Genomic DNA, 57,671 nt, shown 5'->3' with positions numbered 1-57,671 from the left:
TAATCCGTCCGAATGAGGATCAATCCCGATCATAACACTCATTTCCAAATATTTGCTTCTTTCTATTTTGTACATTAAGTCCGTGCCGATATTGCCGGATCCAATAATCCCTGCTTTTAATTTCATGCTCATTCCCCTTCCCATGTAACGTGTTTTTATTTTCCAACTTGCAAGCGGCATTCCCGCTATGTGCAGCGAATTTTTATATGAAGGAAACAGATACTTCACCCATATGAGCAAATTTTACGGTAAATGCATCCCCGCGAGATACAGGCACAGCGGCGGTCAATGCTCCTGATAAAATGATTTCCCCTTTATGTAAAGAAATATGATAACGGCTAAGAGCATTGGCGAGCCAGATGACGGCATGGATCGGATTTCCCATGACAGCCGCTCCGGCAGCGGTATCGATCAATTGACCATTTCGATAAGCAGCCATACCGATATGAGAAAGATCGACGTTTTCGATCGGCGTCGGTTTTCCCCCGATAATGGCTCTGGCAGAAGAACCGTTATCGGCAACCGTATCTTCAAAACAAATCTTCCAATCTCTGATTCTACTGTCGATAATTTCAATGGCTGGGGCCACATATTCCGTCGCATGGATCACATCCATCATCGTGACATTGGGACCCTTTAAATCTTTCTTTAAAATGAAGGCGATCTCAAATTCTACTTTTGGCTGGATGAACTCATCAAGAAAAACATTTTCTCCATCCAACACAATCATATCGTCAAGAAGATGGCCATAATCCGGTTCCGATACTTGAAGCAAATTTTGCATTGCCTTGCTCGTCAAACCGATTTTCTTGCCAACGATGGTTCGTCCGTTTTCCAACTTATATTCCACTTGCTTCAATTGGATTTGATAAGCCTCATCTGCCGTCAAATGGGGAAAAAGATTGGTAAGCGGGTCAATAGGTTTTTTCTTCTTTTCCGCTTCCAATAATAAAGCGGCGATTTCTGTAATGTTCATCATTTCCCTCCTCAAAAACGAAACTGTCGCCTTGTACTTGGCTTATTCGCGATGCAACTTAGCATTGTAAGCACAAGCGGTGCAGCCAAAGAATGAATCGTAACTCCTAATTTTGACATAAATATAAAAATATTCTTAAATTTTATCCTTGAAAAAGCTTAAAAGCAAAGAATGAAAGCTATCTCTGTGCTCTACTTGCGTCCAATGGCTGCACTGTCCGTAAATCATCATTTTCACCCGCGGAAGATGTTGGGCAAGATAATAACTTGTTTCGACAGGGACGATCGGATCATTCAGACCGTGAACGAGTAAAACTTGTTGTTGAATGCGGCGCAGCGTGGCGCTTGGCAGAACGAGATCATCCACAATCTGCTGGCGAGGTTGAGGAAACATCGCTTCATATGAACGCCGCACCGCAGGATTCATCGCAGCCTCAAAGCGCATTTTGCTAATGTTGTCAAGCTGGTCTTCGATAAAACTTTCATCATAAGCAAACCAGCGAATCATTTGCGCCATTGCCTCTTTAGAAGGATCCTCATAAAATCCCCAAATGCGGTCAAGCTCTCGAGTCAATCGAAACGGAGCACCAGCCGGGCCCATCAACACAACGCGGTCAATTCGTTCAGGTGCCTCGGCCAATAAGTGAAGAGCAATAGCCCCGCCTAAAGAATTTCCTACCAAATGGGTGCGTTTGATCTCCAATGAATCAAGAAGAAGTTTTATTTGGTCTACCCATAGCCTCATCCAAGACCGTATGCCTTTCGGAGGTGAAGACGGATGTTCCGACATTCCGAAACCGATTAAGTCTGGCGCTATACAATCAAACTCTTTTTCGCTGAAAAAAGGGAGCGCATATTGCCAATTAGACCAAGCGGTTGCTCCCGGGCCGGATCCATGGATAAAAAGAATCGCTTCACTGCTCCCGATACCGGCACGATAAAAATATGTCTCATAGGCTCCGGTTTTGATACGGGTACTCGTCACTTCCTGCAAACCAAACTACCTCCTATCGAACGCTGACAGCGAATTTTTGAAACCGCACTGTTATCATTCAGTGATAGCGATGGCCATTCCCATTCCTTCCTGAGCATTGTTAGTTCAAAAAGGGGCCAGTGGACACAAGCCCCTTTATCGCATCACATCTTCTTTTTTTACGTTAATGCTTTAGAGAATGATTCAACCAGTTCTCTTCGATGATAGAAGATACCTGCGCCAATCTTATCTTCCGTCCATGTAATGGTCGGGAAGTCAGCATAGCTCATATAACCGCTTGCGAATGCCTCGTTTCTATTTCCAGATGGGTCAAAGAAGTAAACGGTTTGACCGCGTGTGATTCCATGTCGGGTCGGTGTAATTTCGACTTGAACATCATTTTTTGTTAAAATATCCGCTGCTTTTAATACTTCATACCAGTTATCTACATAAAATCCTGCGTGGTGGAATTTGCCATCCGGTCCTTTCACGAAAGCAACGTCATGGGCCTTGTTGGTCGCTGACAAAAAGCTGCCTACTAAATCTTCCCCATCTACCGTAATGATTCTCTCCGTTTGTTTAAAACCGAGCACTTCCGTAAAGAAACGTGTTGCCGTTTTCAAATCATCGCCCGTTAAAAGAGCGTGATCCAAGCGATGTGGAGCAATTCCTTTTAACCCATCTGGCCATGGATGAGGGTTGAGAGTTCCTGTCTTTGTCCCCACTTGTTCGATGTCAGTATATAATTCCATGTAATGACCTGTAGGAATCTGGAAACGAATCGCTTCTCCTTCTGCTAATCTAGCACCTTTGGAAATCCGAGAAATTGTGCATCCAAATTGTTCAATTTTATATTCTAATTTTTCCAACTCGTAAATATCTTTTACCTTAAATGCCATATGATCCATTCCAGCCGTATCGGCTTTTTGTAAAATGATGCTGTGATGGTCGTATTCGTCCCAAGCTTTTAAATATACTCGATTTTCCTCGCGTCCTGTCACTTCAAGTCCAATGACATCTGTATAATATTTAACAGATTCCTCCAAATCTAGCACACGAAGTTCCAATCGACCTAATCTTAAAATTGCGCCCATTTCAATCCTCCCTTTCTTTCAACATTTTTATGAAAAGAACACAATGACCAACGCTTTCCATTAAACCGTTTCCAATAAAGATAACGCTGCTTCGCAACACATCCGGTCTTCTTCTTCTGAACCGCCGCTGACTCCAATTCCTCCGGCTAAATCTTTTCCGTCATAAATCGGGTAACCGCCTCCGAAAATGACAAGCTTTTCTGTATGGACAATCCCAAGGCGCAAACTCGGCTCATCTTTGATCATGTCATACCATTGATGGGTCGGAATCCCGAAAGCTGCTGCCGTATAAGCTTTATTTTGCGCAATTTGTATGCTTAAAAGAGGAGCCCCGTCCATACGGCAAAAAGCTTTCAAGTTTCCTCCTTGGTCCACAATGGCGATGTTCACTTTAATTCCAAGTTCCGTAGCCTTTTGTACTGCTTTATCAATCATTTTTTGCGCTAAATCACTGCTGATGCTTTTTTGCTTCAGGAATGCCAACGTTGCTCCCTCCTTCTATATCAACATCGCTATCCATGCACGGATACTAAATTTTTTGTTTGCTTTTCTTCTATTTCTAGGATGAAATGGATGTTTCTAGAAATCCATTTCACTTTCACTCGAAAAATATTCCATACAGAAGGGATGGGTGGACCAAGCCAATAGATTTTTTTCTGCTCTGTTACAAGCACGCGTCCATCGAACCATCCTTCTCCTCTATCAATCGCCACATCGTAGCATCCTTTTGGCGGAATCATATAGTACCGATCCAAAATCAACTCGTCTTTTCCATCTGTACGTATCATTTTTCCTTTTGTTTCGTAAAATTCTCCCAAGTAGTCAGGAAGTTCTTCCATCAATCCTAACTGAATCTTGTTTCTAATAAGCGTGGAACTAATTTTTTCATCATTTCGTTCCACATTTTCTACTTTAGTGACAGTGATAGAGTATCCGCTGTCTTCTTCCATCGTGTCTAAACTTCCTTTTCCTTTTCGACCGTACGTAAAGTCATATCCAGCTACTGCATGTTTGATTTGCAGAGGGACTAAATATTTCCAGACAAATTCTTTCGGTTCAAGTCTTGCAAATTCAGGTGTAAATCGTATTAAATAGAAGTAGTCAACCCCTAAACGAGAAAACTTTTTCGCTTTTTCGGCAGGCGGGAGCAAATAATGGACACGTTCTCCCGTTTTGCCGATAATTTCTTTTGGATGCGGAAAAAAGCTAATTACCGCTGTTTTTAACCCCTTTTTGTCCGCCAATTTTTTCGCGGTCTGAATAACTTTTTGATGTCCGAGATGAACGCCGTCAAAAAACCCTAGTGCAGCTACGACAGGGCAAGAGGCAATAAGATGCAGATCATTTTTATGATCAATGGTGATCGTTTTCAATAGAATGCCTCCTCTTTTTAGCTCGACGTCTCCACTTTTTCGTTTTGGGCAAGCTGATGATATTTTCCGCTAAAAAACAGAAGCGGATCTTGCTCTGTAATTTTTATATCTGTCACTTCCCCAATGAAAAGGGTATGATCGCCTGCTTGAACTTCGTTAACAACTTGGCAGGAAATTTGTGCAAGAGCATCTTTAATGACCGGCAGTCCCCCCAGCTCTTCGAATTGCACATCTACTGGTTTTTCCAGCTGTCCGGCAAAATTCATCGAAAGTACTTTTTGATCCTGTGACAAAATGTTAACTGCATATTTTTTCGATTGTTGAATTTTTTCCAGCATTTTCGCTTTTTCTCCAATGGAAACCAACACAAGTTTCGGATTTAAGGAAACAGACATAAAGGCGTTTGCCGTCATTCCATGGATATCCCCGTTAAGCTCCGTCGTAATTACCGTAACCCCTGTAGCAAATTTCCCCATTGCATTGCGAAATAAGCGATCGTCCATGTTTACCACCTCCTTTTCTGTTATTTCTGAACAATTTCTTTTTTCGGAGACACCCAAGTGTCATTGACCCAACCGTGAAGGTCATAATCATCCAAAGCGGAATCGACAAACGCTTTAAATCGTTCGGAATCTCCAGTTACATCGGCAATTTTTAACGTCTCCAAACGAATGTTTTCATGGTTGCCCGCATAGTTGATTTCATAAAGTTCATGACGTCCGCCAAATTCCGTTCCGATCGCATCCCAAATCATTTTCATCAATTTCACCCGTTCTTCTGCACCAATGCCTGAACCGCGGTAATAACGATCCAAATACGGGCGCAATTCCGGATTTAAGAAGTCGTTAGCACTTGAAGGCAATTGAATGAGCCCGCCGGCTACGACTTGTTCAAAAATTTGTTTGACGCGCGGCCATACCATCGGAGCGAGCACCCGGTAAGCAGCACCGTACTGAAGATTCGGAAGCGCGACACCATTTCTCATTTCACAATTTGCTGCCATTGCTGTAGAAAGCGCCCAGAACATATTGCGGAAGGCTACGACCTCGCCGATGTTCGCCTGAACACCCCGAAATTGTTTCGTACCTGCTGCCTCCGTCGCTTTCATTAATAAGCCAACCATAAAGTCAAGCTTGACGGCAAAACGCGTACACCCCTGGAATGTAAAGCGGTTAACGAATCCCGTTTCAACAAAAAATCCATTTACTACTTTTACATTTTTATAAGCAAAAACGTTTTCCCAAGGAATAAATACATTGTCTAATACAATTACTGCATCGTTTTCATCAAAACGGCTGGAAAGCGGATAATCAAATGGAGAACCTAACGTTTTTGCAATTTGTTCATACGATTGGCGGCTGATCATTTTTACACCAGGCGCATTCATCGGTACAAAGAAGATGAGTGCATGGCTTTGATCACCGTCTCCTAAATCTTGGGCTCCATAGTTGGAAACGAAGTTGTAATGAGTTAGCGCTGCTGCCGTTCCCACCATTTTGGCACCGCTTACAATGATGCCGTCATCCCGCTCTTTTACAGCGCGGACAAATACATCTTTATTTTCATGAAGAGGCTTGGAACGGTCGACTTGCGGATTAATAATCGTATGGTTAATAAACGGAATTTCTTTTGTCGTTTTTTTGTACCAATTTCGCGCGTTGTCCTCAAAACCTTCGTAATAATCAGCAAACGCTTTCAAATGCGCTGTGAAAGAGGCTTTATAATCAGGAGTGCGCCCCATAAAGCCATAGCTCAGCTTGGCCCATTGTGCAATCGCATCTCTTGCTTCTAAAAGATCTTGAGCATTTTTAGGCTCTTTGAAAAATTTGTGAGTTCGATAACCTTCTTCAGTAGTGGTCGTTAAAATTTTTCCCATCTGTTCATCATGAAGAGCATCGTACATTCTAGCAATCGAACGAGCAGCATTTTCATAGGCAGGGTGTGTGGTTACGTCATCAATTTTTTCTCCATTTAAATAAACAACCCTGTTATCTCTTAGACTTTCTAAATATTCCTTGCCATTCATCATATCTTTCATCACCTTCCTAAATGAAAATATAATTAACTACTATTTTCACTACGCTTATATGATATACTTAGTTTGAATTTTCGGACAATGACAGCATTTGTCTAAAAATTCTATAAAAATAAACAAATGTTGTTGAAAACGATAACAAAAAAAGACTGTCTCTTTGTCAAACGCCAGCGCTAGGTAGACATCAAAAAGCTGGCTATTTGAGTGCGAGACAGTCTTCCCTTCATCATATATATTTTTCGTATCGTTTTGAACTTCTATGCTTTGTTCACCATTTCCCCCCATACCGAACCAATCTCTGAAAACTGATGTATAATCACATCCGCCCCGCGCAGCTCTTCATCGTTGGCAAAACCAAACCGGCATCCAATCGACCAAAGCCCATTATCCTTCGCCGCTTGAATATCGGAATACCGATCCCCTACCATCACCGCTTTTTCAATCCCGTAATCATTCAACAATTGCTTGACCAACGCGGACTTCGACATCAGAGAAAACCGATCGAGACTGTAAAAATCGATAAAATAGCGCTCGAGCAAAAAGGCGGTCCGAATCGCGGCGAGATAGCGCTGACGCCCGTTGCTTGCGACAAAAAGCGGAATTCCTTGATCGGCAAGGGCCGCAAGCGTCGTGTGCACGTCTGGGTATAACCGCCCGTTTCCTTGCCCGATTTCATCAATGATATCATCCAAAAACCATGCGGCTGCTCGGTCGCGCACCGCTTCGCTCGCTTCCGGCATCAACCGGCGCCATACTTCTGGAATCGGAACGCCAAGAATCCGCAAATATTCCTCGACTGGCGTGTCCCCTTGCCACAGCCCTTCACGGCGCAGACGGCCAAACGTCTTATGCAGGGCAGGAACAAGAACGGTTTCCGTTTGAAACAGCGTGCCGTCCATATCGAAAATAATGGCAAATGGAATTTCCCTCATGTTATTTCCTCCTTCACAAACTGCAGCAGCATGGAATCCATCACCGGCTCATATCCAATTTCCATATAAATTTTATTTGAAGTCGGATTATCTAAATCGGTATAAAGCGAAACGGTTTTATATCCCGAATCTAATAGCTGCTGCGTCAATGCCGCCACACAATCAGAAGCGTATCCGTGTTTTCGTTTTTCCGGCGGCGTATATACCCAGCCGATCGTTACATTTGTTTTCGTTGGACGATCCCAGCGCGCCATCGAAACCGGCTCCCCATCGATCATCCATACGTATATTTGCTGATTGGCGATCACTCCTTGCACCGCCTGCGCCGCTTCCTCTGCGGATGTCGGGAGTTTAACATCCTCACAAAACCGGACAAACCACTGGCACAGCATTTCCATATCGCTCATTTGCGCCGGACGCAGCACACCTCGTTTGGAGGCAGACCTTTTCACTTGTTTCAGTACATAAATCCGCTGTTTCATCTGAATATGGACACGGCGGTGCTGAAGCTTGGCGATCTTTTCCGCGAGCGCCGTCGCCAGCCATTTTTCGCCGATCATCCCCGGTATATTCGGATAACTTTCGTACAGCTTTTTCGCGATTTCCTCTATTTCTTTGTCCGCAAATGGCAACGATTTCGACAAAATAAGCTGGCTCGGATGCGTTTGCAACAGGACAAGCGCCAGCTTGCCATCTTTATTCACTGTTCCCATATACACCGGCTTCTGTTCCGGCTTCATATTCATGATTACACCTAGCGGCAAATTATTTTCCCCTTCATGTTGCTCGAGAAACGGCAGCACATCCCGTTTGAACAGTGAGAAATCGCTATATCGCCGCAATTCAAGCATCGTTTTCCCCTCCCTCCATGTACCTATTTGAATTTTCAAAACTATTGTTATAGTATTATAGCATAGAAACAAAAGAATTTACTGTTTTTTTATGGCAAATGCGTACTTTTAAATGGAGCGAACTGGTGAGGAAACAATGAAACCAATTGCCATTCAAGAAATTCCCGAAGATATTCAAAATGATGTGGGAACTATATATGCTATCCATTTTCCAAAGCAAGGATATACATCGGTCGTAGGAATAATCGAAACAGCTAACGGCATGTATGTCGTCAAACGAGCAAAAGGCGAACGTTTCTGCGCATGGCTCGCAAAAGAAGCAAAAGTATTAACCTGTCTGTCCTCTACAGCATTGCCGATCCCGATCTTATACCGATTCCATGAAACAAAACATAAGAAAGAGGCGTGGGCGCTACTCGAATATATCGAGGGAGAGCCGCTCAGACAAGCATTAGAGAAAGAAACGAACAAAGCAAAAAGGCAAGACATGATTTTCCGCTTTGGCGAGGTGCTATCGAAAATCCACTCTACGCCATGCCCGCGTGAACTGATCGGGCAACAACCGTGGCTGGACGAGATGTTGGAAAAAGCGGCTTATCACCTTGCACATGATCACGTAGACGGCACGGCGGAACTTTTAGACGAACTAATGAAAAAACGGCCAGCACCGTGTCCGCCCACACTTATTCACGGGGATTTTACGATTGATAACGTTCTTGTTCGCGACGGAAATATGGTCGGTATCATCGATTGGAGCGGCGGCGCTTTCGGAGATCCAAGGTACGATGCGGCATTGGCCATCCGTCCGAAGCAAAACGCGTTTCAACATGAATCGGACGTCATCGTGTTTTTTGAAGGATATGGGAAAAAACCGATCACAAAAGAAGAATATGAGTATTTCGCAAACGGATTGTACGAGTTTTTCTAAAGAAAGGAGCATAATCATGGTAATTCGTCCTTTATCAAACAACGAATCTCCTCCAATGCCGCTACTATTATTGGCCGATCCATCCGAACAACTCGTTCTCGATTACATACAAAGAGGACAATGCTTCGTGGCGGAAACAGAAGGAAACATCGTTGGCGTGTACGTCTTGCTTCCGACACGTCCGAAAACCGCGGAAATCGTCAATATCGCCGTTATGCCCGAGCATCAAGGAAAAGGAATCGGAAAACAGCTTGTGCAGCACGCGATTGAAACAGCCAAACAACAAGGCTATCAAACGATAGAAATCGGTACAGGAAATTCGAGCATCGGGCAGCTGGCGCTTTATCAAAAATGCGGGTTTCGCATCACGGGCATTGATAAAGATTTTTTTGTCCGGCACTATGAGGAGCCAATTTTGGAAAACGGCATACCATGCCGCGATATGATTCGACTGGCGCAAGACCTATCATAACATAGATAAGGAGAATGGAACGTGCTTACTGCTTTCATTCACGGCTTTATCCTAGCGCTTGGCCTTATTCTTCCGCTCGGCGCGCAAAATGTATTTGTCTTTCAACAAGGAGCGACGCAGCCTCGTTTCTTTCAGGCGCTTCCCGCAGTGCTTACCGCGGCGCTGTGCGATACGGCGCTTATTTTATTGGCGGTGCTCGGCGTGTCAGTTGTTGTGTTTACGATTCCTTGGCTGCAAACAATCCTATTTGTCGTCGGTTTCATTTTTCTATTATATATGGGATGGACGGTTTGGAAGAGCAAGCCGTCTTCTGCGAACGATCCAGGGTCAATGCCGCCGAAAAAGCAAATACTGTTTGCCCTTTCTGTTTCATTGCTAAATCCTCACGCGATATTGGACACCATCGGGGTGATTGGCACCAATTCATTGAATTATCATGGATCGGAAAAAGTTACTTTTACCGGTGCCTGCATTTCTGTTTCCTGGCTGTGGTTTTTCTTTCTTGCCATTGCCGGAAAAACGATTGGCCAGATTGATAGAAAAGGAACGGCGATGACGCGCATCAATCAAGTTTCCGCTCTTATTATATGGGCGGTGGCGGTGTACCTCGCTGTGAAATTATTGAGCAAATAAAAAAGATATCCACTACTTTTTCTCTCATTCATCCAACAATGGAACAAACATTCACGCCTTCCTTCTGCAACGCTTCATATAAGCGTTTGGCAAACAGCACCGCTTTCTTGCCGTCCCCGTGAATGCATACCGTTTCCGCTTCAATCGGAACATCGATGCCTTGCAAAGAGCGGACGCGTTTTTCTTTCACCATAGTCAGCACTTGCTGAACCGCTTCCTGTTCATCAACAATTAACGCGCGCGGGTCGCTTCTTGGTGTCAATGAACCATCTTGTTGGTACGTTCGATCGGCAAATACCTCACTTGCCGTCCGCAATCCGATTTTCTTTCCGGCGCGAATCAGCTCGCTTCCAGCAAGTCCGTACAGAATTAAGGTTGGATCGACATCGTACACCGCTTTGGCGATCGCCTCCGCCAGCGCCGTGTCTTTCGCCGCCATGTTATAAAGGGCGCCGTGCGGCTTGACGTGCGACATCTTCCCTCCTTCCGCTTTCACAAACGCAGCGAGCGCCCCAATTTGATAAACAACATACGCATACGCTTCCTCTGAAGTGACCGCCATGTTGCGCCGGCCAAATCCAAGTAAGTCCGGAAACCCCGGATGCGCGCCGATCGCGACTTTTTGCTCTAATGCCATCTGCACCGTTTTCCGCATCACAAGCGGATCTCCGGCATGAAAGCCGCAAGCGACATTGACCGATGTGACATACTGCAAAATCTCTTTTTCCTCGCCGAGGCGATATATTCCAAAGCTTTCGCCAAAATCGCAATTCAAATCAACGCGCATAGCCGATTTCCCTCCATTTTTGACGAATGATCATTTTCCATTTTTTTATTTCTTGCTCTCGTTCGATATATAACCGTTGTGCTTCTTGCCACGATACTTTTTGAAATTGAATATGATCGCCTGGGCGCGCCTGCGCTAAAATCGGAAGGTCTACGCTAATTACTTGAGCGATGCGCGGATACCCTCCTGTCGGCTGGCAATCGGCCATCAATACAATCGGCTGGCCGGAAGCAGGCACTTGCACCGTTCCAAACGTGACCGCTTCCGAAATCATTTCTTGATTCGTCTTGCGCTCAAGAGCTTGCCCTTGCAAGCGATAGCCCATGCGGTCTGATTGTGTCGTCACTTCATACGTGGAAGAAAAAAATCGCTCTTGGCTTTGCTCGGTAAACATGTTATATTCCGGGCCTTTCACGACACGTATCATTTTTCTTTTCCCTTTTATGTAATTTCTCGCAGAAAACGCAATCCCCCAACGAATAGGATTTTTTGGAATCGTTATCGTCTTGGATCGCAGGGACAATACATCCCCCGGCTGCAGCGCTCTTCCATGAAAACCGCCGATGTGCGCTTGTACATGGGTAGAACGGCTGTTCATCACAATCGGAATGTTAAGCCCGCCCGCAAACGCGATATATGCACGATAGCCGTTTTGACACGCCCCGATCGATAACACATCACCGCGTCGGATGACAAACGGCTTCCACATCGATATTGGTTTGCCGTTTAATGCACAGCGAAACACGCCGCCGCAAATCGCAACGAGCGCATCCGTTTCAAAGCGAAGCGTCGGACCGTTCATCGCAATTTCTAATGTCGCCTCATTCGCGTCATTTTCGACAAGCAAATTCGCAATCCGGCTCGCAAACGAATCCATCACTCCTCCAACGGATACACCGGCTTTTTGATATCCGAAGCGTCCTCCGTCCTGCACGGTTGTGAAAAATCCGCTATGTATTACTTGAATCGTGCTCATTCTCCCACATCCTATACTGTTCTTCGGTAATTGGACGAAATTTTACGATATCTCCCGCACGAAGCAAACTCGGCTCGTTATGATCTGGACGGAATAAGGCAAGCGGCGTTCTTCCGATAATTTGCCATCCTCCTGGAGTCGCCAGCGGATAAATCCCTGTCTGGCTGCCGGCAATGCCAACCGACCCGGCTGGCACAAGCGTTCTTGGCGTGGCGCGGCGCGGTGTCGCGATTTTAGGCGACAGTCCTCCCAAATAGGCAAAACCTGGAGCGAAACCAATCATATAAACGCGATAGCGCCCTTGCATATGAATGGCAATGACCTCGTCTTCCGTCATCCCGTGAAAGCGTGCCACTTCTTCTAAATCAGGGCCAAATTCGCCACCGTAACAAACGGGAATGACAACGGTTCGTGATGGCGGTACTGCCACATGTTCAACCCACTTAAGCTCTGTTCGCAGCCACTCGCATATTTCCTCACAGCTTCCGGCAACAAGCGGATCGTAATACACCGTCACCGATGAAAACGTTGGGACAATATCAAAAATCCCGTCTTTGTTCTGTTGTTCCAAAAAAGCAGCGACACGATGAACATAGTCATTCACTGCTTCGTCTACTTTCGTGGAAAAACGAATCGTCACCGCATATTCACTTAATGGAAACATCGTATAATCCATGATCATCCCTTCCTTGAAAAACTAGCTGGGCGGCCTGCATTGGCTTTTCGGCCGATTCCGGTGAAAACCGATGCTCCGGACCAGCAGCACTGAATCCGCCGCTGCTTTCTCTTCATGATGGAAATCTTGGCGGCTGCTTGATTCATCTTGCTCTCGCTTTGTTCCATTTAATGAAACCATATATTCCATAAAGCGAACTTTATATTCATTATAATAGAATTTTCTATCTATTTTTAAATCAAAGGCTATGTTAGTTGAATAAGACTTTATTTCCAAAATCCTACCAACGTTTTTTCAGATATTTCAATGTTAATGTCAAAGTCATTGATTCTAAGAGTTATCTCACCTACTCGCTTTTCAGTTTCTTCACCCATCCAACAACACGGATTTATGCACAACTAAGTGGTGGGCTAAGAAAAGAATTTTATCCAAAATACTTTTAGATTTGGTAAAAGCAACGCAGTTTAGCGTTGCTTTTCAAAGTATTGAAAAAATCAGAAAAAGTTCACGAGGAGTGTGAACTTTTTCTTTTCTTCTAGGAAGCTCTTTCCCGTTTTACATGCATTTGATTCAAGTAGGAATTCCTCTCCTTTTCCTATTGATCGCAAAATGTCGCAAAAGAACCAACAACCCAAATTAGGTAAAATGCCAAGGATAAAGACAGCAACGAAACAAGGGGAAAAAGAGATAAACGAGAATGGGCATTTTACAAAAAGCAGGAAAAATTCTTTTTGTATGAAAATAACGGTGAATTCAAACTGTTATTTTCATGAATGGATGGGGAGTAAACTATGCTGGATTGCGGTTGGAAAAGTTATCGAATTTAAAATTAACGGACTTAGATTTAGAGATGAAACGTTTCATAACAGAACGACGGCGGCCAAGGCGGACTTTCATTTTAATTCGGCTCAGCTTGCTTGTTTCTGAGATTATTCATTGAAAGTTCTTTGTTAAATTTCTTTAAAGCGATGAATAAGACTACAAATAACACAGAATAAACCATTCCTAAGGAGATGTTAGGAATTCTTAAAGCAATATCTCTACTCACATATTTTTCCGCCAGATTTACAATTCCTCCTCCAAGCAACATGCCTAATGGACTCATTCCCCAAGATAGTAATTGAAAGACTCCACCTACCCTGCCTAATTTATTATCAGGGATTATTCTCTGACGCAATGATAAGTTACAAATATTGAAAGTTACAATAAAAAAGCTGGCAATAAAATAAAGAATTCCAACAATAAACGGATTGCTTGTTAATCCAACACTTCCAAGTGTAAATCCCATCATTAATAGCGACGTTAAAATGGTGGCATTAAAACCGAATTTATTTTTCAATAACGATATGCTTTGGCTACCAATAATGCTTCCAATAGTGCCAACGGCTATTAACAGTCCAAAGCCAGAGGAGTCTAGCTTTAATATCTCTTTCACATAAAAAACTTGTATGGCCAACGTAGAGGTGAACATGAGAGTAATTCCAATCCCCATTAAGGCTAAAGTCAACAATAATTGGTTTCTCCAAACAAATTTTACTCCTTCAAGAATATCTAACTTATTCTTTTTATTTAAAGCATGATTTTTTAAACTAGCTGTTGTCTTTAATAAAAATAAAAAAGGAATAGTGGCTAGGAGTGAAATGATATCGAGAGCAAATGGGATAAATATTCCAAAACTAATCAGGATTCCGCCTATGGACCGTCCTACCACATCGCTCATAGTTAGTCTTGAAGTCATTATATAACCGTTGGCTTTCTCTAAAATATCTTTTGAAACTATAGAGGGAACTAATGTTTGGGCCGTACTGTCAAATACTACTTTTGTTATTCCGATGAGAAATGCTGCAAAAATTAACAGAGGGATGCTTATTATTTTGAATAAAATACTTACATTTAGTACAATTAACACTATTATTCTAATAATGGCTGCTGCAATCATTAATTTCTTTTTTGGATAATAATCAATGAGGGCTCCTATGTATAAACTGAATAACAACCAAGGTAAAGTCATCGAGGCAGAAACCAACGAAACAGAAAATGTATTAGATGTAATCGTAGATGCTAACCAAGGCATAGCCAGTAACGTCAGCCCATCACCAAAGGTGGAAAAAGATACAGCTATAAGTAAATGATAGAAATTGCGTCCTAATCTTTTCGACAATTTTATTCACTCGCTTTTTTGATGGGGAAATTAACTAAATTTATTTAAGGATTCTACTAATGGAGTTAAATATTTATCATATCCACTAGAAAATGAATTTATAATCATAGAAAATGCTTGCCAGAAAACTGTATTAACTGTCCAAACACTATCGTAATGGAATATTTCTTCATATTTATCCAAAATCCATTCAAAATACCAAACCCATTATATCCACGTTTCATCGATTAAGGAAATAAAAGCAGCCTCTTCCTCCACTTGAAAGGGGCTTATTGCTTTTCATCCTCAAACAGCTCATTCATTAAATCCTCAATTTCTTTTCTTCGTTTATCAGTTTCTTTCTTCGTCCACACAAGAACTTCTTCATACAGAAATAATTTATTTAAAAAACAAAAATCAAAATCAATATTTTTAAAGTACGGAAAACTCAAGGGTGATCGGCATTCTACCCCTGCACAAAGGGATTGGTGCCGATGACAATATTTAAATCATTGATGTAACACTAAAAAAGTCTAAATTACGGCAATTTTGGGGTATTCCTTAAATGTTTTACACCATTTTTATTACTTGACATTTTTTCATCAGTTTACACAAACACGATATATAAGTACGTTTTTTATAAAAAACTTACTTATAATATTGCTTTTGTAATTAATATGGTAAGTTCTAAATGAGTAAAGATCTTAGTCATATTTTAATCCTAAAGGAAGGAAAATTCATAATAATCAAGAAATATTCAGGCAATTTTCTTATTTTTTATGAAAATCATTCATATAAATATAATATTGAGGAAGGAGGGGAGAAATGATGAATGATACTACACTCGTTACACTAATTTTTGGGCTAATAATGGGGTTAGCTGGAAGTGCCTTGTATGAGGTAATTAAACACTTAGTCCAGCACCCCGATACACCCATTAAGGATGCTCTTGCTCTGCCACAAGCAAAAGTACTGAAAGGGTGTATTATTATTAGCCTAATTGTTGTAATGTACACATTGGTGCAACTGTAATACATTTTTTGTTCTCTGTAATTTTTGAAACCTTTGAAACTCAATTTTTACTTTCAGCTACTCGATAACAGAGTAGCTCTTTTTTATCTGTTTATCTTTTTAACTTCAAAAAAATATTAACATAAACCATTGTCTTATTCTACTTGTCCTTTTTATAATTCTCTATAAACATAACATAAAGCATTAATCATTGTGTACAAAACTTCTAACAACTATCTGTCACATCTTTAATGTATGATGTGATTCAATGAATGATGAGAGACAAAAGCATAAAAAATTAAATAAAAATACTCTTTTTTATCTCTTTTGTCCCACCTGCTTTGGATAATGTAAAGATCTGGTCTACTCTTTTCTTATAGTCAACTGGCTTGATTTCAAACCGATCCAGCTTTTTTTCATTGATGCAATATTATTTGTTCCTAGCAATTGAACTAACGATGGAAGTTTAGTTTAACAAGCACACAAAAGGTCCGCATAAAATTGGTCTTTTTTCTTTTGGTAAATAACAGAGCCAAATTAAAAAATCCTGACGATATCATCCTGCACGCTTCTTCCATTATAAAACTTTCGCTCTTTCTCTAACGGTTTTTCTTTCGCAGTAATAAGGTCAGGAACGATTTTGATGGCAACAGTCGCGCTTCCTGCCGATGAACGGTATGATGATACATGCTTCTTGGAAAGCGGTCGGTCAAAATAGCCCGGTACATATTTGCCAAGCAACTGGTCGAGCGCTTGCGTCGCTTCGTCTAAATCGGAAACAATCTCGGCTTTGCCAAACAACATAACACTCATATAAGCAGTGCTTGTTTTGGCTGGCACTGGATGCACCATTGTCCCGATATGCTCGCTGACGGTAAAACAAACGCGCGGATTGCGACGGATTATATCAATTTTTCTCCCTTCTTCCGCTCCATGCACATAGATGCAGCCATTCCACCATACGAAATTAAGCGGTACGACATATGGATCACCACCGTCTGCCAAACCTAAAAATCCGGTCAACGCTTCCTGCAAAAACCGGTTGATTTTTTGTTCGTCTTTGCACTCCAACATGTCCCTTCTCATCTATTTTCCCCCTTCCTAGTGGTGTATAATGGAATCATAGAAAAAAACTGACCTTATGAACAGGGACAGAATTAAATAAAAAAGAAGGGTCAGAGGAGGAAAACGCAGTGGAATTGCAGCCCATTCTCGATCCAACAAACGGCACACCGCTTTACATGCAGCTGTATATGTACATAAAAGAGGAAATCACAAACGGTCATCTCCAAAAAGGAAGCAAGCTCCCATCGATTCGCATGCTTTCCCAACACCTAGGCATCAGCAAAAATACCGTCGAAACCGCCTACCAGCAGCTTCTTGCCGAAGGATATATCGAAAGCAAACCTCGCGTAGGATTTATTGTGCAAGAACTAGAAGAACCTCTCGCACCGCAGGGTTCCCAGATCGATGTTCTGCCGGAGGCTCCGAAAAGCACGCCAATTCGCTACAATTTTCGCTACGGTCATATTGACCTTGACCATTTTCCGATGAAAACATGGCGAAAATGTCTTCTCGAAGCGCTCGATTCCGAACAAAGCGCACTATTATGGTATGGGGAACGTAAAGGAGATATCGAATTGCGCCGTGAAATCCAGCGATATTTGTACAATGCGCGCGGCATTCGCTGTTCGGCCGAACAAATTATTATCGGCTCTGGCACGCCGCAACTGATTGGTCTCTTATGCCAGCTGTTTGACTTTCGGCATGATGTGGTCGCTTTAGAAAACCCTTGTTATAATGTCATTCGCACCGTGTTTCAAAACCACCATTTTTCTATTCTCCCAATTGAACTGGAAGAAGATGGGCTGAATATCGATCAGCTGCAAACAACCAACGCGAAAGTCGTTTATGTCACCCCTTCGCATCAATTGCCGCTTGGGATGGTGCTGCCGATCGGCAAGCGGCAAAAGCTCCTGAAATGGGCGCAGCAAGCAAACGGATTTATTATCGAAGACGATTATGACAGCGAATTCCGCTACGGGAGCAAACCGATCCCTGCGTTAAAAGCGCTCGATACAGAAGACCGCGTCGTTTATATCGGCACGTTTTCAAAAGTGTTCACCCCTGCCATCCGCACGAGTTATATGGTGCTGCCGCAACATTTGCTAGAGCGGTTTCATGAACGCTGCTCCAATTACCATCAGACCGTCGCTACGGTCGTCCAAAAAGCGCTCGCCCGATTTATGCGCGAAGGCCATTTTGAACGCCATGTCCGCCGCATGCGCACCATCTACGCAAAAAAGCGGCAGGCGCTTATCGAAGCGATTCGCGAATACTTCGGTGATCAAGCAACGATCATCGGCGACAAAGCAGGGCTTCATCTTCTTGTAAAAATAAAAGGCAAGGACACCATCGAACTTGTGCAAAAAGCAGAAGAAGCGGGCATTCTCGTCTATTCCGCAGCGAAATATTGGTTTGGAAACAATGGAACGCCGCCTCCGTATCTTTTGCTCGGCTTTGGAGGAATGAGCGAGAAGGACATCCGAGCTGGAATTAGCGAACTAAAACGGGTATGGGAGATTTGAGCTACTCCCAACAGAAAAGCGATGCGCTTCTATATTCTAGCGCATCGCTTCTTTACGCAGAAACCATACCCCGATGGCGAATAAAATCGCACCTGCCGAACGATACATGCGAATCGCTTCGGATAAGACTATATGATAATAAGTATCCGTGTCCGCATGTCCTCCGCTTTCACGAAGCCAGCGTTAGCGTATGCTTCGCCAAAATCAACGCTTTTTGAATGCAAAAAAGCACCGAACCAATCATTGCAATGTCCAGCCACCATTTCCAATTCTTCAATCATATCCCCCTATTGTTTTTCCTGCACATAAGCAAGCACCGAAGGAATTGCTTCAATCAAATCGCCAGCGAGCACGTCCCATTGTGAATGGCCGCGTTCTACAAGCATATCGGCGGCTTTTCCATGAACCCAGACGGCGTTGCTAATGGCTGCCTGCGCGGAATGATGCTGCAGGAGAAACGCGGAAACGATCCCCGTCAGCACGTCGCCGCTTCCGCCTTTCGCCAAAGCGGGATTTCCGGTCGTGTTGACATATTGCGAACCGTCTGGCGTTGTCACAATCGTATAAGGTCCTTTCAACACGACGTAGATGCCGTACTCCGTCGCCAGACGCTTCGATGTGCCAAACCGATCGCCTTCGATGTCACGGATCGATAGACCAAGCATGCGCGCCATTTCCCCGGGATGCGGGGTAACCACTGTTGCCGCTTTTCGTTCACGAATTAGCGCGGCGTACTCGTTCCAGAAAAAGAGGGCGTCGGCATCGATAACAAGCGGCACTGGCTGCCGCACGATGTTGGAAACAAGGTCGCGGACGCCGTCCGTACGGCCAAGCCCCGGGCCGATCGCGACCGCGTCGATATCAAGCGCCGATACATCCATGGCGCCGGAAAACGCCCCGTCCCGAGCCGGACATGGATAGTACATCGCTTCCGGAATACGGTTGGCGACAACGGAATAAATGTCATCCGGCACTGCCATCGTCAATAATCCCACTCCGCTTCGCAGCGCCGCTTTGGCCGTTAGCGTAATCGCTCCTGTCATCGGACGGGAGCCGCCAACAACAAGCAACTTTCCATGCGTTCCTTTATGGGACGACCGTTTTCGTTTCGGCAAAGTCCGTATGACATCGTCCTCTTTCCAGACAAAGCGAGGAGCAGCATTCCGCTTCACGGCAATCGGCGGAATGCCGATATCGACAAAAAGCAGTTCGCCGTAATAGTCTGCTGTAGGGAACGTATACGCCCCTAGTTTTGGACATTGAATCGTAACCGTGATATCAGCGCGAACGGCAGTTTCGACCTCTCCCCCATCCGCTGGAGTTCCACTCGGAATATCAACGGCATAGACGATTGCGTTAGAACGATTGACAAGTTCGATAATCTCTTTGTACGGAGAACGGACGGCTCCCTGAATGCCGATCCCAAGAAGCGCATCAATGATTACATCATAATGACGAACCTGTTCGGCAAAGTATTGTTCATTTCCGATATATTCTTTGATGTCATATCCCGAACGCTCATAAATAGTCAGCGCTGTCTTTGCTGCACCTTTGATCTTTTCTTTCGGCGGAATAAGCCATAAATCCACGTCATATCCGCAGCTTTTCAACATTCTTGCAACAACAAATCCGTCACCGCCGTTGTTGCCTGTTCCCGCTAGCACCGCCACAAGCGCCGAATGCGGAATGCGTTCGCGCAGCACATGAAACAGCGCCTGCCCGGCGTTTTCCATCAAGGAATCGGCGCTGATGCCGATTTGTTCAATTGTATCACGGTCGATTTCGTACATTTCTGCGGCTGTAACGATATGCATCATGCTCACCTCATCTATAAATATGTATTTATTAACTTGTTCTCCATGAAAGAGAAAAACACCTGTAAAAATGTTTTCATAGATGCCGGAAAGAAAACCGCAACAATGATGCAAACATACCGTCTGATTGCGGCGTGTTTGTTTTCGCAATTTTAAATCCTCTATCTCTTTGGCATTTCAGAATATCTTCCTTATATTATATAAAAGAGTTATAGTAAAAATATAGCAATACACGAAACAAAAGAGGCGAGAAACATTGACGTACATCCAAAAAGGCACCACCGAATACATAAAAGCAAGTTTGGCGCTATTTTTCGGCGGGTTTGTCACCTTTGCGATTTTATACACGACGCAGCCGCTGTTGCCGATTTTCGCAAAAGAATTTCACGTTTCCGCGGCGTCCGCCAGCTTAACGGTATCCGCGTCTACCGGAACATTGGCAGTAATGATGCTCATAGCGGCCAGTTTATCCGACCGCATCGGCAAAAAAAATATGATGATGATGTCCATGCTGCTGACATCGATGCTGTCAATGTCCATGGCGTTTAGCCCTAATTTTCTTTCCCTTGTCCTTGCGCGCACGTTTCTTGGCATGACAGCCGCGGGCATCCCGTCACTGGCCATGGCTTACGTCGCTGAGGAATTTCATCCGGCTGGGATTGGAAAAGTGATGGGTCTCTATATTAGCGGAACGAGCATCGGCGGCATGGCTGGACGTATTGTAACAGGCGTGCTGACCGATTTGTTTTCGTGGCGGACGGCACTATTTTCCATTGGAGCAATTTCTCTTCTATTAAGCATGATTTTTGCTCTCATTCTCCCGACGCCTCGTCATTCGGTGAAAAAACCGCTCAATGGCAAAACCGCGCTGCGTGCGTATGCCGTTCATTTGCGCAATAAACCGCTAATGGCTCTCATTGCACTTGGCTTTTTATTTATGGGCGGATTTGTGACGCTGTATAACTATATCGGCTTTTTATTGAGCGAACCGCCATATTCGTTCAGCCAGTCCGTACTTGGATTTCTGTTTATCGTGTACGTATTCGGCAGCTTTAGCTCGGTGTATATGGGAAGAAAAGCCGATTTACACGGCCATGCGCTGGTGTTAAGCATTTCGGTGGCATTGACCGTGCTTGGTGCGGTTGTTACGCTCGTTCCGTCTGTTGTTGCCAAAATCATCGGGCTTTCGTTATTTACCTTTGGCTTTTTCGGCTGCCATTCCATCGCGAGCGCCTGGATTGGCGAACGTGCAAACGTGAATAAAGCGCAAGCCTCTTCTCTTTATCTCTTATTCTATTATTTAGGCTCCAGCCTCGCTGGCACAGCCGGCGGCTATTTTTGGACCCACTTTCATTGGCTTGGCGTCATCGCATTTATCGTAACTTTATTGCTATTAAGCTATCCGTTTATTGGCTATGCTCATAAGCGGCTCAAGTAGTTCCCACAGCTACCATAATCGAGAAAAGAAGTGCATAAAAAAGACCTCTATATGGAGGTCTAATTTTTATTTTTCTCCATTAATATGGTTACGATCGTAAAAGAAAACACCAAAGAAATTGCTGGAAATATTATATTCCAAGAAGTAAGGCAAATATCAGATGCTTGAAGATAGTATTTGATATACCAAACTTCGTACAATACATTTAGAATCAGTGTTATTATAGGTCCCACAAATATTTTCCTTGTTAGTGCAGAAACCAAAACACCTAAACCAATCACTATCAGTGGAACAATAAATAACTGCATTAGAATGGGTCTATCATTTCAACGATTTTCACAATGATTTTCATATAAATGCCCCTTGAACCCTTTATTTAAAGCAACGATTCTTGCTCTGAAATTTTTCTAAAACGTGATGAAAATAGATTTTCAGATTAGCGTCTGTTTTATACAAAGGTTGTTTTTGCATAGATCGTTGCTCTATGGAACATAACGTTAGTAAGGTCAAAAAATTTTAAAGGAAGGCGTTCCGTATGTCGTTGGCGCGGTACAATGTTTACAATGTACTTCCAAAAAAAGAGTAGTTAAAATTTTTTCGAGCGGTTAAACAAGACATGTTTCCCAAGCCTTAAGCCGACTTTCAAAAGTGGTTGGTAAAATAAAATTTATCAGTCATCTTTTTTGTTTAATCTTGCAATCATCCTTACAAACAATTGTCCGATCAAATAAATAATTGCAACAAATATTACCGCTCCATCTCTGCCTACAACAGTAAACCAACCATCATCTGGAATAAATTTTGAAGCAAGAATAACAGACACAATCGTTGTAACTAAATTCATTAAAAGAACAAAAGCAACCCTAATATTCTTTGATAACATCCCAACTATAATCATAGAAAGTATGAAACTAGGCATTAGAAATGGAGCATCTTCCCTTTTTATATATTGTCCGTATTCATAAAAATGAAAAAGAAATGGTATGGGAATTAAAGACAGGATAAACCAAAACAATTTCATAAAACCTCTCCTTTTCACTGTTTTTCCCATAATAAAATGTCATTTTAGCAACAATCTTTTAGAAAATAGCCTTTTGTAGAGCTGATACAGCGGATAGAGCACGAAAAACATTCCGGATGCGATGCAAAGGTAGGAGAGTGGATACGTCTTTAGCGAGATGAGAAACACATCAATCGGGTAAATGTCGCTGCAATACGGCACATCTTTCGGAGTGAAAATGAATTTTGGTTTGCAATCCATCTGGGATTCATACGCGACTTTGCTGGCGAGAAAGAATGAATACACATACGTCGCTAAAAATGTAGGAAGGCTTAACCCCCAAATCCACCATCCATACTCCAAAACCACCATCCCCTTTTATACATTTTTCTCTTTTAGTGTAATTTTGCACTATTTGTTCTTATAATATGAATATTTTTCCTTGATTGTAAACATTTTTTCACAAAAAAAAAAAGAGATAGCGGCCCGTTGTCCATTCATCACGAAATGGGACGACTTCTACTTTCCTCGCGATGATCATCACGACCTTTTCATCTCTATCACTGTAAAACAATTATTTTTGACTTTCGATAACCTGTAGCCCAAATTGCAGACAGTCTTCACAAATCGAGGCATACGGCCCTCTGGCAAGCCGCGCTTTCTGTTGCAAGCAAAAAGAGCATCGTTCTTTTGTATTTGTCGCTGAGAACGTATCGTTTATTTCTACCACGTTTAACGTTTTCATGTTCTCGTACACATGATGGATAAATTCTTCATCAATATGTGCAAACTCTCCTTTGAGTTTCATGGCTGCTAACTTGCTAGCGACGGCCATTCCTTCATAAAATCGCTTTCTCTCCTTGTTTTCATCCCTCTCCACTGCCGCCATCATGTCTTCGGAAAACCGCTCCAACGCTTCCACCGTCAAGCTGTCCAGCCATGTTTTTTGGCTACCTTTCATTAAATCACCACCTCCTATTCAGTTATTTATTCCGAATACGACAATAAGCAAACATTTTCCTTCTTACTTATTGTCGCTTTATCACTCATCAAGAAACCGCGCGCGGATGTCAGGAGTGGGCATCAGGCAATGATCGCGCTTTCCGAACCATTCATACCGATGCTTGGCGACAAAATCATATACATAATCGCGCAGCGGCTTCGGAACAAGCCAAAATATATAAAACAGTTTCCAAGCGCCGGCAAGCCGCCGGCAAATGCGGAGAGCGGCACTTGATTTCATATAATAGCGGCCATCTTCGAGCAACACGAGACTGTCCACCTCGGGAACACCAAACTTTTCCCGTAGCGCCGCTCCTGTTTCACTTTGCAAAGAAGCAAAGCGAAATACGGCATGTGGATCACGCACGATAATAAACTGCACGCTTGCATTGCACAGCGAGCAAATGTCATCAAACAATACAATCGGATTCATGTTTCCCCCCGATTACCGGCTATTAACTGGTTTTATGCAATCAGCGACATCGTTTTTCGGAGAATTAACGATCGTTGACACTTCGTACATTTTCATCTCTTCGGCAGGATACGGCTGCAATAGCGATTTGATATAATCAGTATCCTCTAACTTCGGGTCTAACCATGCGTCATGCCACTCTTGCGGCAAAATCACGGGCATACGGTCATGAATCATGCCTACCAATTCGTTCGCTTTTGTCGTAATAATGGTACACGTATACAGCGTTTCACCATGTTTGTCCCATGTTTCCCACAAACCTGCAAACGCAAATGGCTGCTCATTTTGCAATGTAAAGCGGTATGGAATTTTTTTCTCTCCTTCCTTTTTCCATTCATAAAATCCGTCCGCTAAAATCAAACAGCGCCGCCGTTTGATCGCACGGCGAAAGCTCGCTTTTTCATCGACTGTTTCCGCCCTGGCGTTGATCATCTTCCAGCCGATTTTCGGATCGTTCGCCCAAGATGGCACGAGCCCCCATTTCATCATCTTCCCAATTCGTGCTCCATCCTCTTCCATAACGGTTAGCACCTGTTGGCTTGGAGCAATGTTAAAACGAGGAGCGATGTTTTCGCTATAGCCAAAACCAAAAAGCGATTGCAATTGCTCGATTCCAACTGTTAATGAAAATCGTCCACACATGAAAAATCTCCTCCTATCCTTAGACGGATAAAAAAGGAATTTCCTTCATATAAGTAGAATTATAATCCAAAAAAGGAGTTATATGCATGGAACTCGTTGCACTTGGGTACTTTGGTGTTGTGATGCTTTTGTTGCGAGGGGCAACATCGACGCAAAGACGATGGATTGGCGGCACGTTTGCTGTTTTGGTCGCTATATTTATTATCGGTTCGTTATGGATTCGCTATCAAACTGGCTTTTTCCACCTCAGCCGCTTGGAATGGCGAAACGCTGGTGGTTCAATTTCGTTAGGAAAATGGGCTGTTCCGTCATATCTCATGTTCGCCCTTTCTTTGCTTCTACTTATTTTATTTCGCTTTATCCAGAAAACAATGACATCACCTTCTGAAGCGCGAGTATGGCTGTTTGTTTTCGCCTTCTTCTTTACGCTCATTTACATCGCCGCAGTTTACATCATGTTATTTTTTGTCGCTTTCTTCTTTTTCCCGTTTGCACCGTAGTGTTTTATGTTGATATGAAAGGGATTCATGGCTGCTTTCATGTATAATGTTTACTTTTTTCAAAACGGCGGAATGGACACAAGCAATTCTTTCATTTAAAACAGTTCCTTATTTCATTTTAGCCTCTGTTGCTATAACGATTCTACAAAAGATATAAAAACCGGAGACATTTTTCGATGGCTGAAAAATGTCTCCAGTTCATCACCACCAAATCGTTATTTCCGCAGCTCTTCCTCTAAATTCTCGTTTAATAAAAAAACAATCACCCGCTCCCCGGTACGGGTGCTAATGTCGGTGTGCATGCTAATGACGTCTTTTCCGGTAATTTCTGAAATCATTTTTTTTAGCTGGTCGCTGCCCGATTCAATTAAATCCGCACGAATGCGCTTGATCGACAATAGTCCATCCTTCGTGCTTGCCAAGTTTTTTTCCGCTGGCGTTAAAATTCCTTTTAATTGAATGAGAATAATGTTACGAACGATATCGGTCTTAACAGCAACCGACCCCCGTCCTAGATATTCTTTTTCCCATTGCGTAAGCGCTCGGCTAATTTGATCTTCCATTTCTCCTTTTGATACTGGCATGTCTTAGTTCCCCCTTTTCCATAAAAAAACGGCATGCTCACTATTTTTAGTGAAACATCCCGATCGGCTATAACCAAACTGCACTGTCATTCTAGCAATTTGGCTGTTTATCAATGAACGAATGAACGGCATAATTTATTCACTATTATAATCATCCATATATTTTTCATGTCAAGAAAAAGTTTTATTCAACTTATTTTACTTACTGTTGAATCGTATATTGTGCACCGCTTGTTGGTCGGAGAAAAGCGCGAATCCCATTTGGATGATACGGCATCCGTTGTTCTGCTGTTTCGATGTCCACCCATTGAACGTCTATGATGTTTTCATCCTTACTTATTACCACAGGCGCATGAACAATCGTTCCACGAAACGTAATAAAAAAGACATGATTACCGTCCATAAACGCTTCATTAAGGGCAACGATATCATGAACATCCACGTCATATCCCGTTTCCTCTTTTACCTCGCGAATCGCCGCTTCCCGCAACGTTTCTCCTTTCTCCACTCCCCCGCCAGGAAGCGACCATGTTCCTCGTTTGTTGTACACCATTAATACCTTTTGTTCCACTTCATCGTATAGAAGCACATACACCACATCAACTCGCTTCATTGTCGCTCTCCTTCCGCAATTGCTGCAAAAATGCCAATACTTTCGCCGCATATTCACCCGGATACATTCAAAACTTTTCATCAGTGCCGGAAGCCGCCATTTCCACGTCCGTCTGTGCTGTTCTAGCTGTAGTTCCATTCCTCTTCCCGCCTTATTATATTAAGAATAGTAAAAATTCACCCTGCAAATAATCCCCGCTCCACCATATTGGCTAAGCGAGGAACATTGTATTCATTTTCTATATCTCATTGTCAGTCGATCTCTCGTAACAGATGCGCTACTATTCCAACAGCTCCCTAAGCTCGGCAACATACTCATTTGATCCGGTGACAATTAGGCGATCGTCCTTATGCAGCTTTGTATCCCCATGCGGGACAATCGATTCATTTTCACGGAAGATCCGTACGATAATGCAATCTCCCATAAACGGAAAGCGGCGGAGCGGGATTCCATCATATTCATTGTTATTCATCGTAATTTCATGCAGTGTCGCATCCTTGTTTATAAACATCCGCGCCACTCTTGGTGATTCGATGAACGCTTGCAGCATCGCCGTTGTCGATAATAAGGCGGACATGATTTCGATTCCTTCTGCTTTCAGCCGTTCGACCTGCTTCGGTGTTTCCGCCAAAGCAATCACCCGCTCGATTCCACGTTCTTTCGCGGCTAATGCGACACTTGCGTTAATCTCTTCGTTTCCTGTCAGCGCAACTAAAATGTCCGCCGTAAACGCTCCGTGTTTTTCAAGCGTTTCTAGCGAATAGTCTTCGATATCGACAATCGGAAAAACGTGATCGGAAACAGGCAGTTCTATTTTTTCTTGCCGAATATGATATAGCGTTACATCGTAGCGCTGTTTGTTTAATACCCTTGCGACTGACAGCGTAAATTGGTTGGTGCCAACAAACGAAATGTTTATTTTTTCCTCGTTATCGTCCGGCTTTGCATACAGCTTTTTGAAGACAATCGGTGAAACGATACTGGATATAACAGCCACTAAAATCAGCGCGCCTTTCATATTCTCGTCGATAACATTAATACGTTCTGCGATCGTTGCTGCCGCGATGACAAGCGACAACGTAGACACAAGCAAAAATCCCGACGCGACTGTTGTTTTCGTATCATACCAAATTTTTAGAATTGAAACAGGTATCAGTTTGGAAACAACGAGCGCAAGCAGTAAAAGTGGAAGAAGCGTTAAAATTTTCGGCTCTGCCAACAATGCGCGTAAGTCTAAATTCACTCCAACCATCACGAAAAAGATGGGAATGAAAAACCCATATCCAAATGAATCTAATTTATGCACTAAATCTTTATTCGGCGATAATAGCGAAACGAGCACGCCTGCTAAAAATGCTCCTAAAATATTTTCCGCTCCAAACGTTTCCGATAAAGCGACGAGCACAATGATGAGCGTAAATACCGCACGTGTGCCGATTTGTACTGTTCCTTTTGCCATTGTTTCAACAAATGAACGTTTTTTAAAATATTTACCAACAAAATAAAAGAGAACACCGAATGCAAACAATCCAAGAATCAGCCATGTACTTTCATGTTCTGGCTCATTCATGGAAACAAATACGGCCAACAAAATCATCGTCACCAAATCAGCAATGACCGCGACTAACAAAATCGTTTGCCCAATCGTCGTTTTCATTAAATTGGCATCTTTTAACGTTGGAACAACGACGCCGAGAGAAATCGTCGAAATAATCAATGTCATTAAAAACGCGTTATCCATAAATCCGGTTAAAACAAACAAATAAGAAAGTCCGTACGATAAAACGAATATCGCCATAAAGATGATCGACGCGGCGACAAATGGATTCGGCTCCTTCTCTTTCTTGCTCGCTTTCGGTTTGCGCGCAAACGCGGAAAAGTCAATCTCCAAGCCGCTTAAAAACATTAAAAACAACAATCCTAATGTCGATAATGTTTCAATCCACATATCAGGTTTTACAATATCAAACCCTGTCTTACCAATCATAATGCCTGCGATAATCTCCGCCACAACAACCGGGATCGCCTGCAGCCGTAAACGATGCAATAAAATTGGCGTCAAAAATGCGACGACTACTACAATTAATAAAGAAGTGATGGATGAATGTTCCGCCATGAAATTCCCCTTTCTAAAACTTCTTCTTTAGACTTAAGATATTATCCAATGCGGGTGGATTTGGCAACTAAAGAGTCTTGAGGTCGTAGATTAGCCTTGGTTCCCATCGATTGCACCGATCACTTTTCGATACCATGGTGCAATCACACCGCCTCTATATTGCAGTTCAACACGTTTTCTTTTGGATGAGAATCATTCTTGTTAATCAAACATGTTTCCATACGCAGCAATTAACTTGATGATAACAAATAAAACAGAGCCATAATAAACGGCTCTGTTTTCTTCACTATATTATTGAACAGGCAATTGACTAGCGTTGATAATCCTCTCAAAATAGCGGACAGAAAGCATATCGCCATCCAATAAACGATGATCCCAAATGTGTTGTAAAAAGAGGCGGGCGATAAGATGATTCCGTTCATTTTCCTCTGCGCGCTCGAGTGCGACAACGCTTAAATAAATATCGCATAAACGGTTGGCAATTTTTTTCGCATGGTATGTTTGCACGCCATCCGGTTGTCCGCTTATCTGCTTCAACGCCTGAATGAGTTCAGTCAGACCAATTTTTACAGGCTCCGCCAACGGCTGCACATTGGTAGAAAGTGCTGCAATGGCTTCATTCATTTTCGCAATAAATGTTTCATGTATGCGGTATTTGCGCATTAATCGCAACACTTCCAATCCTAAAATATTGGCTGTTCCTTCCCATACGGTTAACACTTGGGCGTCACGAAGCAAGCGCGGTGTCACGAAATCTTCAATATAGCCGTTGCCGCCATGCATTTCGATCGCTTCGTGGGCGAATGCAATCGCTTCTTCGGCAGTGCGCATTTTCAATAGGGCAATAAGCAGGCGATTCCACGCTTTTTCTACTTCCGTCGCTTCCTGCGGCGCAGTCATGACGCGGTCAAAAAAGGAAATAAGTTCAAAGCATGCGCTTGTCTGCACCTCTTGTCTAGCCGTTAAATTAGCTAACGTTTCCCTTACCATCGGATAGGATGTCAATGTATGACCGAAAGCGGTGCGATTGGCGGCATACTGTTTCGCTTCTTCTAACGCCCGTTTCATAATGCCGATGGAAGCGACCGCATTGCAGACGCGCGATAAGTTTAACGCTTCCATCATATAGTAGAATCCTTTTTTCGGATCGCCGATGACATACGCCTTCGCGCCTTCAAAAACGACTTCCGCTGATGGAACGGCGCGCACTCCTAGTTTATCTTTCAAACGGCGGATTTGTATGCCGTTCAACGTCCCATCTTCGTTGCGCCATGGAACGAGAAATAAGCTAAGCCCTTTCGTTCCCGGTTCACTTCCGTCAATGCGCGCTAGCACAGTCGCAACGCCGCATCTTCCTGCGTTGCTTGCAAAGTATTTTTCGCCGTACAGCTTGTAATGATCGCCGCATGGAACGGCACGCACGGCATTTGCTCCGACATCCGAACCGCCCTGCCGTTCCGTTAAAAACGTTGCACCTTCGTACAATTCAACTTCCCCTGTTGAAATAACATGCGGCAAATATTTCTTTTTCAAATCCTCATCAGCAAAATGCTCCAACAAATATGCTGTGGCCATCGTTAATGTCACCGGGCAGTAAAAACCTGGCTCTACTTGCGATAAAATATAGCCTTGCGCGTACGAATAGATGTAATTTCCTTTTCGGCCAAGTTCGGGGATCGGTTTATGAAGATAACCGACAATGCCCGTTTCATACGTTTGTTTCGCAGTCTGCTGGTAGCCCTCATTCACCCACACTTCGGAAATATCGTTACCAAAGCGGTCATATTTGATGAGGCGTGGCTGTCCTTCCCGATCCGTGTGTACCGCGCGGCGGTCAACATCGGTCATGCAAAACCGCCAAAACTGTTCCAGCTTTTCTTCGGCATAGGCATACAGCTCCTCATCTAGATGCTTTTTCAAGTTGGCGAGTAAATTTGGATCAATGTCGCGCAGCTGTCTCATCGTGCTTCCCCCTTAACACTTGTTTTAATACTTTTCCTGTCGCGTTGCGCGGAAGTTCATCAATCTGTTCAAATAAGCGGGGAATTTTATAATCCGCGATTTTTCCTTTAAGAAAACGTTTACATTCATCTGCAAGATTTTCGAGCGGCTGGGACACAACTACGAATGCTTTTGCCGTTTCTCCCCATTCCGGATGCGGAACGCCTACAACAGCGACATCGGCAATGGCTGGATGTGTGCGCAGCACATCTTCGATTTCTTTCGGATAAATGTTCACTCCACCGGAAATAATCATATCTTTTTTCCGGTCGACTACCCAAATATAGCCGTCTTCGTCGCTGCGGGCTAAATCGCCTGTGTATAACCAGCCATTTTTAATCGTTTCCTTCGTCTTTTCTTCGTCTTTATAGTAACCTTTCATCACGCTTTCCCCGCGCAGCACAATCTCGCCGATTTTCCCAGTCGGCACTTCCTTCCCGTGATCATCAACGATTTTTACTTCGCAATGGAGAGCGGCGTATTTGCCGACGCTGCCAGCTTTTGCAGCGTGCTCTTCCGGCGACAAGTACGTTCCGTTCGGTCCTGCTTCAGTTAGACCGTATAAACACATAAGCCGATCAGTACGAAACTTGCTGGCGATAAACAAAACTTCGTTTCGCGAAAGCGGCGCTCCACCATACGTCCAATAGCGTACAGAAGAAAGGTCGTATTCATGCAGACGCGGATGCTTTGCGGCCAGTAAATAAGCGATAGGTGCGCCAAAGAAATGGGTTATTTCATGCTGCTCGACTAGCTGGAGTAATGCTTCTGAAGAAAACGTTGGTGCAAGTACGTGAGTGGCTCCAACATATGTGCCGCCGACAAAAAACAGATGCAACGGTGCGGAATGACTGAGAGGCATCATATGCAAAATCCGGCTATGCCGATCCATCTTCGTTTCAATAACCATCATTGTAGCAACGGCAAAAATGTTGCGATACGTAAACAGTACTCCTTTGGGCTTTCCTGTTGTTCCTGACGTGTATAAAATCGTTGCTTCGTCGTCTTCCTTTAACGGGCAGACAATTGTTTCCGGCTCTCCGGCTGCAATAAGTTCAGATAGGGACGTCCAGCCATCCTTCGCTTCGCCTGTCTTGATCCAAATGGCATCGTCATGTCCAACAAGCGAGGCAAGTTCTTGATAAATCCAATCATGCGCAATCACAGCTTTTGCCTCACTATGATCCATAATATATTTTACTTCCGCAGCAGTTAATCGGGCGTTGATCGGAACGACAATGGCGCCAAGGCGAAGCACGGCAAAGTACGCAAACACAAATTCTTTCGTATTCGGCATATACAAAATGACTTTATCGCCTTGACGAATGCCAAGTCGGGAAAGCGATGAAGCCAATCGGTTAACCATTCGGTCGACTTCCACGTATGAAAGCTCTATGTCCCCGTCAATGATCGCAGTTTTACCCGGAAAATTTCTCGCATTGCGGGCGAGCAGTTCCGAAATGTTCATCCATCCAATCCCTCCAATTCGCGCAATCGATTTTCAAAATCCACTAGCATCGCTTCCATCTCCGCTTTCAGCTGCATGAGATCGTCGATCCGCTCGCTCACCTCCTTTATTTTTTGCCTTCCGTATTCAATCGTTTTTTCTAGTTGTTTCCGCCCTGTACGATCTTGATCAAAAAGTGAAATCATTTCGTGAATTTCCTCAAGGGAAAATCCAAAGCGCTTGCCGCGCAAAATCAGCTTTAATTTCGCGCGCTCCTTTTTGGTGTACAGCCGCTGCCCCGATTCCGTTCGAATCGGGGCAATCAACCCGCGCTCTTCATAATAGCGAATCGTCCGCGTGCTGATATCAAATTCTTGTGCCAGCTGAGAAATCGTGAAGTAACGCATGTTATCCCCTTCTGTTGTTTTAATTTTCTGAATTTTATTTTAATTTACGTTTACGTAAAAGTCAACTAGGTTTTCAAAAAATAAAAAGGAGGGCTTTTCCTCCTTAACTACTTGCGCTCGTATAAAAGCGAAGCGCAAAACGCCAAAAACGGCGCGACAGCCATAAAAAGACGCCAGCGAGCACAACGGATATCAGCGCGGTAACAATGTTCCACTTCCCTAACAGCGACAATGCAGGCATATTCGTGATCACTGCGGCAGGCAGTACATATGTCAGCACGATGCGCACCCAGCCGCGGTACATGCCGATCGGAAATCTTGCTGTTTCAAAAAACGAATCAAAAATAAACGATAAATCATCAATGCGGATGACCCAAAACGATGTCGTCATCAACATCATCCATAACGAATAAATTAACACAAATGAAGCAGCGATCGTCATGATAAAAACGGCCACATCCACTAGTGACGGAATATAATGCTTTTCTACTAATCCGTAGCCGATGACTCCAAGACCAAGCAAAACATCAATCAGCCGCCAAAACACTAAATGACGAAAGCTGACATAAAACATGCTGTCGACTGGTTTTGTCAAAATATAGTCCAATGTCCCTTTTCGGACATGTTCTAATAAGCGCGGCATATTCGGGCGAAGCGCAAAATCAATCAGCCCTCTGAGCGTATTAAAGACGCCGAGCAAGACAAGCACATCAGCATATGTCCAGCCCGCTAATTGATCAGTTTGATAAAAAAAGATATTTACCGTTAAAATCGCAATCCCTATTCCAAAAAAGCTGGACAGCAAATTGCCGAGAAACTCGCTTCGATATTCCAGTTCTTCGACGAAACACGTTCGGAAAAATTCGCGAAAAATCCGCGCATATCTCCGCATTTTCACCCACCTACCGCTTGATTTTTCTTTAATCCGGCTTTCCATAACCATTGCACGGCAATAATAAACAAAACAACCCAAATGAACGCAATCCAAAAACCGGTCATTATTTCTTTTTGATTTATCGCTCCTGTAATAATGTCAATCGGAAAGCCAATCATATAGCGAAACGGCAAAAAGACGCTCCACTGCTGCAATAGCGGCGGCAACATCGACAACGGCGCAATCCGCCCTGACAAAAACAAAGAAATTACTTCGAGCAAACTATATACTGCCGTTACTTTCGTAATCCAAAAACCAAGCAGGCCGCAAGCATAACTGAGCAAAAAGCGAAGCGCCGCGCCAACTAGCACCGCCGTCAAAAACAGAAGCGACTGTCCGCCTGTCACGTCAAAGCGAAGCGCGGGCACAAACAGCGCTGCCACCGTCCATATCGGCACTAATATGACGAGAAACAACACCTTATAAACGATGTTTTCCGCAATGGCCCAATGAATCGGATGGAGCGGGCGAATAATATAGTTGGAAAATGTCCCATCGCGAATCTCATGGTCGAGTTCCCAAACGTCCCACGCGCTCGTCATGCGCTCTACGAAAATAACGGCCATAAAATAAAAAATGAACGCGTCCGATTGGGACGGGTCGATATTCATCCAGACGACCATCGTAATGAGCGGTTGGACAATCGCTCCTGTCATCCAAACAATCGTTGCGAGGCGATAGGCTAACATTTCGACATATTTCATGCGAAGAAGGGCGATGTATTTACGAATCATGCATTCAATCCCTCCTGAAACGCGCGCGTAATCACTTCTTCCATTGGCGGATCTTGAATGTTAATATCATGCACGTGGAAATGCTGCAAAAAGTGGGCCGACACCTCTGCTACTTTCTCCCTCGCCACCCGCAATACCACATTTCCATCTTCGATTTCCACAACCTCTCCGTAGTCTTCCCAGCGCACGTCAGGAAGTTTGGCAAAGCGAACTTCAAGCCGCTTGTATGGAGCGAGTTTCTCCGTCAGCACCGTTAACTCTCCATCATAGATCAGCTTTCCGTAATTGATAATCATGACGCGATCGCACAGCGCCGTCACATCCCCCATATAATGCGACGTCAGCAAAATCGTCGTTTCATGCTCGCGATTGTAATCAACGATAAAACGGCGCACCTTTTCCTGTGTATGGACATCAAGACCAATGGTCGGCTCGTCTAAAAACAATACTTGCGGACGATGCAGCAGCGCCGCCGCAAGTTCACAGCGCATCCGTTGCCCGAGCGACAAATTGCGGGTCGGTTTGTCTAGTAACGGCTCTAGCTCCAACAATTCCACTAATTCGTCTAATGTTTGCCGAAATGTTCGATCGTCAATCTCATAAATCGCTTTGTTCACCAAAAATGTTTCCATCGGCGGGATATCCCAAATAAGCTGACTTTTTTGCCCCATCACTAAACTCATCATCTTTTTAAATTCCGCTTTTTGTTCAAATGGCACAAAGCCGCCAACCGTAATTTCTCCCGATGTAGGGTGAAGGAGTCCCGCGAGCATTTTCATCGTCGTCGTCTTTCCCGCCCCATTCGGACCTAGAAACCCAACAATCTCTCCTTTTTGAATCGTAAACGAAATATCTTTGACCGCTTCTACAATCCGATATTCACGGTTCAACAAGCTGCGGACCGCCTCAAGCCAGCCCGCTTGCCGGACATGCACGCGAAATGATTTATGTAAATGCTTAACGTGAATCATCGCTTTTCCTCCAACTGATGCCAAGAAGTTTTGTCCTTACATTATTTTTATATATATTAAGCAATTAGAAATACGCAAACAAAAAAGCAGGCTTCGTTTTGAAGCCTGCCTTTAACGTGCAGAACGCGCCAATACATATAAAAAATATGGCGCCCCAATGATGGCGACGACGATGCCTGCATGAATTTCCGATGGCTGCAAAATTGCTCGTCCGACCGTATCCGCCCCCAGCAGCAAACACGCGCCAAGCAGTGCGGACGCCGGCAGTACATAAACATGATGTACGCCGATTAATCTTCGTGCCAAATGTGGGGCAATTAACCCGATAAAACCAATTCCTCCGCTGATTGATACCGAAGCGGCCGCTAATGCGACAGCTGCCGCCAATAATTGAATTTGTTCTTTTGCCACTGAAACGCCGAGTCCTGTTGCGGTGGCTTCGTCAAATGATAACGCGTCGAGCACGCGCGCTTTGTAATAAACGAAGGCAAACAACACGAGAATCCACGGCAAAAGCGCCCATACATATTCCCATGCCGCTCCCCAAATGCTTCCCGTCAGCCAAACTGCCGCAAATTGATACAGTTCTCTGCTAAGCCGAAGCGACAGCACCGTCATGAGCGCACTTAATCCAGCGGCGACCGCCACTCCTGTTAAAACGAGACGTCCGGGAAGCAGCCCTTCTTGTTTTTCATAGGACAAGCCAAACACAAGCGCCGCCGCCAACGCACCTCCAATAAAAGCAAGAAAAGGAAGAAATAATGCAGGGCCATCCGTACCCGTTGGAAACAACGAAAGATATAATACGACCATTACACCCGCTCCGGTCGAAATGCCTAAAAGACCAGGGTCGGCAAGCGGATTGCGCGATATCGTCTGTATAATGCATCCGGACAACGCCAGCCCAGCCCCTGCTAGTATCGCAATCAATATGCGGGGAAGACGAAATTCAAATAAAATTAACTCCTGCTTCGCTGTGCCCATGCCAGCAAACGTTTTTGCCACTTCTAATGGAGACATTTTGCTTGCTCCGGTATTCAAACTGATGATAACCACAAAAAGCAAAAGAAAAAAAAGGGCAGTAATAACAATAGCGCGGCGTTTCATGCAAATTCCCCCTTCCGCTTGCGGGAAACATAAAGGAAAAACGGCACACCAATTAAAGCGAACAACACGCCAATCGGCGTTTCATATGGCGGATGAATCATTCTAGCACCGATGTCCGCCCAAAGCATTAACAAACTGCCGAGCACCGCGGAACATGGAATAACCAAACGATAATCGACGCCAACAAAAAAGCGGGCCAGATGCGGAACGACAAGACCGACAAACCCGATTGGACCGACAGCGGACACCGCTCCGCCGGCAAGCACAAGTACGATCATCGCTCCCATTAGTTTGACGATCTTTGTTTTCTGACCTAATCCGGTCGCAACTTCCTCCCCGAAACTTAATATGGTGATGGACCGGGACAATAATAAAGCCGCCGCTAAGGCCGCAACAATCCACGGCGCCAAAAGCTTCAGCTGGCTCCACTTCACCCCGGCGACACCGCCGGCATACCAAAACGCCAATTCTTGACTAAGCTGAAAATGAATGGCGATTCCTTCACTAAGCGAGGTAAACAATGCGCTTACCGCCGCGCCCGCCAACACTAGGCGAATCGGAGTAACGCCGCCTCTTGAGAGCGCACTGACTCCATACACCATACCGGCTGCTGCCGCCGCTCCGAAAAACGACCATATGATGAGTGATTGATAAGAAAGTCCAGGAAAAAACGCAAAACAAATCGCTACCATCAATGTCGAACCGGCATTCAATCCTAACAACCCCGCATCAGCAAGCGGATTTCTCGTCATTCCTTGCATGATGGCGCCCGCCACCGCAAAACTAGCTCCGACAAGCACATCCGCAAGGGAACGAGGAAGGCGCAAATCACGGATAATTGCATGGGCGGTTTGCCGCGAATCGTAATGAAAAACTGCGTCCCATACTGTCGTTAAACGGATATCCGCCGCACCGACCGAAATGGACAGGGCGATGCTAAAAAGAATGGCGCTTAGTCCAACGACTAGCACCAATATTGCCGCCCACGAACGCGATGATCGTTTTATATGTTTCTCTCTTTTCTCTATTTCCATCTTTCCTCTCCTTACCATCATTCCACCCTACTTTTGATTTGCAGAAAGCAATGTATCGACAACAAGGTCGAGCTGATGTTCAAGTGAAATGGCATCAGAAAACCAAATGTCTTCGATCTTCATTTCATAAACATGATGGTTTTTAACCGCATTTAAGTTTTTCCAAATTGCGCTGTTTTTCAGCTCTTTTTCCGCCTGTTCGGTTCCGTCCATTTTATATACCGTCCAAAACATGTGATCAGCGGCATAGTCAGGCAACGCCTCTAACGAAATCAATTTCCATTGCGGACCTTGAATCACTTCTTGTTTAATTTTTTCTGGCGGTGTCAGCTGCAAAGCGTTATAAATAATTTGACCAGCATGGCCAAAATTGTCGCCGATGGCATAAAAATCTTTTCCTTGCAGTTTATAAATGCCAACGGTCTCATTTTCGCCAATGACGCCTTTAATTTTTTCACGGGCGGCTGCCGCCTTCTTATCAAATTGTTGAATCCATTGCTCCGCTTCCTTTTGCTTGCCAAAAAGCTCGCCAAATACCCGCATTTCTTCTTGGATGCTTTTATAATGGCCAAAAGGAACTAAAACAGTCGGAGCGATTTTCGATAGCTGTTTGTATTGGTCTTCTAAATATACAATAATTAAATCTGGATTTAATTCAACAACTTTTTCTAGGGAAATCGGATTGCCGACGTTTTCAATCCCTTTTGCTTGTTCTTTTATGTACGGGTTCTCCATAACTGCCTGCGTGACGCCAACTGGTTTCACCCCAAGCGCCAGCGCGTTTCCTAAAAATTCATATGGCATTACCACCCGTTTTGGATGAGCGGGAATTTTGACTTTTTTCCCGTTCGCCATCGTAAATGTTTTCGTTGCACTTTCTTCTGTCTTGGGTTCCTTTTCCGATGCTGTATTGTCTTTCTGATTCCCGCAAGCGCTCATCATTGCGAGAACGAGAACCAGGATCAGCATGAATACGATACTTCTTTTTCTCGTCAACATCTCGTTGTCCCCCTCTAAAGATAATGAAAATCACAGCCAATAAAAATGATAATCATTTTCGTTATAACTGTCAACCAACAACATGAACTAGCATTCTATTTACGCAATCCAGAACTCTTAAACTACTTTTCCAACCAAACAGAAAGGGCTGGTCCAAAACTCTTTGGCTCAGCCCTTTGCGAAATACGATTAATGATTAGACAAACTATCCTGTTTGCTGTTTGTTAGCTGCTTTGATAATTCAATAAAAAACTGTAGCGCCTCCGGATTCGCCATCGATCCAGGATTGACCGCTTTTTCGAGCGGGAATCCGAGCAGCAGCTTGCGAATTGGAATTTCCATTTTCTTTCCGTTTAACGTTTTTGGAATTTGCTCGACTTGGTAAATTTCATCTGGAACAAAGCGCGGCGATACTTTTTGGCGAATTTCGTTTTTGATTTTCTCCTTTAGCTCCTCATCTAATGCCGCTCCTGGCTGAAGTACGACAAACAACGGCATAAACGATTTTCTTCCCATCAGTTCTAAATCGATGATCAAACTTTCGAGCACTTCATCGAGTGCTTCAACAGCGCGGTAAATTTCACTTGTTCCCATGCGGACGCCGGCGCGATTAATCGTTGAATCAGAACGCCCGTAAATGACGCATCCGCCTTCTTCGTCGATTTTAATCCAATCCCCGTGCTTCCAAATTCCTGGATACGTATCGAAATAGCTGTCCAAATATCGCTCATAATTTGGATCATTCCAGAAAAACAGCGGCATCGATGGCATTGGGTCGGTAATGACTAGCTCTCCCACTTCATTAATTAAACGATTTCCATTTTCATCAAATGCTTGTACATTAGCCCCTAACGAACGGCATTGGATGATCCCCGCACGAACTGGCAAGATTGGCGAACCGGCAACGAAAGCGGTGCATACGTCCGTCCCGCCGCTGCACGAAACTAGGCAAATATCGTCTTTCACGTTTTCGTATACCCAAGCAAATCCTTCCGTCGTCAGCGGCGAACCTGTTGAAAGAACCGCTTGTAAATCGGAAAAATCATACAATTCTTTTGGTTTAATGCCAAGCTTCATACAAACGTTAATAAATGCTGCGCTTGTTCCGAAATGGGTAATGCGCGCCTTTTCCGCCAGCTCCCATAACACGTTTCCATCCGGATACGTCGGACTCCCGTCATAAAGCACGACCGACGCTCCGACTAACAATCCGCCGATGAGAAAATTCCACATCATCCATCCTGTTGTCGTAAACCAGAAAAATGTGCTTTCCTTTGTCAAATTTTCTTCAATCAAGAGCGACTTTAAATGTTCGAGCAAAATACCGCCATGCCCTTGAACGATTGGCTTCGGCAATCCTGTTGTACCGGAGGAATACAAAATCCAAAGCGGATGGTCAAACGGAACGTATTCGTAAGTGAGTTCCGCTTTTTCCCGAATGATATCATCCCATAATAAAACGGAATCATCCGGTGCTTGTACGTCTTCCCGCAAATATGGAAGCAAAATCGTTTTTTTGAGCGACGGCAATTTTTCCCGCAATTCGTCGACAATAGGACGTTTATCAAACTCTTTGCCGCCATATTGGCATCCGTCAATCGCAAAAAGCACAACCGGTTCAATTTGCTGGAATCGGTCAATGACGCTGCTTGCGCCAAAATCCGGAGAACAGCTCGACCAAATCGCCCCAATGCTGGCGCACGCTAAGAAGGCGATGACGGTTTCCGGAATGTTTGGCATATATGCCACCACTCGGTCTCCTGGTTTGACTCCGATTTTTTTGAGCGCGTTTGCGACCGCCGCCGTTTTTTCTTTCAGCTCTTTCCAAGCCACTTCACGATAAGGCACGCGCTCGGAACGGAAAAGAAGCGCTGGGCGATCGGATCGCTCGTTTCGAAATACGTGCTCCGCATAATTTAACGTCGCACCTGGAAACCATTTCGCTCCCGGCATTTTCCGCTCTTCTAAAACGCAACGGTAAGGAGTCGCCGATTTCACCTTGCAATACTCCCACACCGATTCCCAAAATTCTTCTAGCTGTTCAACGGACCAACTCCATAATTGTCGATGTGTTTCAAATGACAGACCCTTTTTTTCCTTTAACCAATTCATATAGCGCTTAATATTCGATCGTTGAATATGTTCCTCTGTCGGCGTCCATAATACCGTCCCATCCGTAATCGCTTTCATATTCATCTGCGCAAAAAACGCAGAATTCACCCCTCTCCCACCTATTTTTAGATTGAAAATTTAGACTATTTATATAATATCATCTTTTCTTATTATTGAGAATACAAAAGCAGAAAACGAACTGTGTGAAGATAATGAAAAAATTCGTCGTAAAACCAAAAAACAAAATGATTGACAAAACAAAGAAGGCGGAATAAGATAAAAAATAAAATTTGGTTTAGTGCAAAATTATAACCTTAACGCAATTTATTGATAAGGAGGAAACTATTATGCCTTCAGTAAAATTGCAGCGCCTATCCGAGGCAGAAGAAGGAGAACGTTTCCGTATTGTGAAGCTTGACATACAAGATGGAACAATGAAACGAAGATTGCTTGACTTAGGATTTGTCCCAGGATGCGAAATAAGCGTTCTGCAAAAAAGCCCACTGGGAGACCCAACCGCATATCGTGTCAGCAACACAACGATTGCATTGCGGAAAGAAGAAAGTGACCATATTTATGGGGAGAGGATACGCGATGTCCACAAATGAATATACAATCGCACTTGCGGGAAATCCGAACACAGGAAAAAGCACATTGTTTAACGTTTTGACCGGATTGCGCCAGCATACCGGAAATTGGCCGGGAAAAACGGTCGTTCATGCGGAAGGATTTTTTACGTACAATAACAACCGCTATAAAATGATCGATTTGCCCGGAACCTATTCGCTTTATTCGAATTCGGCGGATGAAGAAGTGGCACGAGATTTTATTATTTTTGAAAAACCCGATGTTACGATAGTGGTACTCGATGCTACCGCTTTGGAACGAAATTTAAATCTTGCTTTGCAAGTGTTGGAGATGACAAGCAGCGTCATCGTCTGTGTGAACCTAATGGACGAAGCGAAAAAGAAAGGAATCCGCATCGATACCGAGAAACTAGCGGCAACATTAGGAGTGCCGGTCGTTCCGATTTCCGCGCGCAATAAAGAAGGAATCGACACGTTATTAAAGACAATCGATTCGATGGTGCGCGGAAAAATCAAAACAAACCCGATTGCCGTCCGGTACAGTCCAGAAATTGAACAATGCATCGAAAAGCTCATTCCACGCGTGAAAGAGGTTATTGGCGATGCGTACCCTGCCCGCTGGGTCGCGCTTCGATTGCTTGACGGAGATATGTCTTTGCTTCAGGCTCTCCAACAACAACCGCTTCCATCCGTAAAGGAGGTGTCTATATATGCATGCCACGATACCGCAAAGTCCGTTTGAAGAGCTGATGAATGAAGCGCGAGCACTGGCGCCTGCGGATACGCGCGAACAAATCGTATCGGCTATTTTTCGCACCTCCCAAGCGATTTGCAATGAAACGGTTACCTATACGAATCAAGCAAAACAATACGAAACGGAAAAGCTAGACCGCATTTTTACTTCAAAATTATGGGGATTTCCGATCATGCTTGCGATGCTTGCGGTCGTTATTTATATCACGATTGCAGGCGCGAATATTCCATCTGGCATGTTAGCAGACTTTTTCGGATGGCTTGAAGGATATCTTACCCTTTTCTTTCAAGCGCTGCATGCCCCTGACTGGCTGCACGGGTTGCTTGTGTTAGGGTTATATCGAGGCACTGCTTGGGTCGTCAGCGTGATGCTTCCGCCGATGGCGATTTTCTTTCCAATTTTTGCATTGCTAGAAAACTATGGATATCTCCCGCGTGTCGCTTTCAATATGGATCGCTTGTTTAAAAAAGCAGGAGCGCACGGAAAACAATCGCTCACGATGGCGATGGGATTCGGATGCAACGCCGCGGCTATTATGTCAACGCGCATCATTGAATCGCCGCGCGAACGAATGTTGGCGATTTTGACGAACAATTTCGTCCCTTGCAACGGACGGTGGCCGACATTGATTTTGCTATCTTCTCTATTTATGGCGGCAAGCTATACAGGTGGATGGAAAACATTCGTCACCGCTAGTGTCGTCGTCGCGATGGTGCTGTTTGGCATCGTTGTTACACTTACGGTCTCATGGGTGCTATCGAAAACGGCGCTCCGCGGCATCCCCACCCATTACACATTAGAACTTCCGCCGTATCGTCGTCCAAAAATATGGGATACGATTGTTCGCGCTACATTAGACAAATCGATTTACGTGCTGAAACGGGCCGTTGTGGTTGCCGCTCCGGCCGGGGTCATCACATGGGTGCTCGGAAATATTCATATCGGTGATACGACTGTCCTCGCCTATATCGCTGATTGGCTTGATCCTTTTGCTAGAGCGCTTGGACTCGATGGCTACATTTTAATGGCTTTTATTTTAGGATTGCCCGCCAATGAAATCGTCCTGCCGATTTTATTAATGGGGTATTTATCGACTGGTTCCTTGACGGAAGTCGATGGTCTGCACTCACTCAAACAAATTCTCGTCGACCACGGCTGGACATGGCTGACCGCGCTCAATATGATGCTGTTTTCCTTGCTTCATTATCCGTGTGGCACCACGCTCGTTAATATTTACAAAGAAACGAAAAGCAAAAAATGGACGTTTGTCGCTTTTGCACTTCCTACAAGCATCGCTATTGCTGTCACGTTTCTTACCGCCCACCTTGCCAAATGGTTTGGCTTTGTATGAAAAATCCCCGTTTCCGTGTTTTCAGGAAACGGGGATTTTTGCGTGTGATTGTAACTTTATGGTTTTCTATTAATCAAGTTAGTTTACCCATCGTCCTGTCAAATTTCCCCTCGCCGTTAAATACGATAATCGCTTCCATTCAATCAGTTTCCGACGTAATAACTACATAAAATATGTAAATACTCGTGGGTTAGATGATGAATTATGTATTTTCCACACGTCGTGATCGCATAGAAAATGCAGAAAACGTTTGAACGTAACAAAATTTTCAGCTAAATCTGTCCAGATTGGATCAAGTAAACGCCCACCTTTTTTGCTGACCTCAATATATTTCTTTGCCGTCGAGGCCGATGAACGAAATTTACCATTCAAAAGCAATTTAATTACAGAAAATAGGCCGTTTTGTTTCCAATCGGTCATTTTAAACGCTGAAGAAGCCATTAATTGTTTAAGAGAAAGAATCATTTTTTCCATATAATCTTCCATCGTGCCTAATAAATGAACCAATTCGGAAACGAATATATTGCTTATTCCTGAGGAAACTACGCTTCCAATTACATTTTGCTGGATAAAAAATGTCTTTTCGCTGCATTTAACCATACACCCGCTCCTTTGCGAAAACAAAGGAGCGGGATATGGCCAATTATACTTTCCTTACTTCTTCCAAATGCGACACATCGCCTTCTGAAAGCAGTTCAAACTTCCCATCGTTCACCCGCACAGTCGTTACGCTGGTGCCGTGCATATACGGAGGAGCCCAAAGCTCTTTTAACGGCGTGTTTTTGAAACGAGCGATGACCGTCTTTAACACCACCCCATGCGTAACAATTAAAACGTTTCCTTCAGGGTGGCGTTTGATGATTCGCTCAATGGCGGCAAACGCTCGGTTTTGGACATCGATAAACCGCTCGCCTCGCCGTGGTGTGTATAAATGCGGATGATTCCAAAAATGGTCAAAAGCGACGGGATCCATCTCTTTGATTTCCTCATGGGTCTTTCCTTCCCAGTCGCCGAGGTGAATCTCCCGCAGCTGTTCCTCTGTATAAATCGGAATAAGCCGCTCGCCTCGAATCAACTGGGCAGTTTCGAGCGCGCGTCCGCTTGTGCTGGCGTAAATCGCGGTCAAGTCGACCGCTTCTAACCGTTTTCCAAGCCGCATCGCGTCTTGCCGGCCCTTTTCCGTCAGCGGTGAGTCCTGCCATCCTTGCATCCGTTTCTCGATGTTCCACTCGGTTTCTCCGTGCCTTGTTAAATATAATGTCACCATTTTCATTCCCCCGTTCATGTTGTTTCTTATTGTTCTACCGCTGGCACAAGCAAGCGGAATGCTATGCTCCCTTCATCGGCTGCTTTCAGTTCAGCGTGGATGCCGTTTGGTAAAATCGCCAACGGATCCGTATGTCCAAAATCGGCATCATACACAATTTCACTATCGAATATTCACTCATACCAGCTCCCTCTTCTCTCCCTAAATACATCGTTTCCATCTCGATTTCTTCGACTCCTTGATCGTTCTTTCGCGCCAGCTCGATAGCTGGCAGCTAAAATGCTCCTTTTTTGCTTGTCTCAAAATATACCAATCTAACAACGAATTTTCCGGCCCCATCGAAAATCCGCCGCCCGCAAGCATGATGATTTGTCTTATTATCCTATCCCCCTCATGCCAGCCGTTTCACAAGCTTCGTAAGAGAAATTCCTTCCGGCATCCTCATTTGTTCGACTTCACAAAAACCGTGACGTTCATATAGAAGAAGCGCCGGTGTGTTCGCGCTTCCTGTCATCACGATGATTTCGTGAGCATCCCGCTCTTTACGACAGACAAATTCGATCAGCGCACTTGCAATCCCTTGCCGGAAAAAGTCAGGATCCACCATCAAGCGGCAAATATGAATGGTCTTTTCTGTCCGCTCGTAGGAAATCGCTCCTGCCAGCTGTTCCTGCTTTATATATCCAAAAAACCGTTCTCCGCACCGTCGTAACGTTGCGACTGTATCTTGCAATGGCGGAAGGTCGGGAAATCCGATCAGCCGCGCCTCGACAGCGTAAGAACGCAATTGAAGGCGCAGCACCGCTTCCGCCCATTCGCCTGCCGCTATGTCTATCTCCCGGATCATACGTTTTTTCCTTTCTGTTTCATCATGCGCCGTCCATTTTTATTTCTCGATGATCGTTTCATTTTCCTTTTTTCTTCACAAAAACGAAGACGATCTTGCCATGTGGCATAGATCGTCTTCGTTATCGTCTATTGCTAATATCGTCCATCGCTTCCTGCAGAAATTGATACCCTTTTTGTTCATGCCCGTCTTTCCGTACTGTCCATTCTTGTTTTTCCAATGCCAGCTCGCCGCGTTCATTTTTGACAAATGGCATATGAAGGACAATCATTTTATCATCTTTGTTGATCGTATAGCCGATGTAATACTTGTTTCCTGCGCCTTCTTCTTCGAAAATGCCGACTTGGTCCAAATGATAAACATCCATCAACGGCTGCAACGTGTCAATAAACTCATGGATAATCACGCTTCTTGGTACAAATTCCATCTTTCTCACTCCTTTCATGGACGCAGTACGTATAATCGTCCGTTAATAGCAAACGAGATGGCGCCGGTTTCTTCGGAGACGACGATTACAAGCGCATCACTTCGCTCTGTTAACCCAATTGCGGCGCGATGGCGGGTACCTAATTTCCGCTTCGGTGTCACATGCTCGGCAAGCGGCAAAATATTGCCTGCCGATACAATTTCGTCATAACGGATTAACGCTCCCCCATCATGAAGCGGATTGCCTGGATAAAAAATCGTTTCTAACAACGTATGTGAAACCTTTGCCCCAATAGGAACACCATGATGCAATAAATGATCCAGCGAATCCTTTCGCTCAATAACGATGAGAGCACCATGACGGCGTTCCGCCAAATGTTTTGCCGCAAGGGACAAATCGTCATAATGCGGCGTATATTCCGCTAAATAAGAATGCAAATAAAAAGAAGCGGCCGCTGTTTGTACATCCAAGATATGCTTTTGCAATGTTTCTAAACGCGACAATATACAGCACTCATCCATCATTAACGATTGGCGGATTGCTTCCGCCTCCTCCGTAATGTCGTGTAATGAACGAATTATTTGCTCTTTCATCGGTTGATTAAGCGGTAAAAACTCTTGAATCATGGAACTCCCCCATCGCCGTTTGTTACTATTAGTGTGCGACATTTATAATGAAAAACGGACGGAAATAATAGGAAATCCCTTCTAATGTATTCATTAGAAGGGATGAGAATCAAATACCGTATACTCTTCTAGCCATTTTTGCAACTTCTCGGCTTCTAACGACTTGCTAAAGTAAAATCCTTGGGCAAAGTCGCAATCCATCTGTTGGAGAAGCGCCACTTGTTGATACGTCTCGACGCCTTCCGCCAATACTTGAATATCCAAGCTTTTTGCTAAATGAATAATCGTATCGACAATCGTCGCATCTTTTGAATTCTCCGCAATCCCTTGAATAAAGATGCGGTCAATTTTTAATAAAGACACCGGCAGATTCCGAATGTACGCTAACGAAGAAAATCCTGTGCCGAAATCATCAATCGCTACTTGCACACCGATATTTTTTAACTGAGTTAAAATATGCTTGCCCGTTTCAAAGTTTTCCATCAAGCCGCTTTCTGTCACTTCCAAAATTAAAAGCTCTGGCGCGAATTTCGTATCTTGTAAAATATGGACAATATGCTGAACCAATTCCGTTCGATTCAGCAAAAACGGCGATAAGTTGACAGCTAATTTCAGCCCAGGGAACTGCGTCTGCCATTCTTTCACTTGGCGGCACGAATGTTCAAGCACCCATAGCGTAATTTCAAAAATGAATCCACTCTGTTCGGCAAGTGGAATAAAGTCGAGCGGGGGAATTTCTCCAAGCGATGGGTGACGCCAACGCAACAGTGTTTCCACTCCCATCGTCGTGCCGCTGCCAAGCTTAATTTTCGGCTGGTAGCATAAATAAAATTGCTCACGCAAAATCGCAAACGGCAAATCTTGTTCAATGATCGCTTTCCGATTTTGCGTCGGTCGATAAAACTCATAACCATTTTTTCCTCTTTTTTTCACATTATATAGAGCTTGATCGGCGTATTTCATGACCTGCTCGATTCGGTCGCTATCTTTTGGAAAAAAAGCAATTCCCATCGATAGCGTAGACTGAATAAGCTGTTTTTCATAATAAAACGGCTTATGAAACGTTTGAACAAGCTCATCGGCGAGTTTCGTCACTTCTTCTTTCGTTATGTTCGGAAGCAAAAGCACAAATTCATCTCCGCCAATGCGCGCAAAAAAATCTTCGGAGCGCAGCACGCTTTGCACCCTTCTTACCGCTTCCTGTAAAAAATAGTCGCCAGCTTGATGGGAAAAATGATCGTTAATCCATTTAAATTTATCAAAATCCAAATAACATAACGCAAAATCGGTTTGGCTTTCGATCAGCTGCTTTATGTATCTCTCAAAATAGCTGCGGTTCGCAATGCCTGTTAACGAATCAAAGTAGGCAAGCTGCCGTAACTTTTCCTCGTACTTTTTCCGTTCGCCAATGTTTTTCACCGTCACAATCACATAATCAAGTTCATTTTGTTCATTCACAATTGCTTTCCCTTGCGCTTCCATCCATATCCATTTTCCTTCGTTATCGCGTTTGCGAAATTCAGCGATTTGGGTGTCATATGTACGATATAGCTCATCAAACTTCCTCACAATGTTCGGCAAATCATCAGGATGCACAAATTGTAAGATATCTTTATACGAATATTGGTGAATTGCCGTGCCTACTTTCTCAAGAGAAGATGGTATGTATAATAGCTCACGCTTATTGGAAAAAATAAGAATATAATCCGTAGAATGTTCAGCGATGAGTTGAAAATGTTGTTTACTTTCTTCCAATGCACGTTCTAGTTTCTTTTCCTTCGTCACATCGCGACATACGCACAAAATCGAATCGATTTCTCCTTGTTCATTTACAATCGGCGAAAAAATAGCACTCACTGGAACGATACGGTCATCCGCTTTTTTTATCGTCCATTCTACATTATGTATGGATTTCCCATTTCTAACCGATTGCAATAACGGTTCCACTACGATGGTTTCCATCTCAGCAATGGATTCAAAATGGACGTATCGTACCGCGCCGCTGCCATTTGTACCTAACAGTGCTTGAAACGCAGGATTCGTATAAATTACATATCCTTCTGTATTTAAAATCGCGACTGCCTCGGTAAAATAATGGAAAAAAGCAGCATACTTACCTGTCATGAAGCAATTACCTCTCAATGATAGTTTTTAAGAAAAGCTGCCTTGTATACTTTCATTTTTACGAAAACATATACAAAAATCAACAAAATTCGCGAAAATTTCTTAAAAAAAGAAACAACACCGCTTTTGCGATGTTGCTTCATCAGGTTATCTGCTGATCGCCTGGCAGCGCTGACTAGCTATACAAGGACATGTCTGACAATGTGTTCCTCCATCTGTTTGGTAATAAAGGCAACATGTTGACCGCTGTCTCGGATGAGCGTTTCCTTTCCAAAATCGTTTTAACGGATTTTGTCGAGGAGTGCCGAATAACGCTCCATCCGCGTCGTGAACGAGATAATGAAAATCATTGCAAAGTTGTTCGTGGGCATGGGCAAGGGCTTCATCGTTCATAAGCGTTTCATACAGCCAATAAATGTAAATCGCGATATTCTCCCATAATATATGGGCGGATATTTTTGTGATTTTCCGCAATTTTTCTATCAGCGGGAAAAGGTGCACCGCAAATAGCTGTCTTACCGTCTCTTCCCGCCATTGGTCACGACAGCCCGTGCATATTTCTGTCTTGAGCTCCTCAAAACGAAAAGTCGGCAGCCACATCTCATCACGATCGTCCGTTTCCATCCAAATCCGCTCTGGTGACAGCACAAGCCGTTTATTCCAAACGGACATCGCATAAAGCGACATCGCGACAAGGAAGCTATATCGCTTAATCAACATCGATGCCGCGACAGCGTCATTAGCAGCGCCAAGCCTGTCGCGCACTTTTGCTACATAATCGATGAGCACGCTATCCTCAGACAGACGATCCAAGCGAATCGATAGCGGCGAATTGGTTTGAGCGGTTGAAAGCCGATATGTTTCTAATACCTTTATTTCCTCCGCGGAAAGAATCATGATGAAACGCCTTCTTTCCGCAAAATACATCTTCCTTTTCCGTATGGAATGCAAAGTGGAGTCCCAAATAGCGGATCATATGTCACTTGACAATCCATTTGAAATACGTCTTTCACCAATTGACAGGAAATGATTTCTTCCGGTTTTCCTTGCGCATATATTTTTTTATCGCGAATCGCCACAATATGGTGAGCGTAGCGGCAAGCCAAGTTTAAGTCGTGAAGCACCATGACAATCGTGCGCTTTTCCTTCTCGTTTAACTCAAACAATAAATCAAGAATTTCAATTTGGTGCGTCATATCCAAATACGTCGTCGGTTCGTCCAATAAAATAATGTCCGTATCCTGCGCCAGCGTCATCGCAATCCAAGCCCGCTGCCGCTGTCCCCCTGAAAGCGAATCGACCGGACGCTCCGCTAATTCTGTCATCCTCGTTGCTTCGAGCGCACGCCGCACCGCTTTTTCATCTTCTTCGCTCCATTGTTTCAGCCACGTTTGGTACGGATATCTCCCTTGCTTAACAAGCTGCAGCACGGTCAATCCTTCCGGAGCCGTTGGCGACTGCGGCAAAATCGCTAACTTTTTCGCCACCTCTTTTGTCGGCAATTTCGCGATTTCCTTTCCTTCCAGCAAAACCGCACCGCCCGCCGGTTTCAAAAGCCGTGCCAAAGCGCGCAATAACGTCGATTTCCCACAGCCATTTCCCCCGATAAATACGGTAATTTCTCCTTTTGGAATCATTAAATCTAATTCATCAATAATGATCGTGTTTCCATATGATAACGTTAGCTCCTTTGCTTGTAAGGCGTTCATGTTCTTCCACCCCTTTTATTATCGGCTTTTATATAATAAGTAAATAAAATACGGTGCCCCAACTGCCGCGGTAAACACCCCGGCTGGAATTTCCATCGGCGCAAACAACATGCGCCCAGCAAGATCAGCGGCCATCACGAAAATAGCTCCTAATAGCGCGGAGGCCGGAAGAAGCGCTCCAAATGAGGAACCAACAAGCCTTCTCGCCATATGCGGCGCCATCAACCCGACAAAGCCAATGCCTCCCGCGAAAGCGACCGCTCCTCCAGTTAAGGCAGTGCTTAGTAATAGAAGGAAAAAACGCTGCTTTTGCAGGGAAACTCCCGCGCCGATTGCCAATTCATCGCCTAATTCTTGAATGTTCATCTTCCGTACTGATAAAAAACTGATTGCTAATAAGATCAATGCCCATGGTGCAAGCAGTGTAACATGTTTCCACGAAGCGCCATAGACGCTTCCGGTAATCCAAACGTTCGCCTGACTCGCCCGATAAATCGGTCCGGTAATCATCAATAACGTTGTGCATGCCTGCATGAGTGCCGATATTCCAACCCCAATTAATACAAGTCTTAGCGGTGCCATTCCATTTTTCCATGAAAGGACATAGACAAGAAGCGCCGTTATTGTTGCACCAAGAAAAGCGGCGAACGGCAGCCAATGAATACTAATAGTCAAGGAATGGTTTTCATCGCTAAACAACGTCAAAAACGTGACGACCGCTGCCGCGGCCCCGCCCGTAATGCCGAGCACGTCTGGCGAGGCGAGCGGATTGCGAATCATCCCTTGCAAGATCGCCCCTGCCACCGCAAGCAACATTCCTGCTAACAATGCGACAAGAATCCGCGGCAAGCGAAACGTATAAATCACGACTTCGTTCATATCCGAACCATTTCCAAACAACGTCTTCGCTATTTCCAACGGGGAAATATACATTTCGCCACTTCCTGTGCTGACAAGAAATATAACCACACTAACAGCTAATAATATCAAACTAATGGTTATCGCTTTTTTGTCGACTAAAAACGAGATTGATTTCCCAATTCGCAATGATATATACTTCTTCATTTCTCCAAAATCCCCCTACGGGCAATATAAACAAAAAACGGAACGCCGAGAAACGCTGTCACAATTCCGACCGGAACTTCGCGCGGCATTAAAATATAGCGGGCCCCGATATCAGCCGCAATTAATAAAATCGCTCCGATCAAAGCACAATACGGCAATACCCAGCGATGGTCCACGCCAACTAGCGCACGGGCAATATGAGGAACGATGATGCCGATAAACCCGATCGGTCCAGCAACAGCGACCGAACTTCCGGCAAGCAGCACAACAAGAAGCGCTGCTCCTGCTTTCACCGCACTCGTGCGCTGTCCTAAACCTTTCGCCACATCATCTCCCATCATTAAAATATTCACCTTTTGCGCGAGCAAAAGCGAACCAATCCAGCCAACGATAAAGTATGGAAGAACGGCTGTTAACATTTCCAGCTTCCTTCCGGCTACCGAACCGGCCAGCCAAAATAATACTTCTTCAAGCGCCTTTTCATTCGCCGCTAACATTCCTTGTGTTAATGAAGCAAACAAAGCGGCGACCGCCGTGCCGGCAAGCGTTAATTTCAAAGGGGTTGCTCCTTCTTTCCCAACAGCGCTAATGATGAATACGATTACCGCTGCCAGCGCAGCACCGCTAAAAGCGAGCCATGTAAATATTTGCAGCGAATGAACTTGGAAAAAGGTCACAAATAGAACGATAAAAAAGCCCGCTCCCGCATTAATGCCGAAAATTCCCGGAGAAGCAAGAGGGTTTTTCGTCAGCGCCTGCATAAGTGCCCCCGCCATCGCCAAACTCGCTCCCACCGTCGCGGCAATCAGCGCCCGCGGCAGACGGACCGTTTCAATAATGATATGGGCATTCGAACCGTTATTGTTTGTAAATGCCTCTATCGCATTTTTCCAACTTGTATCGGTATATCCGTAAATGATGCTCATCCAAATGGTTGCAAGCAACAACAAGCATAGGAGGAACAAGCCAATCGATTTCTTCTGGTTTGTGGCTAACATCGTAAATCTCCCTTATATATTATCTATCTCTATCGATAAGTCTATTTGATAATGACTCTCAATGTCAATGGTTTTTTATTTTATTTTCACTCATATTTTTTATTGACAATGATTATCGACATCATTTATTATTTTCGATGTTAATGAAAATCATTATCAAAAACTAAAGGGGGATACATAATGTTCAAATCTAAACTCTCTTTTCTCATTGCCGCTGTTATCTCTCTTCTTGCCATTCTCGGCGGCTGCGGCAAAAATGAGGAGGCAGATCCAAAACAAACGAACAGCAATAAAAAACAAACAGAAACAACCTATACCATTGAACACGCCATGGACACCACAGAAATAAAAGGAACACCGGAGCGCGTCGTCATTTTAACGAATGAAGGAACCGAAGCGCTATTGGCGTTAGGCGTCAAACCGGTCGGCGCGGTCAAATCATGGACAGGCAACCCATGGTACGATCACATTAAAGACAAAATGGAAGGCGTCAAGGAGCTTGGAACGGAAGCAGAACCAAACCTAGAAGCGATCGCGGCATTAAAACCGGATTTAATTATCGGCAATAAACTGCGCCATGAAAAAATTTACGAACAGCTAAAAGCCATTGCCCCGACTGTTTTTTCCGAAACGCTTCGCGGCAACTGGAAAGATAACTTTATGCTCTATGCCAAAGCAGTGAATAAAGAAGAAAAAGGAAAAGAAGTCATCGCTGAATATGACAAGCGTATTGAAGACTTAAAAGCAAAATTAGGCGATAAATTGAAAATGAAAGTATCCATCGTTCGCTTTATGGCAGGAGATGTTCGCATTTATCATAAAGACTCCTTCTCCGGTGTCATTTTAGATCAGCTAGGATTTTCCCGTCCGGAATCGCAAAATGTCAACGACTTTGCCGAAATGGGTGTAACGAAAGAACGCATCCCAGCGATGGACGGCGATATCCTCTTCTACTTCACCTATGAAACAGGAGACGGAGAAGCAAGCAAACTAGAAAAAGAATGGATTAACGATCCGCTCTTTAAAAGCTTAAACGTTGCAAAACAAGGAAAAGTGTACAAAGTAAGCGACACGATTTGGAACACGGCAGGCGGTGTGCTCGCTGCCCATTTAATGCTCGATGACATCGAAAAATATTTCTTGCAACAACAATGAATGCAAAAAACTGCCCTGCGTACGCAGGACAGTTTTTTTTTGTGCAAGCAGCCTCCATCAACAGTGCTGGCGGCAGAAAAACGTTGCCGCTTCCGCTACACTATGTTAGATTGAAAGTACAAGCCTATACAGAAAGGATGACGATGGCATGAAGCGAACCGCCATTATGGCAGCGTGTCTTCTTTCATTTAGCATCATCATGGGCGCTTGCTCCGATGACAAAGCAAGCGAAGCGAAGCATGACCATTCCATGACATATACAACCAATTCCGGCGATATTCGTGAAACAACGAAATCGATTGACCATCTTCCAACCTTTTTAAGCAATTTTGAAGAAGATATGGCTGTTTTGTATCAGCAAGCCGCCAAACATAAAGACTTGCTCGAGCATATTCCTTGCTACTGCGGCTGCGGAGAAGCGGCGGGTCACAAAAATAACCTCGATTGTTTCGTTCATGAAACGAAAAAAGATGGTTCGATCGTTTGGGATGATCACGGAACAAAATGCGGTGTATGTCTCGAAATCGCAAAAAAAGCGATTGCAGAATATGACCAAGGTAAATCGATCAAAGAAATACGGAAAATGATTGACGAGAAATATAAAGAAGGCTACGCGGAACCGACACCAACGAAACCGCTGTAATGCAAAAGGCGATCTCCTTTTGGAGACCGCCTTTTATCGCATGCTTAGCGCGCTATACAAATCATATAACGTTTCTATGTTTCTGCTTTTTAATTCTTCTAATAGCCGATCCCATAGCTCTGCCATCGCCTGTACATCCCCATCGGCTGTATGCCGTTTTTCGCAGGAAATCCCGTAGTATTGTAATGCCGCATCTAGCGAAGGAAACGGACGATGCCGCACCATTTCGGCAATGGGCTGCATATCTAAAAAACGCGCAGTCCATTTTGTCCGGTAATACGTCCAGAGAAAATGATTAAGAAACGATAAATCATGGCCAATATGATATCCGATCATTACCCCTCCATGGATGAACGATAAAAACGAACGCATCGCCTCCCATAGGCGCGGCGCATGTTGCACATCTTCTGCTTGAATTCCTGTCAGCGAAGAAATGTGCGGCGGAATCGCTTTTTCTGGACAAACGAGCGTAAAATATGTTTCTTTTACGATTCCGTTTACCGTTTTCGCCGCCGCCATCGCTAAAATTTCGTCACCGTGTTGCGGCGAAAACCCCGTCGTTTCCATGTCAATGATTATAAACATGACTTCATCAAGGGGCATCGTCATATCGATTTGCTTCTGTTGCTCTTTCCTTAAAGAACGAATCCATATTTCTTGCTGCAACGAATGCTCTCCGCCTATGAATGCGGACGATGCTTCGCGCGGTATTTCAAGTGACAAAAAACGAAGCGCCCGCTGCCAAAAACGATGCCGCTCACTCACCTATACCACCTGCCCGACGCACGACAAACCGCTGCAATCTTTTTGCTGTTCTCATCGCTTTTTTCAGACATGTTCGTTCGTTTGCTTCCAGCATGCGCCATAACACATAGTCACGGTCACTTCCAGCTTCTTTTGCATACTTTAGCCGAATGTAGTAATACGTCAAGAGCGCCTCCCTCGCTTCTTCTGCCAACGGCAACGGAAGCAGCGCTCGATTTGCGATCTCGCACCATCGTTCCCACGTCGTCGCTGCGGAAATATCGGCAACACATGCTAGCCACTTTAATGCGTTGACGATTTGTACATAGCCGCTATGTTTCATATGAATCGCTCCACTGTGGGGCCCCCATCGTTCCATTTGTACGTTGTGCAGCCAGCCTAAAGGGATGGCAGGAAATGTCACATGCTCCCCCATGCGTCGCAGCAACTGCATCTCCTGGTTTATCGAGCGAAACAGTCTCCGCCGGCTATCGGTAACCAGCTCGCTATCCCCATAAATCGGCCGCATATCCATCGCGATAAACAAAAAACGAATATCATTAGGGAGGCAGCCGCTGATGTACATCTCTATCTGTTTTTCCCAATCGCGAAGCGACTGCCCCCATCGTTTGTTTGTCGCCATCACATATCCTGAACAATATGGATAGCCAATTTCGTATAAATAATTGGTTCCGACTGCCGCAACATGACGGATGAATTCATAACATTGTTTCTCTTCATGTTCACCGCATTCAAACAAAATGCCATGATCTTGATCTGTCCATATAGTCGGCTCTCGTCTCCCCATGCTCCCCATCACATACCAACACCATTTTCGCGGGCGTATTCCTACCGACGCGCGCAATGTTTCCTCTTCCGCAAACAGAAAAGCCCGCTTCACAAGAGCATCATGCGCATCACTGATGATAGGAGAAATCGATTCAATCTCCTCCCATCGCAAAATATCACGAACCCGATTGGCAAGTTCGTCATGATACATGCGAAGTTCGCCGATCGTCTCCGCCTCTTCCATTTGCTTCATCCATTCGTATAACGATTGCATGAAAACGCACATCCAAACATTACTGTTGCATAATCGGCTTTGATTGGTAAGCAGGGTCAAGTTGCTCAGGGTAACCGTATGAGCCGTGCTCACTAATATCCAAGCCGGAAATTTCTTGTTCTGCCGTCACACGCAATCCAATCGTTTTCTTCAATACAAACAACACAACCAAGGAAACGACTGCTACATAAACCGCTGCGCCGAGCACGCCGACTGTTTGTACGATCAGTTGATGAAATCCGCCGCCATACACAAGGCCGGCCTTTCCAATCCCTGTTATTTCCACTAAACGCGGCGAAGCAAAAAATCCCGTTGAAATCGTACCGATAATGCCGGCGATGCCGTGCACGGAAAACGCGTAAATCGGATCATCAATCCCTTTTCGCTCAAAATAAATCGATGTCCAAAACGTCAATGAGCCCGCTATCGCTCCGATCACTACCGCCGCCCACGGTTCCACGAAAGCGCATGCCGCTGTAATCGCCACTAACGCCGCGAGCACCCCGTTGACCATTGCCGGAATGTCGGCCTTTCCAATCATAATTTTCGCGGTTACAATCGCCGCAATCGCTCCGGCCGCTGCTGCCAAGTTGGTCGTCAACGCAACGTAGCCGAAAAATCCATCGCCTACCACCATCGTGCTTCCCGCGTTAAATCCGAACCAGCCAATCCATAAAATCAACCCGCCGATCACCGTATACACTTGGTTATGCCCTGGAATAACGTTCGGCCTTTTATCTTTATTGAATTTCCCTATTCGCGGCCCAAGCAAAACTGTCGCGACCAGCGCGGCAATCGCTCCTTGCAGATGAACGACCGTAGAGCCTGCAAAATCTTGCATTCCTATTTCTCCGAGCCAGCCGCCGCCCCAAACCCAGTGACCAATCACTGGATAAATCGCAATCGTAAAAATCGTTCCAAATAGAAAATAGACGGATAATTTAGCGCGCTCGGCAAATCCACCCCATGCAATCGCAAGCGATACTCCGGCAAAACCTAACTGAAACAAAAACTTCAACTCCAACGGAACATTCGCCCATGACAGCGAAGCAAACGTGTTTTCATCTCCTTGCAAAAACCATCCTTCTGTTCCGATAAGCCGATTTCCCGCTCCGAACGTAATCGCGAAACCAAATGCCCAAAAAGCGAGCGAAGCAATCGCAAAACTCAATATTTGTTTTCCTGCCACATGACCGGAATTTTTCATTCTTGTCGATCCTGCTTCTAACAAAGCGAACCCTGCCTGCATCCCAATCACTAGTATCGCGCTCACCATCACCCAAAGCGCATCAAGTCCTGCCGCCAGCATTTTTCCATCCATTCTTCTCACTCTCCCCTTTTTGTTATATTTTATAACTCTATATGTAATAATATATAACACAAAAATCTTTGTTTTCAACTTCAATTTGTTTTTGTAATCGCTTACTAAATAATTTTTATGTAATATTTTATAACATAAACGTTCTCTGCCTATTTTTTCACTTTCTTACGGCAACCCTAGTCCAATAACAAAAAAAGAATGCCTTAAAACAGCATTGTTTTAAGGCATTCTGTCCGTTTACGCCACGCGGATCGGTTTGCCAAACGGCACACGCGGCGTATAATCATCGGGAACAATCCAAAACACTTCGTAATCCACTTCCAATTCTTCATAAAAATATCCGGTTACATCGGTAATGTAAAAAAGCGTATCGATTTTTTGTTCTTTTGCCCATTCCAATACTTCCGTATATGACGATTTTCCATGTTTAAAATATTTAATAGCCGCCATTCCGACAGGAGACACGTCACGAATTTTAAAATCGGCCTGTACTAACAATGTATCTGGTCTTACTTTTTCAAACAGCTTAACAATGTTTTGAATTAAAATCGGACGGGACGGACGATTGGATGTATCAATCGCCAAGGCAATGGAATGATCTTTTCGTTCCTTCAGCAGT

The 57,671-nt window shown here is 44.3% G+C and carries 61 protein-coding genes (2 of these 61 cut by a window edge); 12 read left to right on the top strand and 49 right to left on the bottom strand.

Annotated elements, in window-relative coordinates; translation table 11 throughout:
* The 10 genes from QSJ37_RS00600 to QSJ37_RS00555 all read right to left on the bottom strand — a co-directional run.
* Positions 1 to 126 carry the 5' end (the start) of an acetaldehyde dehydrogenase (acetylating) gene (locus QSJ37_RS00600; protein WP_089097749.1) on the bottom strand. 750 nt of this gene lie to the left of the window's left edge, so only the first 126 of its 876 coding nucleotides appear in the window; it begins with the start codon at positions 124 to 126; its stop codon lies beyond the left edge, outside the window.
* 76 nt (positions 127 to 202) lie between these two features.
* Entirely contained in the window at positions 203 to 976 is a 774-nt protein-coding gene (locus tag QSJ37_RS00595) for a 2-keto-4-pentenoate hydratase (protein ID WP_285754708.1), read from the bottom strand.
* A gap of 135 nt (positions 977 to 1,111) precedes the next feature.
* A complete protein-coding gene (locus QSJ37_RS00590; RefSeq protein ID WP_285754707.1) occupies positions 1,112 to 1,960 on the bottom strand; it encodes an alpha/beta fold hydrolase in 849 nt (282 codons plus the stop codon).
* Between the two features lie 167 nt (positions 1,961 to 2,127).
* The gene (locus QSJ37_RS00585; protein WP_171699295.1) at positions 2,128 to 3,042 is read right to left on the bottom strand and encodes a catechol 2,3-dioxygenase; all 915 of its coding nucleotides are present in this window, start codon (positions 3,040 to 3,042) and stop codon (positions 2,128 to 2,130) included.
* A 60-nt stretch (positions 3,043 to 3,102) separates the two neighbouring features.
* Positions 3,103 to 3,525 carry a GlcG/HbpS family heme-binding protein gene (locus QSJ37_RS00580; RefSeq protein WP_171699294.1) on the bottom strand — a complete coding sequence of 141 codons (423 nt, stop codon included), beginning with the start codon at positions 3,523 to 3,525 and terminating at the stop codon, positions 3,103 to 3,105.
* A 29-nt stretch (positions 3,526 to 3,554) separates the two neighbouring features.
* Positions 3,555 to 4,415 (bottom strand): FAD synthetase family protein, encoded by an 861-nt coding sequence (locus QSJ37_RS00575; protein ID WP_285752696.1) that lies wholly within the window; start codon positions 4,413 to 4,415, stop codon positions 3,555 to 3,557.
* Positions 4,416 to 4,432: 17 nt separating this feature from the next.
* The gene (locus QSJ37_RS00570; protein ID WP_285752694.1) at positions 4,433 to 4,918 is read right to left on the bottom strand and encodes a flavin reductase family protein; all 486 of its coding nucleotides are present in this window, start codon (positions 4,916 to 4,918) and stop codon (positions 4,433 to 4,435) included.
* Between the two features lie 20 nt (positions 4,919 to 4,938).
* Entirely contained in the window at positions 4,939 to 6,444 is a 1,506-nt protein-coding gene (locus tag QSJ37_RS00565) for a 4-hydroxyphenylacetate 3-hydroxylase family protein (RefSeq protein ID WP_285752692.1), read from the bottom strand.
* A gap of 263 nt (positions 6,445 to 6,707) precedes the next feature.
* Positions 6,708 to 7,382, bottom strand: coding sequence for an HAD-IA family hydrolase (locus tag QSJ37_RS00560; protein WP_285752690.1), 675 nt, complete (start codon positions 7,380 to 7,382; stop codon positions 6,708 to 6,710).
* Entirely contained in the window at positions 7,379 to 8,233 is an 855-nt protein-coding gene (locus tag QSJ37_RS00555; RefSeq protein WP_285752688.1) for a GNAT family N-acetyltransferase, read from the bottom strand. Before QSJ37_RS00555 ends, QSJ37_RS00560 begins: the two co-directional genes overlap by 4 nt.
* A 136-nt stretch (positions 8,234 to 8,369) precedes the next feature.
* Between QSJ37_RS00555 and QSJ37_RS00550 the strand changes: the two genes are divergently transcribed.
* From QSJ37_RS00550 to QSJ37_RS00540, 3 genes are read left to right on the top strand one after another with little or no spacing between them, the layout of a single operon-like run.
* Positions 8,370 to 9,161 carry a phosphotransferase family protein gene (locus QSJ37_RS00550; protein ID WP_285752685.1) on the top strand — a complete coding sequence of 264 codons (792 nt, stop codon included), beginning with the start codon at positions 8,370 to 8,372 and terminating at the stop codon, positions 9,159 to 9,161.
* Between the two features lie 16 nt (positions 9,162 to 9,177).
* Positions 9,178 to 9,633 carry a GNAT family N-acetyltransferase gene (locus QSJ37_RS00545; protein ID WP_043905027.1) on the top strand — a complete coding sequence of 152 codons (456 nt, stop codon included), beginning with the start codon at positions 9,178 to 9,180 and terminating at the stop codon, positions 9,631 to 9,633.
* A 21-nt stretch (positions 9,634 to 9,654) separates the two neighbouring features.
* Entirely contained in the window at positions 9,655 to 10,266 is a 612-nt protein-coding gene (locus QSJ37_RS00540; RefSeq protein WP_285752681.1) for a LysE/ArgO family amino acid transporter, read from the top strand.
* A 28-nt stretch (positions 10,267 to 10,294) separates the two neighbouring features.
* On the opposite strand, the gene QSJ37_RS00535 is transcribed toward QSJ37_RS00540, so the two are convergent.
* The 4 genes from QSJ37_RS00535 to QSJ37_RS00520 form a co-directional block, all read right to left on the bottom strand.
* Entirely contained in the window at positions 10,295 to 11,053 is a 759-nt protein-coding gene (locus tag QSJ37_RS00535; protein ID WP_285752679.1) for a LamB/YcsF family protein, read from the bottom strand.
* A complete protein-coding gene (locus QSJ37_RS00530) occupies positions 11,043 to 12,029 on the bottom strand; it encodes a 5-oxoprolinase subunit C family protein (RefSeq protein ID WP_285752677.1) in 987 nt (328 codons plus the stop codon). Before QSJ37_RS00530 ends, QSJ37_RS00535 begins: the two co-directional genes overlap by 11 nt.
* Positions 12,004 to 12,705, bottom strand: a complete 702-nt coding sequence (gene pxpB, locus QSJ37_RS00525) for a 5-oxoprolinase subunit PxpB (RefSeq protein ID WP_285752675.1) — start codon at positions 12,703 to 12,705, stop codon at positions 12,004 to 12,006. Before pxpB ends, QSJ37_RS00530 begins: the two co-directional genes overlap by 26 nt.
* An 898-nt stretch (positions 12,706 to 13,603) precedes the next feature.
* Positions 13,604 to 14,866 (bottom strand): MFS transporter, encoded by a 1,263-nt coding sequence (locus tag QSJ37_RS00520; protein WP_285752673.1) that lies wholly within the window; start codon positions 14,864 to 14,866, stop codon positions 13,604 to 13,606.
* A gap of 804 nt (positions 14,867 to 15,670) precedes the next feature.
* On the opposite strand from QSJ37_RS00520, the gene QSJ37_RS00515 reads away from it, so the two are divergent.
* The gene (locus QSJ37_RS00515; protein ID WP_285752672.1) at positions 15,671 to 15,877 is read left to right on the top strand and encodes a hypothetical protein; all 207 of its coding nucleotides are present in this window, start codon (positions 15,671 to 15,673) and stop codon (positions 15,875 to 15,877) included.
* A 516-nt stretch (positions 15,878 to 16,393) separates the two neighbouring features.
* Here QSJ37_RS00515 and QSJ37_RS00510 read toward each other — a convergent pair.
* Positions 16,394 to 16,942, bottom strand: a complete 549-nt coding sequence (locus QSJ37_RS00510; protein ID WP_285752670.1) for a pyridoxamine 5'-phosphate oxidase family protein — start codon at positions 16,940 to 16,942, stop codon at positions 16,394 to 16,396.
* Positions 16,943 to 17,049: 107 nt separating this feature from the next.
* On the opposite strand from QSJ37_RS00510, the gene pdxR reads away from it, so the two are divergent.
* Positions 17,050 to 18,444, top strand: coding sequence for a MocR-like pyridoxine biosynthesis transcription factor PdxR (gene pdxR / locus QSJ37_RS00505; RefSeq protein ID WP_285752668.1), 1,395 nt, complete (start codon positions 17,050 to 17,052; stop codon positions 18,442 to 18,444).
* A gap of 287 nt (positions 18,445 to 18,731) precedes the next feature.
* Here the strand turns inward: pdxR and QSJ37_RS00500 are convergent, their stop codons facing one another.
* Positions 18,732 to 20,258, bottom strand: coding sequence for an NAD(P)H-hydrate dehydratase (locus QSJ37_RS00500; protein ID WP_352177013.1), 1,527 nt, complete (start codon positions 20,256 to 20,258; stop codon positions 18,732 to 18,734).
* A 256-nt stretch (positions 20,259 to 20,514) separates the two neighbouring features.
* Here QSJ37_RS00500 and QSJ37_RS00495 point away from each other — a divergent pair, with 256 nt between their 5' ends.
* Entirely contained in the window at positions 20,515 to 21,696 is a 1,182-nt protein-coding gene (locus tag QSJ37_RS00495; protein ID WP_285752666.1) for an MFS transporter, read from the top strand.
* A gap of 670 nt (positions 21,697 to 22,366) precedes the next feature.
* Here the strand turns inward: QSJ37_RS00495 and QSJ37_RS00490 are convergent.
* The 5 genes from QSJ37_RS00490 to QSJ37_RS00470 form a co-directional block, all read right to left on the bottom strand.
* Positions 22,367 to 22,717 carry a hypothetical protein gene (locus QSJ37_RS00490; RefSeq protein WP_285752664.1) on the bottom strand — a complete coding sequence of 117 codons (351 nt, stop codon included), beginning with the start codon at positions 22,715 to 22,717 and terminating at the stop codon, positions 22,367 to 22,369.
* A gap of 39 nt (positions 22,718 to 22,756) precedes the next feature.
* Positions 22,757 to 23,059 carry a hypothetical protein gene (locus QSJ37_RS00485; protein WP_285752662.1) on the bottom strand — a complete coding sequence of 101 codons (303 nt, stop codon included), beginning with the start codon at positions 23,057 to 23,059 and terminating at the stop codon, positions 22,757 to 22,759.
* Positions 23,060 to 23,270: 211 nt separating this feature from the next.
* Positions 23,271 to 23,657 carry a hypothetical protein gene (locus QSJ37_RS00480; RefSeq protein WP_062677334.1) on the bottom strand — a complete coding sequence of 129 codons (387 nt, stop codon included), beginning with the start codon at positions 23,655 to 23,657 and terminating at the stop codon, positions 23,271 to 23,273.
* 81 nt (positions 23,658 to 23,738) lie between these two features.
* Positions 23,739 to 24,131, bottom strand: coding sequence for a thiol-disulfide oxidoreductase DCC family protein (locus QSJ37_RS00475; protein ID WP_285752657.1), 393 nt, complete (start codon positions 24,129 to 24,131; stop codon positions 23,739 to 23,741).
* A gap of 12 nt (positions 24,132 to 24,143) precedes the next feature.
* On the bottom strand, positions 24,144 to 24,812 hold the full coding sequence (locus QSJ37_RS00470) for an SOS response-associated peptidase (RefSeq protein WP_285752655.1): 669 nt from the start codon (positions 24,810 to 24,812) through the stop codon (positions 24,144 to 24,146).
* An 86-nt stretch (positions 24,813 to 24,898) separates the two neighbouring features.
* Between QSJ37_RS00470 and QSJ37_RS00465 the strand changes: the two genes are divergently transcribed.
* Positions 24,899 to 25,312, top strand: coding sequence for a hypothetical protein (locus QSJ37_RS00465; RefSeq protein WP_062755256.1), 414 nt, complete (start codon positions 24,899 to 24,901; stop codon positions 25,310 to 25,312).
* A 215-nt stretch (positions 25,313 to 25,527) separates the two neighbouring features.
* Here the strand turns inward: QSJ37_RS00465 and QSJ37_RS00460 are convergent, their stop codons facing one another.
* From QSJ37_RS00460 to QSJ37_RS00400, 13 genes are all read right to left on the bottom strand, one after another.
* Positions 25,528 to 25,896, bottom strand: coding sequence for a Na-translocating system protein MpsC family protein (locus QSJ37_RS00460; protein ID WP_081188889.1), 369 nt, complete (start codon positions 25,894 to 25,896; stop codon positions 25,528 to 25,530).
* A gap of 202 nt (positions 25,897 to 26,098) precedes the next feature.
* Complete coding sequence (locus QSJ37_RS00455) at positions 26,099 to 26,647, bottom strand: NUDIX hydrolase (RefSeq protein ID WP_285752650.1); 549 nt, start codon at positions 26,645 to 26,647, stop codon at positions 26,099 to 26,101.
* A 142-nt stretch (positions 26,648 to 26,789) separates the two neighbouring features.
* On the bottom strand, positions 26,790 to 28,625 hold the full coding sequence (locus QSJ37_RS00450; RefSeq protein ID WP_285752648.1) for a monovalent cation:proton antiporter family protein: 1,836 nt from the start codon (positions 28,623 to 28,625) through the stop codon (positions 26,790 to 26,792).
* A gap of 291 nt (positions 28,626 to 28,916) precedes the next feature.
* Positions 28,917 to 30,587, bottom strand: a complete 1,671-nt coding sequence (locus QSJ37_RS00445; RefSeq protein WP_285752646.1) for an acyl-CoA dehydrogenase family protein — start codon at positions 30,585 to 30,587, stop codon at positions 28,917 to 28,919.
* Complete coding sequence (locus QSJ37_RS00440) at positions 30,565 to 32,094, bottom strand: class I adenylate-forming enzyme family protein (protein ID WP_285752643.1); 1,530 nt, start codon at positions 32,092 to 32,094, stop codon at positions 30,565 to 30,567. The genes QSJ37_RS00445 and QSJ37_RS00440 overlap by 23 nt, the downstream gene beginning before the upstream one ends.
* Entirely contained in the window at positions 32,091 to 32,480 is a 390-nt protein-coding gene (locus QSJ37_RS00435; protein ID WP_285752641.1) for a MerR family transcriptional regulator, read from the bottom strand. Before QSJ37_RS00435 ends, QSJ37_RS00440 begins: the two co-directional genes overlap by 4 nt.
* Positions 32,481 to 32,583: 103 nt before the next feature.
* Positions 32,584 to 33,372 (bottom strand): ABC transporter permease, encoded by a 789-nt coding sequence (locus tag QSJ37_RS00430; RefSeq protein ID WP_015864129.1) that lies wholly within the window; start codon positions 33,370 to 33,372, stop codon positions 32,584 to 32,586.
* A 2-nt stretch (positions 33,373 to 33,374) separates the two neighbouring features.
* Positions 33,375 to 34,148: an ABC transporter permease gene (locus QSJ37_RS00425; protein ID WP_285752638.1), complete on the bottom strand. Its 774-nt coding sequence runs from the start codon at positions 34,146 to 34,148 to the stop codon at positions 33,375 to 33,377.
* On the bottom strand, positions 34,145 to 35,119 hold the full coding sequence (locus QSJ37_RS00420; protein WP_285752636.1) for an ABC transporter ATP-binding protein: 975 nt from the start codon (positions 35,117 to 35,119) through the stop codon (positions 34,145 to 34,147). Before QSJ37_RS00420 ends, QSJ37_RS00425 begins: the two co-directional genes overlap by 4 nt.
* A 111-nt stretch (positions 35,120 to 35,230) precedes the next feature.
* Positions 35,231 to 36,226: a FecCD family ABC transporter permease gene (locus tag QSJ37_RS00415; protein WP_285752634.1), complete on the bottom strand. Its 996-nt coding sequence runs from the start codon at positions 36,224 to 36,226 to the stop codon at positions 35,231 to 35,233.
* Complete coding sequence (locus QSJ37_RS00410) at positions 36,223 to 37,260, bottom strand: FecCD family ABC transporter permease (RefSeq protein ID WP_285752631.1); 1,038 nt, start codon at positions 37,258 to 37,260, stop codon at positions 36,223 to 36,225. The genes QSJ37_RS00415 and QSJ37_RS00410 overlap by 4 nt, the downstream gene beginning before the upstream one ends.
* A 27-nt stretch (positions 37,261 to 37,287) precedes the next feature.
* Complete coding sequence (locus QSJ37_RS00405) at positions 37,288 to 38,259, bottom strand: iron-hydroxamate ABC transporter substrate-binding protein (RefSeq protein ID WP_285752629.1); 972 nt, start codon at positions 38,257 to 38,259, stop codon at positions 37,288 to 37,290.
* A gap of 189 nt (positions 38,260 to 38,448) precedes the next feature.
* Positions 38,449 to 40,449: an acetoacetate--CoA ligase gene (locus QSJ37_RS00400; RefSeq protein WP_285754705.1), complete on the bottom strand. Its 2,001-nt coding sequence runs from the start codon at positions 40,447 to 40,449 to the stop codon at positions 38,449 to 38,451.
* Between the two features lie 269 nt (positions 40,450 to 40,718).
* On the opposite strand from QSJ37_RS00400, the gene QSJ37_RS00395 reads away from it, so the two are divergent.
* Genes QSJ37_RS00395 through QSJ37_RS00385 form a run of 3 tightly spaced genes read left to right on the top strand, consistent with a single transcriptional unit; the run spans position 40,719 to position 43,063 of the window.
* Positions 40,719 to 40,979 carry a FeoA family protein gene (locus QSJ37_RS00395; protein WP_062677947.1) on the top strand — a complete coding sequence of 87 codons (261 nt, stop codon included), beginning with the start codon at positions 40,719 to 40,721 and terminating at the stop codon, positions 40,977 to 40,979.
* Positions 40,966 to 41,700, top strand: coding sequence for a FeoB small GTPase domain-containing protein (locus QSJ37_RS00390; protein ID WP_062677948.1), 735 nt, complete (start codon positions 40,966 to 40,968; stop codon positions 41,698 to 41,700). Before QSJ37_RS00395 ends, QSJ37_RS00390 begins: the two co-directional genes overlap by 14 nt.
* Positions 41,701 to 41,707: 7 nt before the next feature.
* Positions 41,708 to 43,063, top strand: coding sequence for a nucleoside recognition domain-containing protein (locus tag QSJ37_RS00385; protein WP_285754704.1), 1,356 nt, complete (start codon positions 41,708 to 41,710; stop codon positions 43,061 to 43,063).
* Positions 43,064 to 43,225: 162 nt separating this feature from the next.
* Here the strand turns inward: QSJ37_RS00385 and QSJ37_RS00380 are convergent, their stop codons facing one another.
* From QSJ37_RS00380 to QSJ37_RS00325, 11 genes are all read right to left on the bottom strand, one after another.
* Complete coding sequence (locus tag QSJ37_RS00380) at positions 43,226 to 43,537, bottom strand: hypothetical protein (protein ID WP_285752625.1); 312 nt, start codon at positions 43,535 to 43,537, stop codon at positions 43,226 to 43,228.
* 169 nt (positions 43,538 to 43,706) lie between these two features.
* Positions 43,707 to 44,330, bottom strand: coding sequence for a histidine phosphatase family protein (locus QSJ37_RS00375; RefSeq protein ID WP_285752623.1), 624 nt, complete (start codon positions 44,328 to 44,330; stop codon positions 43,707 to 43,709).
* 26 nt (positions 44,331 to 44,356) lie between these two features.
* The gene (locus QSJ37_RS00370; RefSeq protein WP_285752621.1) at positions 44,357 to 44,485 is read right to left on the bottom strand and encodes a peptidase U61; all 129 of its coding nucleotides are present in this window, start codon (positions 44,483 to 44,485) and stop codon (positions 44,357 to 44,359) included.
* 236 nt (positions 44,486 to 44,721) lie between these two features.
* Complete coding sequence (locus tag QSJ37_RS00360; RefSeq protein ID WP_285752618.1) at positions 44,722 to 45,177, bottom strand: GNAT family N-acetyltransferase; 456 nt, start codon at positions 45,175 to 45,177, stop codon at positions 44,722 to 44,724.
* A gap of 121 nt (positions 45,178 to 45,298) precedes the next feature.
* Complete coding sequence (locus QSJ37_RS00355; protein ID WP_285752616.1) at positions 45,299 to 45,604, bottom strand: DUF5634 family protein; 306 nt, start codon at positions 45,602 to 45,604, stop codon at positions 45,299 to 45,301.
* 14 nt (positions 45,605 to 45,618) lie between these two features.
* Positions 45,619 to 46,230 carry a sporulation-specific diadenylate cyclase CdaS gene (gene cdaS, locus QSJ37_RS00350; RefSeq protein WP_285752614.1) on the bottom strand — a complete coding sequence of 204 codons (612 nt, stop codon included), beginning with the start codon at positions 46,228 to 46,230 and terminating at the stop codon, positions 45,619 to 45,621.
* A gap of 93 nt (positions 46,231 to 46,323) precedes the next feature.
* The gene (locus QSJ37_RS00345) at positions 46,324 to 48,354 is read right to left on the bottom strand and encodes a putative bifunctional diguanylate cyclase/phosphodiesterase (RefSeq protein ID WP_285752612.1); all 2,031 of its coding nucleotides are present in this window, start codon (positions 48,352 to 48,354) and stop codon (positions 46,324 to 46,326) included.
* 147 nt (positions 48,355 to 48,501) lie between these two features.
* Positions 48,502 to 49,251 carry an IucA/IucC family C-terminal-domain containing protein gene (locus QSJ37_RS00340; RefSeq protein ID WP_285752610.1) on the bottom strand — a complete coding sequence of 250 codons (750 nt, stop codon included), beginning with the start codon at positions 49,249 to 49,251 and terminating at the stop codon, positions 48,502 to 48,504.
* On the bottom strand, positions 49,248 to 50,063 hold the full coding sequence (locus QSJ37_RS00335; RefSeq protein WP_285752608.1) for an ABC transporter ATP-binding protein: 816 nt from the start codon (positions 50,061 to 50,063) through the stop codon (positions 49,248 to 49,250). Before QSJ37_RS00335 ends, QSJ37_RS00340 begins: the two co-directional genes overlap by 4 nt.
* An 18-nt stretch (positions 50,064 to 50,081) precedes the next feature.
* Complete coding sequence (locus tag QSJ37_RS00330) at positions 50,082 to 51,128, bottom strand: FecCD family ABC transporter permease (RefSeq protein WP_285752606.1); 1,047 nt, start codon at positions 51,126 to 51,128, stop codon at positions 50,082 to 50,084.
* Positions 51,125 to 52,126 carry a FecCD family ABC transporter permease gene (locus tag QSJ37_RS00325; RefSeq protein WP_285752604.1) on the bottom strand — a complete coding sequence of 334 codons (1,002 nt, stop codon included), beginning with the start codon at positions 52,124 to 52,126 and terminating at the stop codon, positions 51,125 to 51,127. Before QSJ37_RS00325 ends, QSJ37_RS00330 begins: the two co-directional genes overlap by 4 nt.
* Before the next feature lie 180 nt (positions 52,127 to 52,306).
* Between QSJ37_RS00325 and QSJ37_RS00320 the strand changes: the two genes are divergently transcribed.
* Both QSJ37_RS00320 and QSJ37_RS00315 read left to right on the top strand, forming a co-directional pair.
* On the top strand, positions 52,307 to 53,281 hold the full coding sequence (locus tag QSJ37_RS00320; RefSeq protein WP_285752602.1) for an ABC transporter substrate-binding protein: 975 nt from the start codon (positions 52,307 to 52,309) through the stop codon (positions 53,279 to 53,281).
* A 148-nt stretch (positions 53,282 to 53,429) separates the two neighbouring features.
* The gene (locus tag QSJ37_RS00315; RefSeq protein WP_285752600.1) at positions 53,430 to 53,924 is read left to right on the top strand and encodes a PCYCGC domain-containing protein; all 495 of its coding nucleotides are present in this window, start codon (positions 53,430 to 53,432) and stop codon (positions 53,922 to 53,924) included.
* Between the two features lie 33 nt (positions 53,925 to 53,957).
* Here the strand turns inward: QSJ37_RS00315 and QSJ37_RS00310 are convergent, their stop codons facing one another.
* From QSJ37_RS00310 to QSJ37_RS00295, 4 genes are all read right to left on the bottom strand, one after another.
* On the bottom strand, positions 53,958 to 54,689 hold the full coding sequence (locus QSJ37_RS00310; protein WP_285752598.1) for an exonuclease domain-containing protein: 732 nt from the start codon (positions 54,687 to 54,689) through the stop codon (positions 53,958 to 53,960).
* A complete protein-coding gene (locus QSJ37_RS00305; RefSeq protein WP_285752596.1) occupies positions 54,682 to 55,731 on the bottom strand; it encodes a DUF294 nucleotidyltransferase-like domain-containing protein in 1,050 nt (349 codons plus the stop codon). Before QSJ37_RS00305 ends, QSJ37_RS00310 begins: the two co-directional genes overlap by 8 nt.
* A 19-nt stretch (positions 55,732 to 55,750) precedes the next feature.
* The gene (locus tag QSJ37_RS00300) at positions 55,751 to 57,052 is read right to left on the bottom strand and encodes an ammonium transporter (RefSeq protein ID WP_285752594.1); all 1,302 of its coding nucleotides are present in this window, start codon (positions 57,050 to 57,052) and stop codon (positions 55,751 to 55,753) included.
* 237 nt (positions 57,053 to 57,289) lie between these two features.
* Positions 57,290 to 57,671, bottom strand: partial view of a VWA-like domain-containing protein gene (locus QSJ37_RS00295; protein WP_062755294.1) — the 3' portion only. The gene runs 26 nt beyond the window's last position; 382 of the gene's 408 nt are visible here — the last part of the coding sequence; its start codon lies beyond the right edge, outside the window — the gene reads right to left on this strand; it ends in the stop codon at positions 57,290 to 57,292.

Origin of the sequence: Parageobacillus sp. G301 (genome assembly GCF_030268025.1) — a bacterium.
Taxonomy (GTDB): domain Bacteria; phylum Bacillota; class Bacilli; order Bacillales; family Anoxybacillaceae; genus Parageobacillus_B; species Parageobacillus_B toebii.
Note: the sequence above shows the minus strand (reverse complement) of the source record. Positions and strands in the feature narration are given on the sequence as shown.

Coding starts and splice junctions, on each gene's coding strand:
- QSJ37_RS00585 (WP_171699295.1), bottom strand. CDS start 3,042: ATGGGCGCAATTTTAAGATTAGGTCGATTGGAACTTCGTGTGCTAGAT.
- QSJ37_RS00435 (WP_285752641.1), bottom strand. CDS start 32,480: ATGCGTTACTTCACGATTTCTCAGCTGGCACAAGAATTTGATATCAGC.
- QSJ37_RS00530 (WP_285752677.1), bottom strand. CDS start 12,029: ATGAGCACGATTCAAGTAATACATAGCGGATTTTTCACAACCGTGCAG.
- QSJ37_RS00465 (WP_062755256.1), top strand. CDS start 24,899: ATGGAACTCGTTGCACTTGGGTACTTTGGTGTTGTGATGCTTTTGTTG.
- QSJ37_RS00385 (WP_285754704.1), top strand. CDS start 41,708: ATGAATGAAGCGCGAGCACTGGCGCCTGCGGATACGCGCGAACAAATC.
- QSJ37_RS00320 (WP_285752602.1), top strand. CDS start 52,307: ATGTTCAAATCTAAACTCTCTTTTCTCATTGCCGCTGTTATCTCTCTT.
- QSJ37_RS00450 (WP_285752648.1), bottom strand. CDS start 28,625: ATGGCGGAACATTCATCCATCACTTCTTTATTAATTGTAGTAGTCGTC.
- QSJ37_RS00555 (WP_285752688.1), bottom strand. CDS start 8,233: ATGCTTGAATTGCGGCGATATAGCGATTTCTCACTGTTCAAACGGGAT.
- QSJ37_RS00475 (WP_285752657.1), bottom strand. CDS start 24,131: ATGAATCCGATTGTATTGTTTGATGACATTTGCTCGCTGTGCAATGCA.
- QSJ37_RS00570 (WP_285752694.1), bottom strand. CDS start 4,918: ATGGACGATCGCTTATTTCGCAATGCAATGGGGAAATTTGCTACAGGG.
- QSJ37_RS00545 (WP_043905027.1), top strand. CDS start 9,178: ATGGTAATTCGTCCTTTATCAAACAACGAATCTCCTCCAATGCCGCTA.
- QSJ37_RS00355 (WP_285752616.1), bottom strand. CDS start 45,604: ATGGAATTTGTACCAAGAAGCGTGATTATCCATGAGTTTATTGACACG.
- QSJ37_RS00400 (WP_285754705.1), bottom strand. CDS start 40,449: ATGAAAGCGATTACGGATGGGACGGTATTATGGACGCCGACAGAGGAA.
- QSJ37_RS00500 (WP_352177013.1), bottom strand. CDS start 20,258: ATGCATATCGTTACAGCCGCAGAAATGTACGAAATCGACCGTGATACA.
- QSJ37_RS00360 (WP_285752618.1), bottom strand. CDS start 45,177: ATGATCCGGGAGATAGACATAGCGGCAGGCGAATGGGCGGAAGCGGTG.
- QSJ37_RS00470 (WP_285752655.1), bottom strand. CDS start 24,812: ATGTGTGGACGATTTTCATTAACAGTTGGAATCGAGCAATTGCAATCG.
- QSJ37_RS00445 (WP_285752646.1), bottom strand. CDS start 30,587: ATGAGACAGCTGCGCGACATTGATCCAAATTTACTCGCCAACTTGAAA.
- QSJ37_RS00375 (WP_285752623.1), bottom strand. CDS start 44,330: ATGGTGACATTATATTTAACAAGGCACGGAGAAACCGAGTGGAACATC.
- QSJ37_RS00595 (WP_285754708.1), bottom strand. CDS start 976: ATGAACATTACAGAAATCGCCGCTTTATTATTGGAAGCGGAAAAGAAG.
- pxpB (WP_285752675.1), bottom strand. CDS start 12,705: ATGGATTATACGATGTTTCCATTAAGTGAATATGCGGTGACGATTCGT.
- QSJ37_RS00480 (WP_062677334.1), bottom strand. CDS start 23,657: ATGAAAGGTAGCCAAAAAACATGGCTGGACAGCTTGACGGTGGAAGCG.
- QSJ37_RS00510 (WP_285752670.1), bottom strand. CDS start 16,942: ATGAGAAGGGACATGTTGGAGTGCAAAGACGAACAAAAAATCAACCGG.
- QSJ37_RS00565 (WP_285752692.1), bottom strand. CDS start 6,444: ATGATGAATGGCAAGGAATATTTAGAAAGTCTAAGAGATAACAGGGTT.
- QSJ37_RS00345 (WP_285752612.1), bottom strand. CDS start 48,354: ATGACAGGTAAGTATGCTGCTTTTTTCCATTATTTTACCGAGGCAGTC.
- QSJ37_RS00425 (WP_285752638.1), bottom strand. CDS start 34,148: ATGATTCGTAAATACATCGCCCTTCTTCGCATGAAATATGTCGAAATG.
- cdaS (WP_285752614.1), bottom strand. CDS start 46,230: ATGATTCAAGAGTTTTTACCGCTTAATCAACCGATGAAAGAGCAAATA.
- QSJ37_RS00490 (WP_285752664.1), bottom strand. CDS start 22,717: ATGAAATTGTTTTGGTTTATCCTGTCTTTAATTCCCATACCATTTCTT.
- QSJ37_RS00380 (WP_285752625.1), bottom strand. CDS start 43,537: ATGGAAAAAATGATTCTTTCTCTTAAACAATTAATGGCTTCTTCAGCG.
- QSJ37_RS00330 (WP_285752606.1), bottom strand. CDS start 51,128: ATGAAGAAGTATATATCATTGCGAATTGGGAAATCAATCTCGTTTTTA.
- QSJ37_RS00535 (WP_285752679.1), bottom strand. CDS start 11,053: ATGCGCGTTGATTTGAATTGCGATTTTGGCGAAAGCTTTGGAATATAT.
- QSJ37_RS00305 (WP_285752596.1), bottom strand. CDS start 55,731: ATGCAATCGTTATACGAATGGATGAAGCAAATGGAAGAGGCGGAGACG.
- QSJ37_RS00550 (WP_285752685.1), top strand. CDS start 8,370: ATGAAACCAATTGCCATTCAAGAAATTCCCGAAGATATTCAAAATGAT.
- QSJ37_RS00420 (WP_285752636.1), bottom strand. CDS start 35,119: ATGATTCACGTTAAGCATTTACATAAATCATTTCGCGTGCATGTCCGG.
- QSJ37_RS00410 (WP_285752631.1), bottom strand. CDS start 37,260: ATGGAAATAGAGAAAAGAGAGAAACATATAAAACGATCATCGCGTTCG.
- QSJ37_RS00340 (WP_285752610.1), bottom strand. CDS start 49,251: ATGATTCTTTCCGCGGAGGAAATAAAGGTATTAGAAACATATCGGCTT.
- QSJ37_RS00395 (WP_062677947.1), top strand. CDS start 40,719: ATGCCTTCAGTAAAATTGCAGCGCCTATCCGAGGCAGAAGAAGGAGAA.
- QSJ37_RS00560 (WP_285752690.1), bottom strand. CDS start 7,382: ATGAGGGAAATTCCATTTGCCATTATTTTCGATATGGACGGCACGCTG.
- QSJ37_RS00440 (WP_285752643.1), bottom strand. CDS start 32,094: ATGAACATTTCGGAACTGCTCGCCCGCAATGCGAGAAATTTTCCGGGT.
- QSJ37_RS00390 (WP_062677948.1), top strand. CDS start 40,966: ATGTCCACAAATGAATATACAATCGCACTTGCGGGAAATCCGAACACA.
- QSJ37_RS00335 (WP_285752608.1), bottom strand. CDS start 50,063: ATGAACGCCTTACAAGCAAAGGAGCTAACGTTATCATATGGAAACACG.
- QSJ37_RS00405 (WP_285752629.1), bottom strand. CDS start 38,259: ATGTTGACGAGAAAAAGAAGTATCGTATTCATGCTGATCCTGGTTCTC.
- QSJ37_RS00515 (WP_285752672.1), top strand. CDS start 15,671: ATGATGAATGATACTACACTCGTTACACTAATTTTTGGGCTAATAATG.
- QSJ37_RS00455 (WP_285752650.1), bottom strand. CDS start 26,647: ATGGAACTACAGCTAGAACAGCACAGACGGACGTGGAAATGGCGGCTT.
- QSJ37_RS00415 (WP_285752634.1), bottom strand. CDS start 36,226: ATGAAACGCCGCGCTATTGTTATTACTGCCCTTTTTTTTCTTTTGCTT.
- QSJ37_RS00300 (WP_285752594.1), bottom strand. CDS start 57,052: ATGGATGGAAAAATGCTGGCGGCAGGACTTGATGCGCTTTGGGTGATG.
- QSJ37_RS00460 (WP_081188889.1), bottom strand. CDS start 25,896: ATGCCAGTATCAAAAGGAGAAATGGAAGATCAAATTAGCCGAGCGCTT.
- QSJ37_RS00430 (WP_015864129.1), bottom strand. CDS start 33,372: ATGCGGAGATATGCGCGGATTTTTCGCGAATTTTTCCGAACGTGTTTC.
- QSJ37_RS00315 (WP_285752600.1), top strand. CDS start 53,430: ATGAAGCGAACCGCCATTATGGCAGCGTGTCTTCTTTCATTTAGCATC.
- QSJ37_RS00325 (WP_285752604.1), bottom strand. CDS start 52,126: ATGTTAGCCACAAACCAGAAGAAATCGATTGGCTTGTTCCTCCTATGC.